66 protein-coding genes and 1 other annotated feature (2 of these 67 only partly in view) are annotated in these 57,671 nt (G+C 41.1%); of the genes, 63 read left to right on the top strand and 3 right to left on the bottom strand.

What is annotated here, in order from left to right; translation table 11 throughout:
• From ACTVAI_RS03295 to ACTVAI_RS03320, 6 genes are all read left to right on the top strand, one after another.
• On the top strand, positions 1-1,468 hold the 3' portion of the coding sequence (locus ACTVAI_RS03295) for a glycoside hydrolase family 3 protein (RefSeq protein ID WP_443472447.1). 254 nt of this gene lie to the left of the window's left edge; the window shows 1,468 of its 1,722 coding nt (coding positions 255-1,722); its start codon lies beyond the left edge, outside the window; the stop codon is at positions 1,466-1,468.
• Between the two features lie 136 nt (positions 1,469-1,604).
• Positions 1,605-2,297, top strand: coding sequence for an NAD(P)H-dependent oxidoreductase (locus ACTVAI_RS03300; protein WP_443472446.1), 693 nt, complete (start codon positions 1,605-1,607; stop codon positions 2,295-2,297).
• A gap of 3 nt (positions 2,298-2,300) precedes the next feature.
• The gene (locus ACTVAI_RS03305; RefSeq protein WP_443472445.1) at positions 2,301-2,483 is read left to right on the top strand and encodes a hypothetical protein; all 183 of its coding nucleotides are present in this window, start codon (positions 2,301-2,303) and stop codon (positions 2,481-2,483) included.
• A 21-nt stretch (positions 2,484-2,504) separates the two neighbouring features.
• The gene (locus tag ACTVAI_RS03310) at positions 2,505-2,648 is read left to right on the top strand and encodes a hypothetical protein (protein ID WP_443472444.1); all 144 of its coding nucleotides are present in this window, start codon (positions 2,505-2,507) and stop codon (positions 2,646-2,648) included.
• Positions 2,641-3,480, top strand: a complete 840-nt coding sequence (locus tag ACTVAI_RS03315; protein ID WP_443472443.1) for a DsbA family oxidoreductase — start codon at positions 2,641-2,643, stop codon at positions 3,478-3,480. Before ACTVAI_RS03310 ends, ACTVAI_RS03315 begins: the two co-directional genes overlap by 8 nt.
• Positions 3,477-3,857 (top strand): hypothetical protein, encoded by a 381-nt coding sequence (locus ACTVAI_RS03320; RefSeq protein ID WP_443472442.1) that lies wholly within the window; start codon positions 3,477-3,479, stop codon positions 3,855-3,857. Before ACTVAI_RS03315 ends, ACTVAI_RS03320 begins: the two co-directional genes overlap by 4 nt.
• A 159-nt stretch (positions 3,858-4,016) precedes the next feature.
• On the opposite strand, the gene ACTVAI_RS03325 is transcribed toward ACTVAI_RS03320, so the two are convergent.
• Together ACTVAI_RS03325 and tyrS are read right to left on the bottom strand one after the other, a co-directional pair.
• A complete protein-coding gene (locus ACTVAI_RS03325; protein ID WP_443472440.1) occupies positions 4,017-4,514 on the bottom strand; it encodes a GNAT family N-acetyltransferase in 498 nt (165 codons plus the stop codon).
• Between the two features lie 3 nt (positions 4,515-4,517).
• Positions 4,518-5,780: a tyrosine--tRNA ligase gene (tyrS, locus tag ACTVAI_RS03330; protein WP_443472439.1), complete on the bottom strand. Its 1,263-nt coding sequence runs from the start codon at positions 5,778-5,780 to the stop codon at positions 4,518-4,520.
• Between the two features lie 50 nt (positions 5,781-5,830).
• Positions 5,831-6,034, bottom strand: a binding site (T-box leader).
• A gap of 219 nt (positions 6,035-6,253) precedes the next feature.
• On the opposite strand from tyrS, the gene ACTVAI_RS03335 reads away from it, so the two are divergent.
• The 15 genes from ACTVAI_RS03335 to ACTVAI_RS03405 all read left to right on the top strand — a co-directional run bounded on the left by ACTVAI_RS03335 (position 6,254) and on the right by ACTVAI_RS03405 (position 21,815).
• Positions 6,254-7,600, top strand: a complete 1,347-nt coding sequence (locus tag ACTVAI_RS03335) for a C40 family peptidase (protein WP_443472438.1) — start codon at positions 6,254-6,256, stop codon at positions 7,598-7,600.
• Positions 7,601-7,950: 350 nt separating this feature from the next.
• A complete protein-coding gene (locus ACTVAI_RS03340) occupies positions 7,951-8,712 on the top strand; it encodes a MerR family transcriptional regulator (protein WP_443485876.1) in 762 nt (253 codons plus the stop codon).
• A 90-nt stretch (positions 8,713-8,802) separates the two neighbouring features.
• On the top strand, positions 8,803-10,818 hold the full coding sequence (metG, locus tag ACTVAI_RS03345) for a methionine--tRNA ligase (RefSeq protein WP_443485877.1): 2,016 nt from the start codon (positions 8,803-8,805) through the stop codon (positions 10,816-10,818).
• An 85-nt stretch (positions 10,819-10,903) separates the two neighbouring features.
• The gene (locus ACTVAI_RS03350; RefSeq protein ID WP_443472435.1) at positions 10,904-11,677 is read left to right on the top strand and encodes a TatD family hydrolase; all 774 of its coding nucleotides are present in this window, start codon (positions 10,904-10,906) and stop codon (positions 11,675-11,677) included.
• Entirely contained in the window at positions 11,674-12,261 is a 588-nt protein-coding gene (gene rnmV / locus ACTVAI_RS03355) for a ribonuclease M5 (RefSeq protein WP_443485878.1), read from the top strand. The genes ACTVAI_RS03350 and rnmV overlap by 4 nt, the downstream gene beginning before the upstream one ends.
• Positions 12,248-13,144, top strand: a complete 897-nt coding sequence (gene rsmA, locus ACTVAI_RS03360; protein WP_443485879.1) for a 16S rRNA (adenine(1518)-N(6)/adenine(1519)-N(6))-dimethyltransferase RsmA — start codon at positions 12,248-12,250, stop codon at positions 13,142-13,144. Before rnmV ends, rsmA begins: the two co-directional genes overlap by 14 nt.
• A gap of 30 nt (positions 13,145-13,174) precedes the next feature.
• Positions 13,175-14,032: an AAA family ATPase gene (locus ACTVAI_RS03365; protein ID WP_443472432.1), complete on the top strand. Its 858-nt coding sequence runs from the start codon at positions 13,175-13,177 to the stop codon at positions 14,030-14,032.
• A gap of 211 nt (positions 14,033-14,243) precedes the next feature.
• Positions 14,244-14,501, top strand: a complete 258-nt coding sequence (locus ACTVAI_RS03370; RefSeq protein WP_443472431.1) for a Veg family protein — start codon at positions 14,244-14,246, stop codon at positions 14,499-14,501.
• A 125-nt stretch (positions 14,502-14,626) separates the two neighbouring features.
• A complete protein-coding gene (gene ispE / locus ACTVAI_RS03375; protein ID WP_443472430.1) occupies positions 14,627-15,481 on the top strand; it encodes a 4-(cytidine 5'-diphospho)-2-C-methyl-D-erythritol kinase in 855 nt (284 codons plus the stop codon).
• Positions 15,482-15,779: 298 nt separating this feature from the next.
• Positions 15,780-16,733: a metal ABC transporter solute-binding protein, Zn/Mn family gene (locus ACTVAI_RS03380; RefSeq protein WP_443485880.1), complete on the top strand. Its 954-nt coding sequence runs from the start codon at positions 15,780-15,782 to the stop codon at positions 16,731-16,733.
• Positions 16,734-16,748: 15 nt separating this feature from the next.
• A complete protein-coding gene (locus ACTVAI_RS03385; RefSeq protein WP_443485881.1) occupies positions 16,749-17,456 on the top strand; it encodes a metal ABC transporter ATP-binding protein in 708 nt (235 codons plus the stop codon).
• Positions 17,402-18,220, top strand: coding sequence for a metal ABC transporter permease (locus tag ACTVAI_RS03390; RefSeq protein WP_443485882.1), 819 nt, complete (start codon positions 17,402-17,404; stop codon positions 18,218-18,220). The genes ACTVAI_RS03385 and ACTVAI_RS03390 overlap by 55 nt, the downstream gene beginning before the upstream one ends.
• Before the next feature lie 149 nt (positions 18,221-18,369).
• Entirely contained in the window at positions 18,370-19,182 is an 813-nt protein-coding gene (gene purR / locus ACTVAI_RS03395) for a pur operon repressor (protein WP_443485883.1), read from the top strand.
• 182 nt (positions 19,183-19,364) lie between these two features.
• Positions 19,365-20,744, top strand: a complete 1,380-nt coding sequence (gene glmU / locus ACTVAI_RS03400; protein ID WP_443472425.1) for a bifunctional UDP-N-acetylglucosamine diphosphorylase/glucosamine-1-phosphate N-acetyltransferase GlmU — start codon at positions 19,365-19,367, stop codon at positions 20,742-20,744.
• 87 nt (positions 20,745-20,831) lie between these two features.
• The gene (locus ACTVAI_RS03405) at positions 20,832-21,815 is read left to right on the top strand and encodes a ribose-phosphate diphosphokinase (protein ID WP_443472424.1); all 984 of its coding nucleotides are present in this window, start codon (positions 20,832-20,834) and stop codon (positions 21,813-21,815) included.
• Positions 21,816-22,090: 275 nt separating this feature from the next.
• Here the strand turns inward: ACTVAI_RS03405 and ACTVAI_RS03410 are convergent, their stop codons facing one another.
• The gene (locus ACTVAI_RS03410; protein WP_443485884.1) at positions 22,091-23,062 is read right to left on the bottom strand and encodes an L-lactate dehydrogenase; all 972 of its coding nucleotides are present in this window, start codon (positions 23,060-23,062) and stop codon (positions 22,091-22,093) included.
• Between the two features lie 182 nt (positions 23,063-23,244).
• On the opposite strand from ACTVAI_RS03410, the gene pth reads away from it, so the two are divergent.
• From pth to rplO, 42 genes are all read left to right on the top strand, one after another.
• Positions 23,245-23,814, top strand: coding sequence for an aminoacyl-tRNA hydrolase (pth, locus tag ACTVAI_RS03415; RefSeq protein WP_443472422.1), 570 nt, complete (start codon positions 23,245-23,247; stop codon positions 23,812-23,814).
• 46 nt (positions 23,815-23,860) lie between these two features.
• Positions 23,861-27,388, top strand: a complete 3,528-nt coding sequence (gene mfd, locus ACTVAI_RS03420; protein WP_443485885.1) for a transcription-repair coupling factor — start codon at positions 23,861-23,863, stop codon at positions 27,386-27,388.
• Positions 27,378-28,988 carry a putative polysaccharide biosynthesis protein gene (locus ACTVAI_RS03425; protein WP_443472420.1) on the top strand — a complete coding sequence of 537 codons (1,611 nt, stop codon included), beginning with the start codon at positions 27,378-27,380 and terminating at the stop codon, positions 28,986-28,988. The genes mfd and ACTVAI_RS03425 overlap by 11 nt, the downstream gene beginning before the upstream one ends.
• Positions 28,969-29,673 (top strand): MazG nucleotide pyrophosphohydrolase domain-containing protein, encoded by a 705-nt coding sequence (locus tag ACTVAI_RS03430; RefSeq protein WP_443472419.1) that lies wholly within the window; start codon positions 28,969-28,971, stop codon positions 29,671-29,673. The genes ACTVAI_RS03425 and ACTVAI_RS03430 overlap by 20 nt, the downstream gene beginning before the upstream one ends.
• Positions 29,663-29,932 (top strand): RNA-binding S4 domain-containing protein, encoded by a 270-nt coding sequence (locus tag ACTVAI_RS03435; protein ID WP_443472418.1) that lies wholly within the window; start codon positions 29,663-29,665, stop codon positions 29,930-29,932. The genes ACTVAI_RS03430 and ACTVAI_RS03435 overlap by 11 nt, the downstream gene beginning before the upstream one ends.
• A 99-nt stretch (positions 29,933-30,031) precedes the next feature.
• Complete coding sequence (locus ACTVAI_RS03440) at positions 30,032-30,460, top strand: FtsB family cell division protein (protein ID WP_443472417.1); 429 nt, start codon at positions 30,032-30,034, stop codon at positions 30,458-30,460.
• 73 nt (positions 30,461-30,533) lie between these two features.
• Positions 30,534-31,031, top strand: coding sequence for a S1 domain-containing RNA-binding protein (locus tag ACTVAI_RS03445; RefSeq protein WP_443472416.1), 498 nt, complete (start codon positions 30,534-30,536; stop codon positions 31,029-31,031).
• Positions 31,032-31,125: 94 nt separating this feature from the next.
• Positions 31,126-32,472 carry a tRNA lysidine(34) synthetase TilS gene (tilS, locus tag ACTVAI_RS03450; protein ID WP_443472415.1) on the top strand — a complete coding sequence of 449 codons (1,347 nt, stop codon included), beginning with the start codon at positions 31,126-31,128 and terminating at the stop codon, positions 32,470-32,472.
• A gap of 18 nt (positions 32,473-32,490) precedes the next feature.
• Positions 32,491-33,030 carry a hypoxanthine phosphoribosyltransferase gene (gene hpt, locus ACTVAI_RS03455; protein WP_443472414.1) on the top strand — a complete coding sequence of 180 codons (540 nt, stop codon included), beginning with the start codon at positions 32,491-32,493 and terminating at the stop codon, positions 33,028-33,030.
• Between the two features lie 121 nt (positions 33,031-33,151).
• A complete protein-coding gene (gene ftsH / locus ACTVAI_RS03460; protein ID WP_443472413.1) occupies positions 33,152-35,236 on the top strand; it encodes an ATP-dependent zinc metalloprotease FtsH in 2,085 nt (694 codons plus the stop codon).
• 263 nt (positions 35,237-35,499) lie between these two features.
• Entirely contained in the window at positions 35,500-36,378 is an 879-nt protein-coding gene (gene hslO, locus ACTVAI_RS03465) for an Hsp33 family molecular chaperone HslO (protein ID WP_443472412.1), read from the top strand.
• Between the two features lie 15 nt (positions 36,379-36,393).
• Positions 36,394-37,269 carry a PLP-dependent cysteine synthase family protein gene (locus tag ACTVAI_RS03470; RefSeq protein ID WP_443485886.1) on the top strand — a complete coding sequence of 292 codons (876 nt, stop codon included), beginning with the start codon at positions 36,394-36,396 and terminating at the stop codon, positions 37,267-37,269.
• 198 nt (positions 37,270-37,467) lie between these two features.
• Positions 37,468-38,943, top strand: coding sequence for a lysine--tRNA ligase (gene lysS / locus ACTVAI_RS03475; RefSeq protein WP_443472810.1), 1,476 nt, complete (start codon positions 37,468-37,470; stop codon positions 38,941-38,943).
• Positions 38,944-39,218: 275 nt separating this feature from the next.
• Positions 39,219-39,641 (top strand): 30S ribosomal protein S12, encoded by a 423-nt coding sequence (rpsL, locus tag ACTVAI_RS03480; protein WP_443472410.1) that lies wholly within the window; start codon positions 39,219-39,221, stop codon positions 39,639-39,641.
• 46 nt (positions 39,642-39,687) lie between these two features.
• Positions 39,688-40,158 carry a 30S ribosomal protein S7 gene (gene rpsG / locus ACTVAI_RS03485; protein ID WP_443472409.1) on the top strand — a complete coding sequence of 157 codons (471 nt, stop codon included), beginning with the start codon at positions 39,688-39,690 and terminating at the stop codon, positions 40,156-40,158.
• 64 nt (positions 40,159-40,222) lie between these two features.
• Positions 40,223-42,310: an elongation factor G gene (gene fusA, locus ACTVAI_RS03490; RefSeq protein ID WP_443485887.1), complete on the top strand. Its 2,088-nt coding sequence runs from the start codon at positions 40,223-40,225 to the stop codon at positions 42,308-42,310.
• Positions 42,311-42,440: 130 nt separating this feature from the next.
• Positions 42,441-43,628, top strand: a complete 1,188-nt coding sequence (gene tuf / locus ACTVAI_RS03495; RefSeq protein ID WP_443472407.1) for an elongation factor Tu — start codon at positions 42,441-42,443, stop codon at positions 43,626-43,628.
• Between the two features lie 179 nt (positions 43,629-43,807).
• Positions 43,808-44,344: a general stress protein gene (locus ACTVAI_RS03500; protein WP_443485888.1), complete on the top strand. Its 537-nt coding sequence runs from the start codon at positions 43,808-43,810 to the stop codon at positions 44,342-44,344.
• 141 nt (positions 44,345-44,485) lie between these two features.
• The gene (locus ACTVAI_RS03505) at positions 44,486-45,775 is read left to right on the top strand and encodes a mechanosensitive ion channel (protein WP_443485889.1); all 1,290 of its coding nucleotides are present in this window, start codon (positions 44,486-44,488) and stop codon (positions 45,773-45,775) included.
• A gap of 129 nt (positions 45,776-45,904) precedes the next feature.
• Positions 45,905-47,227: an electron transport complex subunit RsxC gene (rsxC, locus tag ACTVAI_RS03510; protein WP_443485890.1), complete on the top strand. Its 1,323-nt coding sequence runs from the start codon at positions 45,905-45,907 to the stop codon at positions 47,225-47,227.
• A 5-nt stretch (positions 47,228-47,232) separates the two neighbouring features.
• Positions 47,233-48,246 carry an RnfABCDGE type electron transport complex subunit D gene (locus ACTVAI_RS03515; protein ID WP_443485891.1) on the top strand — a complete coding sequence of 338 codons (1,014 nt, stop codon included), beginning with the start codon at positions 47,233-47,235 and terminating at the stop codon, positions 48,244-48,246.
• Between the two features lie 328 nt (positions 48,247-48,574).
• Positions 48,575-48,883, top strand: a complete 309-nt coding sequence (gene rpsJ / locus ACTVAI_RS03520) for a 30S ribosomal protein S10 (RefSeq protein ID WP_166063120.1) — start codon at positions 48,575-48,577, stop codon at positions 48,881-48,883.
• 53 nt (positions 48,884-48,936) lie between these two features.
• The gene (gene rplC, locus ACTVAI_RS03525) at positions 48,937-49,572 is read left to right on the top strand and encodes a 50S ribosomal protein L3 (protein ID WP_443485892.1); all 636 of its coding nucleotides are present in this window, start codon (positions 48,937-48,939) and stop codon (positions 49,570-49,572) included.
• A 27-nt stretch (positions 49,573-49,599) separates the two neighbouring features.
• Positions 49,600-50,223 carry a 50S ribosomal protein L4 gene (rplD, locus tag ACTVAI_RS03530; RefSeq protein WP_443472403.1) on the top strand — a complete coding sequence of 208 codons (624 nt, stop codon included), beginning with the start codon at positions 49,600-49,602 and terminating at the stop codon, positions 50,221-50,223.
• Positions 50,223-50,510, top strand: coding sequence for a 50S ribosomal protein L23 (gene rplW, locus ACTVAI_RS03535; RefSeq protein WP_443472402.1), 288 nt, complete (start codon positions 50,223-50,225; stop codon positions 50,508-50,510). The genes rplD and rplW overlap by 1 nt, the downstream gene beginning before the upstream one ends.
• Positions 50,511-50,554: 44 nt before the next feature.
• On the top strand, positions 50,555-51,385 hold the full coding sequence (gene rplB / locus ACTVAI_RS03540) for a 50S ribosomal protein L2 (protein WP_443472401.1): 831 nt from the start codon (positions 50,555-50,557) through the stop codon (positions 51,383-51,385).
• 48 nt (positions 51,386-51,433) lie between these two features.
• Positions 51,434-51,715: a 30S ribosomal protein S19 gene (gene rpsS / locus ACTVAI_RS03545; RefSeq protein ID WP_443472400.1), complete on the top strand. Its 282-nt coding sequence runs from the start codon at positions 51,434-51,436 to the stop codon at positions 51,713-51,715.
• Between the two features lie 20 nt (positions 51,716-51,735).
• Positions 51,736-52,092 carry a 50S ribosomal protein L22 gene (gene rplV / locus ACTVAI_RS03550; RefSeq protein ID WP_443485893.1) on the top strand — a complete coding sequence of 119 codons (357 nt, stop codon included), beginning with the start codon at positions 51,736-51,738 and terminating at the stop codon, positions 52,090-52,092.
• A gap of 3 nt (positions 52,093-52,095) precedes the next feature.
• The gene (rpsC, locus tag ACTVAI_RS03555; protein WP_443472398.1) at positions 52,096-52,752 is read left to right on the top strand and encodes a 30S ribosomal protein S3; all 657 of its coding nucleotides are present in this window, start codon (positions 52,096-52,098) and stop codon (positions 52,750-52,752) included.
• Between the two features lie 3 nt (positions 52,753-52,755).
• Positions 52,756-53,190, top strand: coding sequence for a 50S ribosomal protein L16 (gene rplP, locus ACTVAI_RS03560; RefSeq protein ID WP_443472397.1), 435 nt, complete (start codon positions 52,756-52,758; stop codon positions 53,188-53,190).
• The gene (gene rpmC, locus ACTVAI_RS03565; protein WP_443472396.1) at positions 53,180-53,377 is read left to right on the top strand and encodes a 50S ribosomal protein L29; all 198 of its coding nucleotides are present in this window, start codon (positions 53,180-53,182) and stop codon (positions 53,375-53,377) included. Before rplP ends, rpmC begins: the two co-directional genes overlap by 11 nt.
• 24 nt (positions 53,378-53,401) lie before the next feature.
• A complete protein-coding gene (rpsQ, locus tag ACTVAI_RS03570; RefSeq protein WP_443472395.1) occupies positions 53,402-53,668 on the top strand; it encodes a 30S ribosomal protein S17 in 267 nt (88 codons plus the stop codon).
• 42 nt (positions 53,669-53,710) lie between these two features.
• Positions 53,711-54,079, top strand: coding sequence for a 50S ribosomal protein L14 (gene rplN / locus ACTVAI_RS03575; RefSeq protein ID WP_443472394.1), 369 nt, complete (start codon positions 53,711-53,713; stop codon positions 54,077-54,079).
• A gap of 33 nt (positions 54,080-54,112) precedes the next feature.
• On the top strand, positions 54,113-54,421 hold the full coding sequence (gene rplX, locus ACTVAI_RS03580) for a 50S ribosomal protein L24 (RefSeq protein WP_443472393.1): 309 nt from the start codon (positions 54,113-54,115) through the stop codon (positions 54,419-54,421).
• Positions 54,422-54,448: 27 nt separating this feature from the next.
• A complete protein-coding gene (rplE, locus tag ACTVAI_RS03585) occupies positions 54,449-54,988 on the top strand; it encodes a 50S ribosomal protein L5 (RefSeq protein ID WP_443472392.1) in 540 nt (179 codons plus the stop codon).
• A 19-nt stretch (positions 54,989-55,007) separates the two neighbouring features.
• On the top strand, positions 55,008-55,193 hold the full coding sequence (locus tag ACTVAI_RS03590; RefSeq protein WP_076768503.1) for a type Z 30S ribosomal protein S14: 186 nt from the start codon (positions 55,008-55,010) through the stop codon (positions 55,191-55,193).
• A gap of 33 nt (positions 55,194-55,226) precedes the next feature.
• A complete protein-coding gene (gene rpsH / locus ACTVAI_RS03595; RefSeq protein WP_443472391.1) occupies positions 55,227-55,625 on the top strand; it encodes a 30S ribosomal protein S8 in 399 nt (132 codons plus the stop codon).
• A gap of 45 nt (positions 55,626-55,670) precedes the next feature.
• Positions 55,671-56,207, top strand: a complete 537-nt coding sequence (rplF, locus tag ACTVAI_RS03600) for a 50S ribosomal protein L6 (protein ID WP_443472390.1) — start codon at positions 55,671-55,673, stop codon at positions 56,205-56,207.
• A gap of 45 nt (positions 56,208-56,252) precedes the next feature.
• Positions 56,253-56,618, top strand: coding sequence for a 50S ribosomal protein L18 (gene rplR / locus ACTVAI_RS03605; RefSeq protein WP_443472389.1), 366 nt, complete (start codon positions 56,253-56,255; stop codon positions 56,616-56,618).
• A gap of 20 nt (positions 56,619-56,638) precedes the next feature.
• The gene (gene rpsE, locus ACTVAI_RS03610; protein WP_443472388.1) at positions 56,639-57,139 is read left to right on the top strand and encodes a 30S ribosomal protein S5; all 501 of its coding nucleotides are present in this window, start codon (positions 56,639-56,641) and stop codon (positions 57,137-57,139) included.
• Positions 57,140-57,153: 14 nt separating this feature from the next.
• Positions 57,154-57,336: a 50S ribosomal protein L30 gene (gene rpmD, locus ACTVAI_RS03615; RefSeq protein ID WP_443472387.1), complete on the top strand. Its 183-nt coding sequence runs from the start codon at positions 57,154-57,156 to the stop codon at positions 57,334-57,336.
• Positions 57,337-57,369: 33 nt separating this feature from the next.
• Positions 57,370-57,671 carry the 5' portion of a 50S ribosomal protein L15 gene (rplO, locus tag ACTVAI_RS03620; protein ID WP_443472386.1) on the top strand. The gene runs 139 nt beyond the window's last position, so 302 of the gene's 441 nt are visible here — the first part of the coding sequence; the start codon lies at positions 57,370-57,372; its stop codon lies off the right edge, out of view.

Consider the following 57,671-nt stretch of genomic DNA (forward strand, 5'->3'; position numbering starts at 1 on the left):
ATTGCAGTCATACAGTAAAATTCCTTTGCTTGTCGCTGCAAACTGTGACGCGGGTGGTAACGGTGCAACGAACGATGGTACTTACATCGCTTCTGGTGCACAAGCCGAAGCGGCTGGAGATACGTCTGTTGCTTACAATGCTGGATATGTTTCCGGCGTTGAAGCGACTGCATTAGGTGTTAATACGAACTTCGACCCATGTGTAGATATTTTAATGAACTGGCGCAATACCATCGTAAACACACGTGCTTACGGTACCAACGCAGACAGTGTAATCAAATATACAAATGCATACTTGGAAGGTTTAACGCAAAGTGAAATCATCCAATGTATCAAACACTGGCCAGGAGACGGTACTGAAGAACGTGACCAACATTTGGTTTTAGGTGTTAACGAATTGTCCGTTGACGAATGGGAAGATTCATTTGGCCGCGTTTATCGCAACCACATCGAAAACGGTGTTGAAATGATCATGGCAGGTCACATCGCGTTGCCTGAATACCAAAAACAATTAGATCCTTCATTGAAAGATGAAGAGATCTTGCCTGCAACATTGGCTCCTGAATTGATTAACGGTTTGTTAAAAACTAATCTAGACTTTAACGGTATGGTTATTACTGATGCTGCTCACATGTTGGGTATGACGTCAGCAATGCGCCGTGAAGACTATGTACCACAATCCATCGCAGCAGGTTGTGACATGTTCCTGTTCTTCAATGATATTGAAGAAGACTTCATGTTCATGATGAACGGCTATAAAAATGGTGTCATCACTGAAGAGCGTATGACAGATGCATTGCGTCGTATCCTCGGTTTGAAAGCTAAATTGAACCTACATGTGAAACAAGCAGAAGGTACTTTGTTGAAAGACAAATCCGAACTTGAAGTCATTGGTTCTGAAAAACATTTGCAAATGCGTGCAGATGCAGCTGACAAAGGAATTACATTGGTTAAGGACACACAAAACAACTTGCCAATCAGCCCGGAAACACACCGCCGAGTGCGTTTGTATTACTTAGAAGGCGAAAAAGCGATGAACGTAGCAACAGAGGATAACGCTTTGGAGTTCTTTGTTGAGGAATTAAAGCGTCGCGGTTACGAAGTTACAGTCAACGATGGAAATACACGTGTCAAAGGTAAAACTTTGGAATACCGTGAAAATGTTGACTTAGCTTTGACTGTTTCAAATGTTGCTGGTTATGGTGCACAAAACAACTACCGTATCCAATGGAAGACAGCAATGTCCAATGAAGTTCCTTGGTATGTCTGGGAAGTTCCAACCGTATTTGTTTCATTGAACTTCACGACACACTTGCATGATGCAACAATGGTTAAGACATTCGTGAATGCTTACCACAATAACGAAGAAACAATTCGTCAAGTAATTGACAAACTGGAAGGCAAATCCGAATTTAAAGGAACGCCTAACGAGAATGTTTGGGCGAACAAATGGCAAGCTAAACTATAATGGTTGGCAAGCAAGAGAGGAGCTGGGGCTATTGTCCTGGCTTCTTTGCTTTCTTTTAAAATAAGCAGTAAAATTGCTTTTTTCGACTACCCTTGCTATGATTTTAGAAGCACTATCAGTAGAGGAAGGAGAATTCATGAAGACTTTAGTCATCGTTTCACATCCCGAATTAAGGGAGTCGCACACACAGCGGTTTTTATGGGAAAGTTTGCCAACAGAAAATATCACGTGGCATCATTTAGAAGAGAAATACCCGGATGGCATCATCGATGTGAACCAGGAACAAAACTTGTTAAAAGCACATGACCGAATCGTATTTCAATTTCCTCTTTACTGGTACAGTTCGCCACCATTATTAAAGAAATGGCAAGATTCGGTTTTAACGGAGGGCTTTGCATATGGTCGTTATGGTAGTCAGCTTGCAAGTAAAGAACTCTTGCTGGTCATTGCTACTGGGGTCCCTGAAAAAGCCTACCAACCGGGTGAATCTGAAGATTTCACCCTTCCAGAACTATTACGGCCCTTTCAAGCTATGGCAACAAAATGCGAGCTGGTATATTTGCCGGTATTTGTCATTTCACAATTTGATTACATGAGTGAAAGTGAACGCCGCAAGTTATTGATTCGTTATCGTCAAGCTTTAACAGGTCCAGCGAAAATGACGTTGGAAGAGCGGGAAATGTGGTTTGAACGGGAGCTATTGATACTTGGAAAAGAAATGTTACCAGCCGAAGACCGTACATTGGTTGATTTGTTAATTGATCAAATGCAAACCAACCGTGAATATTTGAATGACTTGAACTGGACACTTCAGGAAATGAAGGAGTAAGCGATGGAACAAAAGGAATGGATGCTTTCTCAAATTAACTATTTAAAAGAAATAAGTAAAGATTACCGCCAGATTGCCTTGTATCAGGAATTCGCCGAACTCATTCAGGAACAGTATAAACGAATTGAACAAGCTGAAGGTGAAATTGATGGGCGTTCTTGGAGTCCGAAAGAGTGGGGCAACTAGATGATGAGAGGGGAAAAATGAATGACAACACCTAAATTTACTTTTATTGAACCAGAAACAAATGAAGTACCCGCAGGGATGTTCTGTGATCCTGTTACAGGATTATGTGGACCAGTGCTTGAAACAAACGACGAAGCTGAAGAAAAGAGTGAAGCTGATGAATAAAGTTGATTTGTATTACGCAACGGATCCTTTGTGTTCATTTTGTTGGGCATTTGAGCCCACGTTACGAAAATTTCGTTATCAATATGCTTCCTATTTCAATAAAGATGTAACCGTAATGGGTGGCATGATTGAGAAATGGGAAAAATTTGGGGGCGATAGTGGTAACGGTATTAACACAGCGGCTGATGTAGCGCAACACTGGCGTGAAATTGGCGATTACTCGCGCATGGTCATTGATGGCCGTATATGGTTAGATGAACCGATTGATTCATCTTTCCCGAGTTCCCAAGCGTACCAAATTGTGCGCCGTGATTTCCCGGAAAAAGCGAGTCCTTTTTTACGTAAATTACGCGAAAACGTCATGGTCTGGAACCAGGATATTTCCAAACGTGATGTTCTGGCTTCGATTCTGGATGAGATGGGTCTCGATTCAGTTAAAATTTTGGATGATGCGGATTCTTTTGAAGGACGCACACTTCTTAATAGTGATTTGGGCTTGTCACAAGCATTGACAGCCACTGGTTTCCCGACCATTGTATTGGTTAACCAAGAAAACCAAGGGGTTAAAATTGTCGGTGCTCAACCGTATGAAGCATTGGAAAACGCCTTGAAACAAGTCTTGGGCGTGGATGAATTGATTCAGACACCAGTTCCGAGCCTGGATATCGTGATGCAAACCACACCGTTCCTTTTAAATCGGGAAATTGAAGTCCTGTATAATCTGGAAGAATCAGAAGTGCCGACCTTTGTAGATATGATTATGGGGAAAGAAAATGTTCAAAAGGGCGAAGTACTGGGACAAAACTATTATAAAAGGTTGACGTCTGTATGAATTTAAAGGAAAAAGAAAATCTTTTTCAAGCTTTATTCGTCGTTTTGATAGTTATTTTGAAGCGGAATTTTGGTGAGATACTGGGTGATTATGAGAACATCATATTTGTCTTTGTTGCCGCCCTGGGGCTTTTTTCCGTCAATTGGGTATTGAAGCGCCTGGATAAAAGTGGCAGTGAAGGTGATAATTGGGAAGATAAATGGGATTTTGTAACATTTATCTTTTACGGAATCGCATTGTTGGTGCTGCACTGGTTGCATGTCACCAATATCTGGATAATGGTCATTGTGGGTGTGTTGGTTATTGGCATCAACGTTGTCATCAAATTAAAAAGAAGAGAAATCAAAAAGAACGAGAGTGGGACAAAAGGCGTTTAGCCCCGAATCACTGGAACGAATAATGTTCAGATGGTCGCAGACCATCTGAGCATTATTTCGTGAAGTGACGTCGGGGCTGCCTTTTGGAACACGTTTACGGGGCAGATGTACGTATACAGGAAAGAGGCTGGGAGTTTTGTCCCAGCCTCTTTCCTACGTTTAGTGGATGCTAAGGCGGTAGACGAAATCGTCCATCACGTAGCCGCCACCGATATCGGAAACGACTGCATCGATGCGTTCAAAGCCTATTTTTTCATAGAAGGCGATGGAGGCATCGTTGTATTTGTTTACAGTCAGTTCAATTGCACCGAGATGACGGTTTTTAGCCATTTCAATTAATTGTTGCAAAATCACATAGGCATTACCTTGTCCGCGTGCTTCTTTCAAAAGATAGAGCTTGCTCAGGAAAAGTGCATCTTCGTGCCATTCGATAGCGACGTAGCCACTATCGCTTACCCCAACTTCCACGATAAAATACTCGGCTTTACTGTCTGCAATATCTTGGATCATTTTGGCTTCAGATTGCAAATGGGTCAGCATATAGTTGACTTGGTCTTCGCCTAAAATGGGTGTGTAATATTCGCGCCAGATGATATCTGCCATCTGGGCAATGTCTTCGACTTGAAGCGTGTCTTTTACCGCAACGAGTTTAGTCATCCCTTACACCAGTTTCACAAGGAAGTATTTTTTCTTACCGCGACGGACGATGATGAAGCGGCCTTCAAATGAATTTTCTTTGGTAATGACGAAATCCAAATCAGTAACTTTGTCACCGTTGATGGTAATAGCGCCGTTTTGAATATCTTCACGTGATTGACGTCGGGATGGTTCGATCCCCAAGTCTACCAACCACGTTACCAATTCTTGTTCTGTCAAATCGGATTCGAAGGTAGGCATGTTTTTGAAGCCTTGTTCGATTTCATTGGCGTTGAGCTCCTTCACGTTTCCTGTGAAAAGAGCTTCGGTAATTTTCAAGGCATCCTTCAAAGCTTGTTCACCGTGGACAAATTTTGTCATTTCCGCAGCAAGTGTTTTTTGTGCCTCACGTTTATGCGGTTCTGTTTCTACTTTTTCAGCCAAGGCGTTGATTTCTTCTTGTGTCAGGAAAGTAAAGTATTTCAAGTATTTAATGACATCGCGGTCGTCCTGGTTTACCCAGAATTGGTAAAATTCGTAAGGTGTAGTCATTTCAGCATCCAGCCAAACTGCGCCTCCTGCTGTTTTACCGAATTTTGTTCCATCAGCTTTTAACATCAAAGGAATGGTTAAGCCAAATGCTTCTGCTTCCGTGCCTTCTTTTTTACGGATTAATTCCAAACCGGCTGTGATATTTCCCCATTGATCGGCACCACCGACTTGCAATTGTACATCCAGGTTACGGTATAAGTGAAGGAAGTCCATGGACTGCAGAATTTGGTAAGAGAATTCAGTAAAGGAAATTCCCGTTTCCAACCGGCTGGCCACGATATCTTTTGCCAGCATGGTATTTAAGTTGAAGTTTTTACCGAAGTCACGCAAAAAGTCCAAAAGTGTAAGGTTTTTCGTCCAATCAAGGTTGTTTACCAAACGTATTTGGGAATCTGCTTCCCCAGCCTTGAATAGTTTTTGCATTTGCTCGGTAATTTTTTGAGCGTTGTAAGCAACCGTTTCTTCAGATTGCAACACACGTTCTTCCGATTTTCCACTTGGATCCCCGATTGAACCTGTAGCTGCCCCAATCAGGATAACCGGTTTGTGACCAGCGAGCTGGAATCTTTTCAGGATCATAAAAGGAATCAAATGGCCGATGTGCATACTTGCGCCTGTAGCATCAATACCGCAGTATAGACCAATGCTTTTCTTTTCAATTAATTTTACTAATCCTTCAGCGTCTGTTTGTTGATTGATGGCGCCGCGCCATTCTAAATCTTCAATAATATTCATATCACTATCTCCTCCGTTTTATAAGAATAAAAAAAGCCCCTGACATTGCTGTCAGGGACGATAATTTACCGTGGTACCACCCAGATTGCTTCTCCGCAAGGAAGAAACCTCTTGTGCATGTAACGTATGCTCAACGCTTGTTTAAGAAAGTTCGGGAGTGTAATTCAGTTTAAGGTTGTACCGGTTCCCACCTGCCACCGGCTCTCTAAGTATCGCAAAACCTTATCCCTACTGGATTCCGTCATAACTTTTTATATTCTTTTGATTGCAATAATTATAACGGTCGGAAATAGTTCCGTCAACTAATTAAAGCGTTTTCAAACAAAAGTCGCTGATTGTTACAGGACTATTACAAAAAAAATACAAGTTGTCGAAAAACGATTTTTTACTACTTAACTGTGCTATGATTTCATCACTGACAAAAATAATTAATTTTATATAAATTATAGATGATAAAAACCGGGGGTACTAACTTGAAGAAGAAACTTGCCACATTACTATTAACAAGTTCCATGCTTGCATCAACAATGCTAGCACCTATCACAGCTTCCGCAGATGAATTAGTAGATAAAATTGAAGAACAAGAATCAAAACTAGAAGAAATCAAGGTTGAGGTTTCCTCAGCTCAAGAAGCTTTGTCCGCAGTTCAAGCAGAAATTGCTTCTGCAGAAACGCGTTCAAATGAGTTGCTTGATCAACGTGTAACGGCACAAGATGAAGTAAATACATTAGCTGAAGAAATTGCGAAATTACAAACAATCATTGAACAACGTGAAGGTCAATTAAAAGAACAAGCTCGTTCTGTACAAGTGAACGGCTCTAATACAAACTACATGAACTTCATTTTTGCATCAGAATCTTTAACAGATTTATTTGCACGTGTTGATGTTGTAACAACAATGGTTTCTGCTAATAAAGAAATGGTTGAACAACAAGTAGCCGACCAAGAAGCTGTTGAAGCAAAAAAACAAACTTCTGAAGAAAAACTTCAAGAAATTATCAGTATGTCTACTGAGTTGGAACAACTAAAAGCGGACTTACATATTAAAAAGATTGAAGAAGAAAGCGCGATTGCTGGCTTGAATGCTGAAAAAGCAACGGTTCAAGCAGACCGTGATAAATTCATGGCTCAAAAAGAAGAAGCAGACCGTCGTGCAGCTGAAGAAGCCGCAGCTATTGCCGCAGCAGAAGCTGCAGCTGTCGCAGCCGCTGAAGAAGCAGCGCGCGTTGCTGAAGCCGCAGCAGAAGAAGTAGTGGAAGTTGCATCTGTTGCAACGACTGCCCCTACAGCAGCAAACAACGCACCTGTTGCTCAAACTGTTGTTAACGCGCCACAACCAACACCAGCACCAGTAGTTCAAGAAGAAGTGGAAGAAGTTGTAGAAGTTGTAGAAGTGGCAGAAACACCAGTTTCTACACCAGCTCCTACTCCGGCTCCTACACCAGCACCAGCTCCAGCGCCATCTTACACAGGTGATGCAGTCAGCGAAGCTTACAAATATCTGGGAGTTCCTTATGTTTGGGGTGGTAAGTCACCATCAGGATTTGACTGTTCAGGACTTACTTACTATGTATTCCAACAAGTTTATGGAATGAACATTGGCTACAACACAGTTGCTCAAGAAAGTGCTGGAACAAAAATCAGCGTTTCTGAAGCACAAGCAGGCGACTTATTATTCTGGGGTAGTCCAGGAAGTACTTATCACGTAGCGATTTCTTTAGGTGGTGGCGCATATATCCATGCTCCATACGAAGGCCGTACAGTTGAAGTTAACTATACACAATACTTCACACCACAATTTGCAGTACGTGTAAACTAATACTGAATATGACAAGACAGTCCGAGAGGGCTGTCTTTTTTTGGTCGTTGGATGCGGCGTTAAAAAAATATATAGGTTGGGAACGCCGCACTTTCTTCATAAATGCGGCGTTCAGTGAAAATGCTGGACCTTAACGCCGCATTTTTGGTTAAAAAGCGGCGTTCCGCACTCGCAAGAAATTTAATCGCCGCACTTACGAGTTAAAAAGCGGCGATTAAAAATTATGGGAAACACGAACGCCGCACCTGACCAACAATACGGTTCGAAAGATATTTTTTGACTTTTGGTATTTCCCGCTTGACCTTGACGCAACGTAAAGGTTTAGTATAGAGATACGAGGAGGGACGCAGATGGAATACAGCATCAAAAAATTAGGGGAACTCGCAGGAGTCAGTAGCCGCACACTGCGTTATTACGACACAATTGGCTTACTGAAGCCGAAGCGAATTAATTCCTCAGGATACAGAATTTATGGACAAGCCGAAGTTGATCGGCTCCAACAAATCTTATTTTTCCGGGAATTTGAAATCCCGCTTGAAGAAATAAAAAGTTACCTGGATGATCCGGAATTTAAAAACAGTGAAGCCCTGACTAATCATCGCCAGCAACTCCTGGCCAAAAGGGAGCGTCTGGACCATCTGTTAAAAACCATCGACAAGACGATACAACATATAAAAGGAGAGAGTGGCATGACTGATAAAGAAAAATTCGAAGGCTTCAAACAAAAACAATTAGATGAAAACGAACAAAAATACGGGAACGAAATCCGTGAGAAATATGGGAAAGACACCATCGAGAAAGCCAATAAGAAATTTGGAAACCTTAGTGAAGACCAATATAATCAACTCCAAGAAATGGCTAGCCAAATCCTGAACGATTTACAAGCAGCCATGAAAACGAATGACCCTAGTGGAGAAGAAGCACAAGCAGTGGCCGCTCTGCATAAAGAATGGTTGGCATTCACATGGCCAAGCTACTCCAAAGAAGCACATCGTGGTTTGGCAGATATGTACGTCGTGGATGAACGCTTTAAGAACTATTATGATGGGCCAGCCGGTGAAGGCGCAGCACAGTTTTTACGGGATGCGATTCGTATATTTGCGGCGGAATAGATTTTGTAAATAAACACGCATGAATGTCAATTCTGTGGTAGAATGGATTCTGCATATATAGAACTAGAATTTCTAAGGAGGCACTCATTCGTGTTTAAAGAAAAGGAAACATTTTACATCACGACCCCGATCTATTACCCAAGTGGTCAATTGCATATCGGGAATTCATACACCACGATTGCTTGTGATGTTATGGCACGTTATAAACGACTGCAAGGGTTCGACGTTTTCTATTTAACGGGAACGGACGAACATGGACAAAAGATTGAAAAGAAAGCCGCTGAACTTGGCGTTTCACCAAAAGAATATGTTGATAAAATGGCAGAAGATATTCAATCTTTATGGAAGAAACTGGATATTTCCCATGACTACTTTGTACGTACGACGGACGAAAACCATGTTAAAGCTGTTCAAATGATGTTTGAAAAATTAGTTGAACAAGGTGACATTTATCTAGGTGAATACGAAGGTTGGTATTCTGTATCTGATGAGGAATTCTTCACGGAAACACAACTGGCTGAAGTATACAAAGATGAGAATGGTAAAGTTATCGGTGGAGTGGCTCCAAGTGGTCACGAAGTCGAACTTGTTAAAGAAGAATCTTATTTCTTCCGCATGAGTAAATACGCCGATCGTCTATTGAAATATTATGAGGATCATCCAGGATTTATTCAACCAGAATCTCGTAAAAATGAAATGATCAACAACTTCATCAAACCAGGTCTTGAAGATCTTGCTGTATCACGGACAACTTTCTCATGGGGTATTCCGGTGAAGAGTAATCCAAAACACGTTGTGTACGTGTGGATTGATGCATTGGCAAACTATATCACGGCACTGGGCTATGGGTCGGATGATGATTCGCTTTACCAAAAATATTGGCCAGCCAATGTTCATATGGTCGGTAAAGAAATCGTGCGTTTCCATACTATTTATTGGCCAATCATGTTGATGGCTTTGGATATTCCATTGCCAGACAAAATTTTTGGTCATGGTTGGTTACAAATGAAAGACGGCAAGATGTCCAAATCTAAAGGAAACGTTGTCTACCCTGAACCATTGGTGGAACGCTATGGTTTAGATGCCCTACGTTATTACTTAATGCGTGAAGTAAGTTTTGGTAGTGATGGTATCTTTACGCCGGAAGATTACATCAACCGCATTAACTTTGATTTGGCAAATGATCTGGGGAACTTGTTGAACCGGACGATTGCCATGATCAATAAATACTTCGATGGTGCAATCCCGGCATGGGCAGATCATAAGACTGCTTTTGATGCAGACTTGGAAGCAACTGCAAATGCTGTTATTGAAAAATATTCCAAAGAAATGGATAACATGCAATTCAGTGTGGCACTTGCTGAGGTATGGCGTTTGATTTCCCGTTCGAATAAATACATCGACGAAACAGAACCATGGGTATTGGCTAAAGATGAATCCCGTAAAGAAGAATTGGGTAGCGTGATGGTTCATTTGGCGGAAGTATTACGCATTACGGCAATCTTGCTTTCTCCATTCTTGACAACATCACCAGCTAAAATCTTTGAACAATTGGGCTTGGATTTTGAAACTGATGCAGCGTGGGAGAACTTGGCATTCGGCCAGTTCCCAGCCGGCACAAACGTTGTTAAAAAAGGTACACCGATTTTCCCACGTTTGGACCAAGAAGAAGAAGTTGCGTTTTTAAAAGAACAAATCGCTGCCACTGGAACGCCTCAAGCGGAAGAAGAAGCAGCTTTTGATCCGAGTGAAACAAAACTTGTTTCTGAAAAAGAAAAACAAATTAAATATGATGATTTCGATAAAGTGGAATTAAAAGTAGCAGAAGTAATGGACTGTCAAAAAGTCGAAGGGGCTGACAAGCTATTGAAATTCCGTCTGGATGCTGGTGATGCAGGTCATCGCCAAATCCTTTCCGGTATTGCGGAATGGTATTCAGATCCATCTTATTTCATCGGTAAAAAAGTAGTCATCGTTGCGAACTTGAAAGCACGTAAGATGAAGGGTGAAGTAAGTCAAGGCATGATTTTGTCCGCTGAAAAAGATGGCAAGTTACAAGTTATTTTGGCACCGCAAGAAGCAGAAAACGGCTCAACGGTAGCATAATGAAAATGTGGGTTGGCGCTTAGGCTCCAACCCTATTTTCATGTATAATAGACCTAAATATTGTTGAGAGAGGAAGATGAAGCGCGTGTTGTTTGATACACATTGTCATTTGAATGTTGATGCTTTTGCAGATGATGTCGAAGCCGCCATTGAGCGTGCCAAAGAAGTTGGTGTGGAGCGCTTCGCTGTGGTTGGTTTTGATGCGGCCACAATCAAAAAATCACTGTCCCTTAGCGCTGCTCACCCTGAAATCTATAGTATCATTGGCTGGCATCCAACCGAGGCCGGCAGTTATACCTTGGATGTGGAAGAGGCGTTAATTCCCCTTTTGAAAAACGAGCGTGTGGTCGCGATGGGGGAAATGGGTCTGGATTACTATTGGATGGAAGATTCCAAAGAAGTCCAGGAACATGTTTTCCGTCGCCAAATTCAAATCGCCAAGGAACTCGATTTACCGATTTCGATTCATATGCGAGACGCTATTGAAGACACCTATCGTATTTTAAAAGACGAAGGTGTGTCGGAAATTGGTGGTATTATGCATAGCTACAGTGGGGACGTTTCTTACATGGAGAAGTTTTTGGACTTGGGCATGCATATCTCCCTTAGTGGGGTCGTTACTTTTAAGAAAGCGACAGAAGTCCATGAAGTCGCAAAAGCAGTTCCTTTGGATAAATTGTTGATCGAGACCGATGCCCCTTATTTGGCCCCTGTTCCTTACCGCGGTAAACGGAATGAACCAAGTTATGTGAAATACGTAGCCGAAAAAATTGCCGAATTACGTGGAATGACAACCGAAGAAATTGCGACAATCACAATGCAAAATGCAAATAAGCTTTTTAGATTGGATCAAATATGAAAATTAAAGAAATAATTGTTGTGGAAGGCAAGGACGATTCCGTACGTATCAAAATGGCTGTAGAAGCAGACACCATCGAAACCAACGGGTCGGCGCTGGATGAAGCAACCATTTTACAAGTGGAAAAGGCGCAAGCGTCACGTGGCGTTATTGTTTTGACTGACCCTGATTTTCCGGGTGGAAAGATCCGTGAAACCTTGACGCAACGGATTCCAGGAATCAAACATGCTTTTATCCGGAAACAGGATTGTCAATCGCCTGTAGGTGGAAGCTTGGGCGTTGAACACGCCTCAGTCGCAGTTATAAGGCAAGCTTTGGAAAATATCCAAACACCTTATCTGAATGCACCCACTGAAAATTTAAAACCTTTTTTCCTGGAAGCTGGATTATTGGGACAACCTCACTCCGCAATTTATCGGGAAAAGCTGGGCGATGAATTGGGGATTGGGCATACCAACGGGAAACAATTTGTCAAAAAAGTACACATGTTTCAAATAACAAAACAAGAAATCATTGCCGCTATGGAAAAAATCGGACTTCCGATTCCAACGGCACAAGGACAGGAGTGGGTTGATGATGAATAAAGACATCGCGACACCAAGCAGAACGAAACAAATTATTAAGAAATATGGTCTGACCATGAAAAAAAGTTTGGGTCAAAACTTTCTGATTGAACCAAACATTTTAACCAAAATGTTGGCAGCCGGGGAAATTGATAAAGATACAGTTGTAATCGAAATAGGACCTGGGATTGGAGCCTTGACTGAACGCTTGGCACAGTCTGCTAAACAAGTCATCGCTTTTGAAGTGGATAGAAGGTTGGAGCCGATTTTGAAAACAGAATTAGCGCCTTACGATAATGTCGAAATTATTTTCCAGGATATTCTGGAAGCGAATCTACCGGAATTATTCGCCAGCCGCTTCGAAGCGACTGACAGAATTGTTGTAGCCGCAAACTTGCCTTACTACATCACGACACCTATCATCATGAACTTCATCGAGGCTAATTTGCCAGTTGATACTTATGTCATGATGATGCAAAAAGAAGTCGCACAACGAATGACCGCATCGCCAAATTCAAAGAATTATGGTTCATTGACCATTGCTATTGATTACTATACCGAAGCTGAAATATCATTTATCGTGCCAAAAACGGTGTTTGTACCACAACCGAATGTAGACTCTGCGGTATTGCGATTAAAACGCCGAGAAACCCCAAAAGTTGTCGTAACCAATGAAGATTTTTATTTCCGCTTGACTCGCGGTGCCTTTCAACATCGCCGTAAAACCTTGTGGAATAATTTAATGGCTATCTTTGGTAAATCTGATGAAGCCAAAGAAGCGCTCCGTGTTGGTTTGGAAGCAGTTGGTATTGAAGCCAGTCGCCGTGCTGAGACACTTTCGATTGAAGAATTCGCAGAGTTGGCCAATGAATTATTTAAATCGGATGTTTTGAAAAACGCATAGGTTAGGATTCAACTAGCCAGGAGGTCGCTTATGCTCTATCTGGATTCGTTTAATTTTCCGAATCGTGAAGCGGAATTTGATTTTTTCATTGAAATAAAGCGTACTGTTTATGATACTTTCTATCCCTTCCAGGTTTTATCAAATCAAGGCCTGGACAGAATTGACTGTGCTCCTATCACCATTCTATATGGGGGTAATGGGTCCGGGAAAACGACGGCTTTAAATGTGATTGCGGAAAAATTGGCTTTGCGTAGGCAAGCAAAATACAACCGTTCAAATTTCTATGAAGACTATTTGAAGTTTTGCACGGCAACCTATCAAACTACCGTTCCTGAACATAGCCGTATCATTACGAGTGATGATGTATTTGACTATATTTTGAATATTCGAACGGTAAATGAGGGAATCGATGAAAAACGGGAAGAAATGTTTGAAGAATATTTGAGTCTTAAACATTCCAAGTTTCAATTACGTTCACTTGATGATTATGAGCAACTCCGTCAAGTGGTCGAGGCACGTCGAAAAACGCAATCCCGTTATGTGCGTCAAGAAATGCCAGGTAACGTGCGTGAATATTCCAACGGTGAAAATGCTTTTCGTTATTTTACGAACCAGATAGAAGAAAATGGTTTGTATTTATTGGATGAGCCAGAAAACAGTTTGTCTCCCGCCAGACAATTGGAATTGATGCAGTTTATAGAGGATTCTGCCCGATTTTTTGGTTGCCAGTTCATCATCTCCACCCACTCACCATTCCTGTTGGCTTTGAAAGAAGCACGTATCTACGATTTGGATACCAATCCGGTTTCGGTAAAGAGATGGACTGAATTAGCTAATGTCCGGACATATTATGATTTTTTTCGGAAGCATCAAGACGATTTTAAATAAAAGTGAAAAGGAAAGATGCGTGTCTGGCATCTTTCCTTTTTATCTCTACCGCCATTTACGGGCCTACTAGAACGAAGTTCGATTTGAAGCATCAATTTTTTCAGAAAACATCTAAAAAATATAAAATTAGTATTGTCAAGAAATACGTCCTATGATATACTTGAAAATTTTATAATAATGTGGTACAATAATCCTCAGTGAGGTGAAGAGCATGCCAGAAAGTTTGATGGATATTAAAGAAGAACTTGACAGTCGCTTAGGTAAAAAAGTGTTGTTGACAGCTCAAGCAGGTAGAAAGCGTAAAACGGAAAGAAAAGGAATCTTACGTGAAACTTACCATTCCGTTTTTGTCGTGGATTTAGATCAAGAAGAGAATGCATTTGAACGTGTTTCATATAGTTATGCCGATGTGCTAACATCTTCCGTTGAAATTTCCTTCTACGATGAAGAAACGAGTCAATACGCATAACCACTCGCATTAGTAATTATAGAATACATAGCAAAGATCAAAATCCTTAATTGGGATTTTGATCTTTTTTTCTTTCTAAAACCCTGATTATCATGTAGTATTAATAGAAAAGGGGGAGTATTCGGATGGAATGGATTGAACGTGCGCCTGCGAAGATTAATCTGACGCTAGACGTCTTGTTTAAACGTGAAGATGATTACCACGAACTGGAGATGATTATGTCGTCGGTTGATCTTGCCGATTACTTAACGTTTACTCCCCTAGTCGAGAACAAAATAGAGGTGTATACTAATAAAGCTTTTTTACCGGTTGACCGTCGCAATCATGTTTACCAAATCATCAAGTTAGTAAAAGATCGTTTCGGTATCCGCGAGGGAATGTTGGTGGAGATAGAGAAGAAAATACCAGTAGCTGCAGGGTTAGGTGGCGGCAGTACGGACGCTGCGGCGACCTTGCGGGCTTTGAACAAGATATGGAACTTGAATATGAGCACGGATGAGATGATTGAGTTGGGGATGAGAGTTGGAACGGATGTTCCTTACTCGATCATGGGTGGAACAGCCTTTGTATCTGGTAGAGGAGAAAAAGTTCAGCCTATTAAACCAATGCCTCCCTGCTGGGTAGTATTGGCGAAACCGCGCATAAGTGTTTCTACCAAGACTGTTTTTCGGGCTTTGGAAGTTGAACAACTGAATTACACACCTAAATCCCGCATCGTGGCGGAAGCAATCAATGATGGCGACTACTATAAGATGGTCAATAATCTCAGCAATACCTTGGAGGCAGTCACTTTTGAACGGCATCCCAAGCTTAAACAACTGAGTGAGCGGATGGAGCGCTATGGATTGGATGGGGTAACCATGAGTGGGAGCGGTCCCACGATTATTGGCTTCAGCCAAAATTATTCCCGGGCCAAACGGGTTTACAATAGTCTGAGAGGATTTTGCGAAGAAGTGTATATTACCCGAACTTTAAAATAACGAGCTATGCCAAATAATGGCACGGCTCGTTTATTTTATTCACCGCAGTTGATCTTTATAAGCTGAAATGATAAAAGTAAATATATTGACAATGTATCATGAATAGGAATTCATACGTTTGGAACTTTCTTAACACTGATATTAAAAGAATTTATAAAAAACGCCAAATTTAATAAAAGCAATATATCTAAAGCAACAAATATATTGACGACTCTGCAAAGCTTATGCTAAAGTAATTTAGTTCCCAAATAGGAATCATTTCGATTTACAAAATTTACAAAAGGAAGGGGAATTATTTATGAACCTATTTAAGAAATTATTACCACTACTTGCGGTAGTGTTGGTTGCTTGCGGAGCACCAAATGCCGATCAGGCAACTAACGATGATTTAAATGTTGTTACCACTTTTTATCCTATGTATAATTTTACGCAAAATGTAGTAGGGGAAAATGGCACTGTGACTGCCTTGTTAGAAGCGGGTCAAGATACCCATAGCTATGAACCGACTCCAAAAGATATGGCTGCAGTTGCAGAAGCAGATGTGTTTGTTTACAGCAGTGAATATATGGAAACATGGGTGCCAGCGGTATTGGATACTTTGGTAGACAGCGATGTAACAATTATAAACGCATCTGAAGGCATTCCTTTTTATGAAGGGGATAGTCATGATGAAGACGAGAGTCATGACGAGGATGAAGAAGAACACTATGAAGGTGATGGTCATAACCATGCGGTTGACCCACATGTGTGGTTGGACCCTGTCTATGCTAAACAAATGGTGGAAACTATTTCTTCAGGTATCCAGGAAGTGGATGCAGAAAATGCAGCAGCATACCAATCCAACACGGAGGAATATGTAAAAGAACTGGAAGCATTGAACCAGGAATTTCAAACTGCATTCGCGGATGCTGAGAATCGCGTTTTTGTAGTACAGCATGCAGCTTTTGGCTATTTGGCAAGACGCTATGAATTAGAAGAGGTTTCCATTTCTGCGCTGACATCCAATCAAGAAGTGAGTCCGGCAAAATTGGCGGAAATTGGAAAATACATCAATGAAAATGATATAGAAGTCATTTATTACCAAGATTCTGGCAATAATAATTTGGCTCAAACTTTGGCAAATGAAACAGGTATAGAGCTGGGTGTTTTGAGTGCAATCGAGGGTATAACAGCTGAGGACCAAGCAGCGGGTGTTGATTATTTGACGACTATGCGCGATAATTTGGAAGCTCTAAAACTGACAATTAACTAAAAAGGAGGAAGCCTAATGGACTATATTACCGTCGAGAATCTATCATTTTCATATGATGATGAACCGGTTTTGCAGGACATAAACTTTACTGTCAAACCGGGAGAATTTGTCATCTTGACTGGAGAGAATGGGGCGGCAAAATCGACATTGTTAAAAAGTGTTCTGGGCCTCCTCACACCACAAGAAGGCTCTGCAACTATTTCACCGACGAATGAACGTGGTAGCAAGTTGATGGTAGGTTATGCACCACAACAAATTTCTTCATTTAACATTGGTTTCCCAAGTAAAGTGCTTGAATTTGTTCAATCTGGACGTTACCAAAACAATCGCTGGTTTAAACGATTGGATGCGGAAGATCACGAACACGTTAAAAAAGCATTGGAATCAGTGGGAATGTGGGAATTACGCAATAAAAAAATTGGCGAGCTTTCCGGTGGACAAAAACAAAGAATCGCATTAGCGCGTATCTTTGCGACAGATCCAGATTTGTTTGTGCTGGATGAACCAACAACAGGGATGGATAAGGAATCACGGGAACGTTTCTATCGTTTGCTGCGTCACAATTCCAGGGTCCATAATAAAGCAATTTTGATGGTAACCCATGAACATGAAGATATTAAAGATTACATGGACCGTCAAATTACTTTAAGAAGAAAGGAGGATTCGCCATGGAGATGTTTTTCTATGGATTCATGCAACGGGCATTCCAAGCATCAACACTGATTGCGATTATTGCCCCGATACTTGGCCTAACCCTAATTTTACGTCGACAATCTTTATTGGCGGATACTCTTTCACACGTGTCTTTGGCGGGTATTGCACTAGGATTCCTGATTGGAGTGAACCCGACACTGACGACAGTCTTTGTTGTTATTTTAGTAGCCATTGGGATTGAGTATTTACAGGATGTTTTCCGGGGGTATTCGGAAATTTCTATCGCCATTTTAATGTCAACGGGTATGGCAGTTGCTTTGGTATTGATGAGTTTCGTCTCGGGCCAACAAACGAAGAGTATCGAACAATTCTTGTTTGGATCTATCGTAACGATTGATGAACAACAAATCTGGACGCTTTTAATTTTAACGATTCTTATTGTAGCCTTGTTTGTTATTTTCAGACGTCCCCTTTATGTTTTGCTTTTCGATGAGGACACAGCTGCAACTGCAGGTTTGCCTGTACGTGGTATTTCCTTGTTCATTTCCATCATTACTGGTGTAGCAATTAGCTTGATTATGCCAATTACAGGGTCCTTACTTGTTTCAGCCATCCTGGTTCTTCCAGCGGCTATCGCCATGCGCTTGGTAACAAGTTTTAAAACTGTTATCTGGGTAGGTACAATCATTGCCTTATTAGGTATGTACGGTGGGCTTTTCGCATCCTACGAACTAGGGACACCACCGGGAGCAACCATTACGTTGATGTTTGCCACACTATTCATTATCAGTAGCGTCGTAAAATCATTTACAAAAAACCGAAGATTAAGATAAAACATAATATTGTGAACAAGTATCGTGCTTCGATGCTTGTTTTTTTAAATTAAATTTTCAAAAGCGAACAATAAGCTAAAAAAGACTTTCATTTTTAAGTAATTCTCGTTATACTATCCGTAATTAATTTTTAGGGGGATTGTCAACTGATGAAAATTAAACGTAGTGATCGTTTAGTAGATATGACACATTATTTATTAAACCACCCACATACATTGGTTTCTTTAACTTATTTTTCAAAAAAATATGAATCTGCAAAATCTTCTATTAGTGAAGACTTAACGATTGTTAAACGTGCATTTGAAGAGAATGGTTTCGGGATTGTAGAGACTTTGCCAGGAGCAGCAGGTGGTGTTAAATATATTCCTTCTGTGGGAAACAAGGATGCTCAAGAATTCATTGAAAATATTTGTCGTAAAATGGATTCAAAGGAGCGCATTTTACCAGGCGGGTATGTGTATCTTTCAGATTTATTAGGCGACCCACAAGTTTTGAACCAAGTTGGACGCATGATTGCTTCCCAGTATAAAGAAGAAAAAGTAACAGCAGTTATGACTGTGGCGACAAAAGGTGTTCCAATAGCGCAGGCTGTTGCAACGTATTTAAACGTTCCCTTTGTAATTGTTCGCCGTGATTCTAAAGTAACAGAAGGTTCGACTGTAAGTATCAACTATGTGTCTGGGTCATCTGATCGTGTTGAAAAAATGGAACTTTCAAAACGTAGCTTGCCAAGCGGTTCCCGCGTTCTGGTTGTGGATGATTTCATGAAGGGCGGCGGTACGGTAAACGGTATGCGCAGTATCATTGAAGAATTCGATTCAGAAATTGCTGGTGTGACAGTTTTTGCTGAAGCCGCTTATACAGCAAAAGAAACCGAAAACTACACGTCACTCATTCGCGTGAACGAAGTGGATATGCGTAATCGCACCATGTCAGTGGGATTAGGCAGTTATTTTGACTAAAAAATGGAGACTGGGGCAGGTTGCTCAGTCTTTTTTTGAATTTCCCTTGTAAGTGTAGGGATGAATATGAGAAAATAAGGAAAAATACGTATCTAAGCCCTTACAATAGTTGCGGGATTATTGAATTTCGGGTACGATTATTTTTGTGTGATTTCATAAGAGAGCGAAGGAGAAACTAAAAAATGGCTAATCGTTTTGCAGTAGTTCTTGCTGCCGGTCAAGGCACAAGAATGAAAAGTAAGTTGTACAAAGTTCTGCACAAAGTTTGCGGTAAAGCAATGGTTGAGCATGTCATTGATCAAGTGGAAGAAGCTGGTTTTGATCACGTTGTGACAATTGTGGGTCATGGCGCGGAAGCTGTCAAAGAAGTCATCGGGGATCGTTCTGAATATGTTCTGCAAGAGGAACAATTAGGGACAGGTCATGCGGTACTTCAAGCGCAAGAAGCGTTAGGTGGAAAAGCTGGTACAACCCTTGTTATTTGTGGCGATACACCTTTGTTGACGAGTGAAACACTTGCGGCTTTAGTGAAACATCATGAAACTGAATCTGCAAAGGCAACCATTTTGACTGCTCATGCGGAAAATCCATTTGGTTATGGACGTATTATTCGCAACGCTGAAAATCTAGTTGAAAAAATTGTTGAGCAAAAAGATGCTTCTGAAACAGAAGCAGCAGTACAGGAAATCAATACCGGAACTTATGTTTTTGACAACAAGGCTTTATTCGAAGTGTTGGCTTTGGTTAAAAATGATAATTCCCAAGGTGAGTACTATTTACCGGATGTTATTGAAATTTTGAAAAACCAGGGTGAAATTGTCACAGCTTATCAAATGGCTGATATGGCCGAAGCTTTGGGAGTTAACGACCGTGTTGCTTTAGCGGAAGCAAGCACAACTATGAAGAAACGTATCAATGAAATGCATATGCGTAATGGTGTAACGATGTTGGATCCAGAAAACACATACATCGAATCAACAGTAGTTATCGGATCGGATACAATTGTTGAGCCAGGTGTTGTCCTAAAGGGCATGACCCGAATTGGTGAAGATTGCTTCATCGGGGCAAACTCTGAAATCCGCGATGCCATCATTGGCAACCGCGTACGCGTTACAAGTTCAAATATTGAAGAATCAACAATGGCAGACGATAGCAACATTGGTCCTTACAGCCATTTACGTCCCAATAGTACGGTAGGCGAAAAAGTTCATATCGGAAACTTTGTTGAAATTAAAAATTCCAACCTTGGTAAAGATACGAAAGTAGGTCATTTAACATATGTTGGTGATGCTGATTTAGGCGAAAACATCAATGTAGGTTGCGGGACTATTTTCGTAAACTACGACGGCAAGAACAAACATCGTGCTACAGTGGGTGACAATAGTTTCATCGGTTGTAATGTAAATTTGATTGCGCCAGTTAACGTAGGGAAAAATGCTTTCTTGGCTGCTGGATCTACCATTACAAAAGATGTGCCAGAGGAAGCAATGGGGATTGCACGTTGCCGTCAAGAAAATAAAGATGGCTATTGGGATAAATTACCACCATCAAAAAATAAGTAATTCTTTTATTGAAATAAATGAATAAATGCCTAAAATATTAGGTGAGAGTATGTACGTAAAAAAAACAGATTGGTGAGTGGAAAAAATATGACTACAGAACACTACAAAGACCCGAAATTGAAAATTTTTTCTCTAAGTTCCAACCGTCCATTGGCAGAAAAAATTGCAGCGGAAGTTGGCGTAGAACTTGGAATTGTGTCTTCTACACAATTCAGTGATGGCGAAATCAAAATCAATATCGATGAAAGTATCCGTGGAGCTCATGTATACGTCATCCAATCAACAAGTTTCCCAGTAAACGACCATTTGATGGAATTGTTGATTATGATTGATGCTTTGAAACGTGCGAGTGCTAAAACAATCAATGTGGTTATTCCTTACTATGGATATGCACGTCAAGATCGTAAAGCACAATCACGTGAACCTATCACAGCTAAATTGGTTGCAAACATGATTACAGATGCAGGTGCTGACCGCGTGTTGGCTCTTGATTTGCATGCACCGCAAATCCAAGGTTTCTTCGATATTCCAGTTGACCACTTGTTGGGTGCGCCATTATTGGCAAACTACTTCTTGGATAATGAAATGCTTCAAAATGACATCGTTGTTGTTTCACCAGACCACGGTGGGGTAACACGTGCACGTAAATTGGCTGAATTTATCCATGCACCGATTGCTATTATCGACAAACGTCGTCCAAAAGCAAACGTGGCAGAAGTTATGAACATCATCGGTGATGTAAAAGGCAAGAAAGCAATTCTGATTGACGATATGATCGATACAGCCGGAACAATTACTCTAGCAGCTCAAGCATTACAAGATGCTGGCGCAACTGCAGTTTTTGCTTGCTGTACACATGCAGTTCTTTCAGGACCAGCAATCGAACGTCTGGAAAATTCTGTTATCCAAGAAGTAATCGTAACAGATTCCATTCAGTTACCAGAAGAAAAAAATAGTAAAAAAATCGTTCAAGTATCTGTATCCCAACTGATTGCTGAAGCAATCAAACGGATCCACGAAAACCGTTCTGTAAGTCCATTGTTCCAAGAAAAATTCACATTGATTGATTAATTAATTCGATTAAAAGAGGTTGAGCATTTAGCGCTCAACCTCTTTTTTGAGTAAAAATAAATGAATGTGAATTAATTAAACCATTTGCCCACTAAATTTAGAGTGAAATGGTTTAATAATGAACAATTAAACCATTTGAAGTAGAAAATTGTAATGAAATGGTTTAATTCTGCTCAATTAAACCATTTAAAGAAAATAATGAGATTCAAATGGTTTAATTCCAAGAGCTCAAAAAGAACGGCCCAGGAAACTGGGCCGTTCATATCTGATTACTCTTACGCATCCAAATTCGCAAATGAATCTTCGATTACTTTTCTCAAAGTATCAGCTGATAGTTGCATGTTGACTTGTTCGACTTCATTCAATGGAATTTCGATAACCCCACGGACGCCTTCACGGTTAATGATAGCCGGTACACCAATGAAAACATCTTTTTGTTTATATTCTCCCGCTAAATGAACGGATAGCGGTAAAATCGCATTTTCATCATTGAAGATAGCTTTCGTAATGCGAACCAGTGAGGCAGCAATACCATAGTAAGTTGCGCCTTTTTTCTCAATGATACGGTAAGCAGCATCGCGAACCGAATAAAAGGCGTCAATTAATGCTTCTTCATCAACAGCTGTGCCATTTTGTTTGATCCATTCATACATTTGCAAACCACCAACATTTGCGTGTGACCAAACTGGAAATTCAGTGTCGCCGTGTTCACCTAAAATATAGGCATGAACGTTACGCGCATCCACGTTCACCAATTTTGCAATTTCTTGACGGAAACGTGCGCTATCCAACGATGTTCCAGAACCAATGACTTGATTCGTAGGCAAACCAGAGAACTTCCAGGTTGCATAGGTTAGAATATCAACCGGATTCGTTGCTACCAAGAAGATACCATTGAAACCACTTGCCATAACTTGGTCAACGATACTCTTGAAGATTTTTAAGTTTTTGTTGATAAGGTCCAAACGGGTTTCACCAGGTTTTTGAGCAGCACCAGCTGTCAATACAACCAAATCGGCATCCCCACAATCATCGTAAGTAGCTGCATAAATTTTCTTTGGACTTGTATATGCCAACGCATCGGACAAATCGATTGCGTCTCCTTCGGTTTTAGCGGTGTTCATGTCAATGATTCCTAATTCGCGGCCAACATTTTGCGTCACAAGCGCAAAGGCGTAGCTTGATCCAACAGCACCATCACCGATTAAAATGATTTTTTGACCAAACTTTCTTTCTTCTCTTGACATAACATTCCCTCCATTAAACAATTTCTTGAATACTATCTTTATTATAGCATTTATTTCATTCGGACGGACAGCTATGACCATTGTTTTTCCTTTTTGCTTTCAGACCAGATATGATATACTATATTGATGACTGGACGACTTGCGTCCAGCTTTTTCCACTTTCTAGAGAAAAGGTGAAAGAGATGAAAATGATCATTGGATTAGGAAATCCAGGACCGAAGTATAGCGACACCAAACATAATATTGGGTTCATTGCCCTTGATGAATGGGCGCACCAAAATAAAGCAGCCTTTAATAAATCAAAATTCGATGCTTTCTATGCCGAAGAACGCATCAATGGAGAGAAAGTACTCTTTGTAAAACCGATGACGTATATGAATGATTCCGGCCGTGCCGTCAGACCTTTGATGGATTATTACGGCGTAGAAATAGAAGACATAGTAGTGGTATATGATGATATGGATATGCCACCAGGACGTATTCGCCTTCGTCAAAAAGGGAGTGCCGGTGGCCATAACGGAATCAAAAGTTTGATTCAACACCTCGGCACCCAAGACTTTAACCGCATCCGCATTGGGGTTGGGAGACCGGCACCAAATATGACCGTGGTGCAGCACGTATTGAGCCCCTTTCCAAAAGAAGTGCATGAAGATATGTTGTTCGCAGTTAAAGATAGCGTAACGGCAATCGACGATTTCATCCAAAATGATGACTTTTTAAATACGATGAATAAATTTAATCGCAAGAAATAGGTTCAGCCCTGGCTGAGCCTATTTACGCACTATTAAGGAGTACGATATGAGAGATATAGAAAATTATCTGCAGCAGTCACCGGCCATCAAAAAGATAATTGAACAAATTAGTTATGATGGCAATCAATTGGTAACGGGTATCAGCAGTTCATCACGTAACTTGTTAACATCCATTATTTACCGTAATATCAAAAATCCAATTGTCGTTTGGGCGCCCAATTTATTACAGGCGACCCAAATCTATGAGGATTTAACCCAAATTGCAGAAGATTTACCAGTCTTCCTTTTCCCAGTTGAAGAATCCCTGGCCGTTGAACTCGCTTTTTCATCGCCGGAATTCCGTAGCCAACGGGTGGAGGCCATGCATTTCCTGACAACCGGCCAAAAGGGGATTGTGATTATCCCAACGGCAGGGTTCAAGAAATTATTGTCACCGGTTTCCGTCTGGAAAGACCATAACTTGACGTTCAAAATTGGTGATGAACTGGAGTATGACAAGTTACCTGAAAAATTGGTGGCGATGGGCTATGAACGCAAATCGATGGTTGCTTCACCAGGAGAATTCAGTATTCGCGGTGATATCATCGACATTTACGCCTTGAATGAAGAACAGCCGGTTCGAATTGAGTTATTTGATGCAGAAGTGGATCGCATGGCCTTTTTCGAGCCTTCTACTCAGAAATCATTCGAGAACCCGATTGATGAAGTACTTATTCTGCCAGCGCAAGATTCAGTGTTTCCAGCAGCAACCATCACGAAGCGCAGTCTGGAAATCGAGAAGAATATCAAAAAAGCCATTAAATCTGTGAAAGACGAAAGCGTCCGGGACCGACTATCCACGCATTTTACCGATATGGTGGAGAAACTGGAGCTTGGTGATTTACCGGAAAACCCACGTATGTATACATCCCTCCTTTATCAAGAAGAAACAACCATTATGGATTATATTCCTGAAAATGCTTTGTTGATTATGGATGAGTACGGGCGTACTTTGGAATCAGATAAGAATCAAGATATGGAAGCAGCCGATTGGCAAGCCGCTAAACAATATGAAGGAACCATTCTACCCAAACAAAAAATGACAGTAGAAGTACGTGAAGTCGTTAAGAAGAGTAACCACAACAAAATATTTTATTCTTTGTTTCAAAAGGGACTGGGTAATATTCGTTTTACGGATATTCATAACTTGCAGTACCGCGGGATTGTTCAATTCTTTAGTCAAATGAATATGGTTAAAATCGAAATGGAACGTTGGTTGCGGCAGGACATGACAATTTTCACGATTGTTCCCGATCAGGAACGCGCGGAAAAAGTACACCAGACTTTTGCCGATTTCCAAATCGATAGCGTCATTAAAGGACATGATGCCGTTACACCGGGACATGTGAATATCGTTGTCGGTGCCATGGCAAGCGGATTTGAAATGCCGATGGAAAAAGTGGTCTTTATTACAGAAAAAGAATTGTTCAATAAAACAAAGAAAAAACAACCGCGTCGTCAAAAAATGACCAATGCGGAACGTTTGAAGAGTTATACCGAATTATCGCCGGGCGACTACGTCGTACACGTTAACCATGGTATTGGGAAATATACTGGGATGGAAACCATTGTTGTGGATGGGGCCCATCAGGATTACATCTCTATCGTCTACCAGGACGGTGCGAAATTATTCATCCCGGTTACGCAACTGCACTTGGTACAGAAATATGTTTCATCAGAATCCAAAACACCTAAAATCAATAAATTAGGTGGAACAGAGTGGGCGAAGACCAAGAATAAAGTTGCTTCCAAAGTAGAAGATATCGCAGATGAACTGATTGAATTGTATGCGAAACGTGAATCTGAAAAAGGTTATGCTTATCCGCCTGATACCCCGGATCAAATCGATTTTGAAAACCGCTTCCCTTTCACGGAAACCGAAGACCAACTGCGTAGTACGCAGGAAATCAAGGCCGACATGGAAAAAGCGAAACCGATGGATCGTCTCTTGGTTGGTGATGTGGGCTATGGAAAAACAGAAGTAGCGATGCGGGCAATTTTTAAAGCCGTGATCGAAGGCAAACAAGCGGCTTTTCTGGTGCCAACAACCATTCTGGCACAGCAGCACTATGAATCGCTGATGCAGCGGTTCGATGAGTTGCCATTCGAAATTGGCTTGTTGAGTCGTTTCCGAACAAAGAAACAGCAAGAAGAAACCATTAATGGCCTGCGTAAAGGTAGCGTGGATATAGTGGTCGGAACGCACCGTATGTTATCAAAAGACGTGCAGTTTTTGGATTTGGGGCTCTTGGTTGTCGATGAAGAGCAGCGGTTCGGTGTGAAGCACAAAGAGTCATTGAAGAAATTAAAAGCTTCCGTCGATGTGTTGACCTTGACGGCTACACCAATTCCCAGGACTTTGCATATGTCAATGCTGGGTGTCCGCGATTTATCCGTTATCGAAACGCCACCGGCTAACCGTTATCCGGTTCAAACCTACGTCATGGAACAAAATACGGGTGCCATCAAGGATGGCATCGAACGGGAAATGGCACGTGGTGGGCAAACATTCTATGTTTATAACCGGGTTGAAACCATCGAACGTAAAGCGGATGAAATTCGCATGTTGGTCCCGGATGCCCGGGTAGGCATCGCACATGGCCAAATGACTGAAGTCCAATTGGAAAATATCATGATGGATTTCGTGGAAGGTAACTATGATGTCCTTGTGACAACAACGATTATTGAAACGGGTGTAGACATCCCTAATGCCAATACCCTCTTCATAGAGAATTCCGATTACATGGGTCTGTCCCAATTGTATCAATTAAGAGGACGGGTGGGGCGTACGAATCGGATTGCCTATGCGTACTTCATGTATCAACCGAACAAAACCTTGAGTGAAGTGAGTGAAAAGCGTCTGAAAGCCGTCAAAGATTTTACGGAACTCGGTTCTGGGTTCAAAATTGCCATGCGTGACTTGGCAATTCGTGGGGCTGGAAATTTATTGGGGGCCCAACAACACGGCTTCATCGACTCAGTCGGTTTCGATTTGTACTCTGAAATGCTGAGCGAAGCAGTTGAACGTAAACGCGGGGTTGGAACAAAACGGAAACGAATCACTGTCGAGATAGATTTGGGAGTGGATGCTTACATTCCAAACACCTATGTATCAGATGAAAAACAAAAAATTGATTTATATAAACGTATCCAGCAAATTTCCGGTGAAGATAATTACTTCGATATTCTCGATGACTTCCGGGATCGGTTCGGGGAACCACCTGTTGAAGTCACGCAGCTTGCACAAGTGGGTCTGATTAAACATTTTGCCGAACTTGCACAAGTGGAGTCCATTAAGCGTCAAGATGAAGCAGTTGTGGTGACGATGAATGATGCAGCGACAGAACGTCTGCAAGGAGCAGCTATTTTTGAAGCATTGAGCAGTATGCCGTTACGTGCGCAAGTGAACATGAAAAAAGGCAAGTTGGCCATCTCATTGCAAATCCGGAAGTTGGAACCGCAAGCATGGATGGATTACGTTAAATTGTTCCTGGAAGCATGTGAAGACAAAAAGGTAGCTGCCGATGAAAAATGAACAACTTAAAACAATGATGAATGGGGCAGTGCTCCTTTCGATTGCCTCTTTGATTGCCAAGGTATTAAGTGCGGTTTATCGCGTGCCTTTTCAAAACATGGTGGGAAATACGGGACTATACGTGTATCAACAGATCTATCCGATTTATGGAATCGGCATGACGTTTGCCTTGTCCGGTTTCCCGGTTTTCTTTTCAAAAACGATTGCCCAGGCTGGCTCCGAAGAGGAGCACCGCCGTCTTATCCGAAACAGTGTGCTGATCCTTACGCTTTTTTCCTTGGTTTTGTTTGCGGGCATTTACGGATTTGCTGGAACAATCGCACAAGCGATGGGAGATGCAGCCTTGATGCCGATCATTAGGGCAGTATCCTGGATGTTCCTCTTCATGCCTGTTTTGGCGACGTTACGGGGTTATTTTCAAGGTACTTACCGGATGCAACCCACCGCTGTTTCACAAGTAGCGGAACAACTGATTCGGGTAGGAATCATTCTCTTGGCGGCGTGGCTATTTACAAAAAACGGCAATAATATGTACGCAATGGGTGCCCAAGCTATGAGTGGCGCAACATGGGGTGCCGTGATGGCGACAGGGATACTGCTGGTTTATTTAAGAAAAAAAGCTGTTCCGCTTTCCCCTTCTTCAAAAGAATTAACACCTTTATCGTTTAAAGAATTGGCGTATCGTTATGCGACGGAAGGAATCACAATCTGTCTGTTGACCTCAATGCTGGTTTTGTTTCAGTTGGTTGATTCCTTTACGCTTTATAAAGGGTTGGTAGAAAACGGGATAGCCGCCGATGCGGCCAAATCCTTGAAAGGTATTTATGACCGCGGCCAGCCATTAGTTCAGTTGGGAATGGTAGTGGGGGCCGGCTTTTCAGCGGGATTCATTCCTCTGATGAGTCGTTCGCACGCCATGGGCCAAATGGAATCTTTTCATCGTGCCGCTAAATCACTCATACGGATGACAGCTGCTTTTTCATTTGCGGCTGTGGCGGGATTGTTGGCTATTTTGCCGGAAGTGAACCAAATGTTGTTTGGCGATAGTAGTGGGAACACCGTTCTATCGGTCTATATTATTGCGATTGCGGTGGCTTCAATCATGATGGCATACCACTCCATTTTTCAAAGTTTTAACCAATATGCTTTAACATTGGTAGCATTGGCCCTTGGTTTAAGCGTTAAATTTATTGCCAATACCATCTTCGTCCCTTGGTGGGATACACTTGGAGCAAGTGTGGCTACAATAGCGGGCTTATTGGCGATGGTGATATTCATGAACGTGCAATTGCCTTTGCCATTAAGAAACGTTTGGAAAAGAGATCGTTTCCTGGTGAAATTAATGGGGGGTGCCGGCATTTTATACATTGGCGCGACGGTTACCAAGCATCTTTTGTGGCTATTGTTGGAACCAGGCAGGACAAATGCAACGGTAGTGGCTTTGGTGACAGTTGGAGTAGGCGTTATATTATTTTTTATTTACATTGTCCGTTTCCAACTTTTTACAACCCGAGAATGGTTGTCCATTCCTTATGGTAAGAAATTAATGAAAAAATTAGTAAATAAAAGGGGTACTTCAGATGGGAAAGATAAAAATTGATGACTTGATTGACGCGTTTCAGATTAATCCCTCAGAAGGACTTCAAGTGATTAGCGGGGAGGAGCTTGATGCAGACCGGCTTGACTTGGGAAGCCACCTCGTGATTATGCACATAAAAGGCGAATTCACGGCCAGTGAAGTGAAGCTTAAGTTGATGGAAAAGTATCCAGACGAGCATAACGTGACCGTTACATCCGGGAATAATGCTACTATTAAGCATATGTCCCTATTTGAAATGGACCAAATGGAAAAGATGGCGTCTGAATTTTATCTCTATGTCCACCCTTTGGAGTTGGATGCAAGAACGAGAAGCTTTGCAACGACCCAATATTATATGGATGCGATTCAAGATGGCGATATGTGGGTACAAGAACAAACCCATGAGAGTTTGATGCCGTACTTGCGGGAAGAAAGCGAAGAAGTAGCAGAAGCAATCGCGAATAAGGATGTCGAAAACCTCATAGAAGAATTAGGGGACGTTTTGCTCCAGGTCATCTACCATGCCGGGCATGCTGAGCAAGAAGGCTATTTTAACCTGGAAGATATACTGGAAACACTCAACCTTAAGCTTCGCCGTCGCCATCCCCATGTTTTCGACGGTTATCCAGTCGAAACGATTGAAGATATCGATGCCATGTGGCAAAAAATCAAGAAGCAGGAAAAGGAGAATAACAATGAGACTTGATAAATTTTTGAAAGTATCCCGTATCATTAAACGTCGTACGGTTGCAAAAGAAGTGAGTGATAAAGGTCGTATTTCCATTAACGGTCGTCAAGCGAAATCAAGTACAGACGTAAAAGTCGGTGATGAAATGACGATTCAATTCGGAAATAAAACACTGGTCGTCAGCATTGATAAAATCGTCGACACCACTAAAAAAGATGAAGCACAAGAGATGTATACCATCATCAGTGAGACTGCAGTCAAACCTGAAGAAGATTGAATAGGAACATTATAAAAAAATTGCGAAATGAAGCGTGACTTTCTCCCAGTTTTCTTCTATACTTAAAACAGTATACGGTCAGCTTGGAGGGATCATACCATGCTAGGAAACAGGAAAAAGAATGAACCGATACAACAAAACATTACGCAAATTTATAATGACTATACGCTTGAAAAAAGTTTAGAGAAACAACAGACAACCTTACAATCCAAAAAAGCCAGAAGAAGAAAAACTGGTTTGGCCATTTTTGCAGCGGGATTATTACTACCATTGGGCTATAACTTGATGGGTAATATTGAACATATTCGCGAAGTGGAAGATCAAATTGCAGTTGCTAAAAAAGAAAAAAAAGCATTGGAAAAAGAAAACCAAAGCTTGAATGTCCAGGTGGGGCTGTTGCAGGATGATGAATACGTTGCTAAATTAGCACGTAGTCGCTATTATTTCAGTAAAGACAATGAAATCATCTTTAGTTTGCCTGAAGACAACCAAAGCAAGGCAGCAAGCCAAGTTGAAGGCGAAAACTGATTTCGCAACTACTATTTAAAGAAGTAACATGCTATAATAAGCATACAAAAATCTAAGGAGGAACACTTTTTTTATGTCAATTGAGGTTGGTACGATTGTAGCAGGGAAAGTAACTGGTATTACAAATTTTGGAGCATTCATCGATTTAGGAGATAGAAAGACAGGACTTGTCCATATCAGTGAAATTTCCGATAGCTACATAAAGGATATTAATGATGTCCTAAGTGTTGGAGATGAAGTAAACGTTAAAGTGTTAACTATTGCACCAGATGGAAAGATTGGATTATCAATTCGCAAGGCGCAAGAAAATACAGAAGAAGGTTCTCAACCACAACGTGAACACAAACCAGCTCCACGCAGCACGTCATCTTATAACAAACCAAGAGAAGACCGTCCTTCATACAATAAAGGAAGAGACTACCGTGATCGTGCACCACAGGCCAAAGAACCTAAAAAAGAAGGCTTTGATTCTTTAATGAGCGCCTTTTTGAAAGAGAGCGACGATCGCTTGACTTCATTGAAACGCAACACTGAAGGTAAACGTGGCGGACGTGGCGGTAGACGTAACTAATTAAGTCTATAACAAGAGGATGAACGAGGGTGAAAGCCTATTTGTTCCGCCTCTTTTTTCTTTTTCAGTAACTGACGAAAGGAAGGTGGGCAGGATGACTCTTACGCAAGTACTTCGAACAGCCAATGCTTTCCATGGTTATTGGCAAGCAGGGGACCAAGTATTGTTGGCTGTTTCCGGTGGTGTGGATTCAATGGCCTTGCTGCATGCCATGCAACAGTTACCATTTAATGAAAGACCGGAAATGACCGTGCTCCATATCCACCATCACTTGCGGACGGAAGCGGAAAAAGATTATCAACTGGTGCACAATTATTGTGAAGAACACCATTTGAAACTTGAAGTCAAACACTGGACTGAGCATCCCGAAAGTAACATCGAAGCAGCAGCGCGGGCATTCCGTTATGAGTTTTTCAAAGAACAAATGGCAACCACAAACAGCAAACTCCTTTTAACCGCACATCATGCGGACGACCAGATGGAAACCATTTTGATGCGACTGGCAAGAGGAAGTACCTTACCGGGCTATGCGGGCATTCAAAGAATTCGTTCTTTTGCGACTGGTCATTTGGTAAGACCTTTACTTGCCTTTGAGAAAAAGGAACTGTATGCGTACTGTGCGGAACATGCGGTTCCATTCCGGGAGGATGAGAGCAATTTCAGCTCGGACTATACCCGCAACCGCTTCCGTAATACCATCGTCCCTTTGTTGAAGCAGGAGAATGAACAGGCTGCGCGCCACTTTGGTGAATTTTCGGATGAATTATCGGATTTACTGAGCGTTGCAACACCAGTTATAAAAGAAGCATCTAAACAACTTTTTCAGAAAAACGGAAAGGATTGGGTGTTATCCATCCAGGCATTCCTTGAGCAACCACCAGCAATGCAGCGCTTGGTTCTCAGTTATTTTTTGACCAATGTGTGGGAAGCGACGACACAACGGCAACATACCCAGCAACTCCTGGATTTGATGGTGGCAGGAAAACCACAAGCGGAAATCGCACTTATTGGTGGTACTGTTCAGAGACGCTATGATTTAATCACTTTTAAATTGACTGAAACGGCTAAATTAAACAAATTACAATTTAATCAAGAATTGGAACTAAATAAATGGTTAGAATTACCATTTAATGGTAAAATAGGTTTGTTTTTATCTTCTACATATGCGTCGGAAAATGGAACCATCGCACGACTAAAAGCAGAAGAAGTGGTACTTCCCTTGATCGTTCGAAATTGGCAGCATGGGGACGCCATTCAACTAAACAAAAAACAGCCTTTTACAAAAAAAATAGCCAGAATTTTCATCGATAACAAAATTCCGAACGAAGATAGGGACCAAGCGTGGGTAGTAACTGATTATAGCGGTAAGATTTTACTCGTACCCGGTTACGCCACCTCAATTTGGCTCCATGAAATCGGCGATTACGACTTAAAAAAATAAATATAAACGAGGTGCGACATGATACATCCAGATATTAAAGAAGTATTATACACAGAAGAAGAAATTGCCAAGGTAACGAAAGAATTAGGGAAGACTTTAACAGAGGAATACAAAGATAAGTACCCTTTGGTTATTGGTATTTTAAAAGGTGCCGTCATGTTCATGACTGATTTGTCCCGTGCGATGGAATGCGATTTGGAATTGGACTTTATGGACGTTACCAGCTACGGTGCAGAAATGGAATCCAGTGGTGATGTTAAAATCATCAAGGATTTGGATACTTCCGTTGAAGGCCGCGATGTTTTGATCGTGGAAGACATTATCGATACTGGCCGTACATTGAGTTATTTAATTGATATTTTCCGTTATCGTAAAGCAAAATCCATTAAAATCGTAACGCTTTTGGACAAGAAAGAGCGCCGTGCTGTTGATTTAGAAGCGGATTGGGTAGGGATTCATGTGCCAAATGAGTTTGTAGTTGGCTACGGTTTGGATTATATCGAAAGATTCAGAAACCTTCCTTATGTAGGTGTATTAAAAGAAGAAGTTTACAAGTAAAATCGATAGTTAAAATAGGTCAGTTATGATATGATGACCTAGATACATTTATAAAGAAATTGAATGATTACAGAAAATTAGATATACGCCTGCTAGGCATAGTATCTGCAAGGAGGGTCAAATGAAAAAAAACAGTAATTTTTTCAAAAGTAGTGGCTTTTGGATTCTAATCTTCCTGGCAGTCATCGGTGTTGTCACAATGATGACCAGAGGTGTCGGGAACCAGACGAACCAAGCAGTCACATCATCGGAATTTATCCGTGATTTAGAAAATGAAGAAATCAAGGACTTCACGATGCAACCAGGTGCCGGTGTTTGGGATATCGTCGGTGAGTATCGCGAAGAGCGAGAAGTGACAAGTGAATCAAGTGCAAGTGACTTGATTTTGTTTGATGATACAAACTTGTCCACGACAACATTCCGTACGCGTGTATTACCGAATGATACAACACTTAGCAAAATCGGTGATTTAGCGGAACAAACGGATACTGATCTTACCATTTTGGAACAAGATCAATCTGGAGCTTGGATCAGCCTTTTATTCACAATTCTACCATTGATTATTTTTGTATTCTTTATGTACATGATGATGGGACAAGGTGGTAACCAAGGTGGCGGTGGACGTAATGTCATGAACTTTGGTAAAACGAAGTCTGAAGATATGTCCAAGAAAAATGTTAAAGTTCGTTTTTCTGATGTTGCTGGTGCCGATGAAGAAAAACAAGAACTTGTTGAAGTTGTTGAGTTCTTGAAAGATCCACGTCGTTTTACCGCTTTGGGAGCGCGTATCCCAGCGGGTGTTCTTTTGGAAGGACCTCCAGGAACTGGTAAAACATTGCTTGCTAAAGCAGTAGCTGGTGAAGCTGGCGTACCTTTCTTCTCAATTTCCGGGTCAGAATTTGTGGAAATGTTCGTTGGTGTCGGTGCGAGCCGTGTCCGTGATTTATTCGAAAATGCTAAAAAAGCTGCTCCAGCCATCATCTTTATTGATGAAATTGATGCAGTGGGTCGTCAACGTGGAGCCGGAATGGGCGGGGGTCATGATGAACGTGAACAAACCCTGAACCAATTGTTGGTGGAGATGGATGGTTTCCAAGGAAATGAAGGAATCATCGTTATTGCCGCAACAAACCGTTCTGATGTTCTGGATCCTGCTTTACTTCGTCCTGGCCGTTTTGACCGTCAAATTTTGGTTGGTCGTCCGGATGTTAAGGGCCGTGAAGCAATACTTAAAGTTCATGCACGTAACAAACCACTAGCAAATGATGTTGATTTGAAAATTGTTGCGCAACAGACACCTGGTTTCTCAGGTGCGGATTTGGAAAACTTGTTGAACGAATCTGCTCTAGTAGCTGCTCGTCGCAACAAAGTGAAAATCGATGCGTTGGATATTGACGAAGCGCATGACCGCGTTATTGCTGGTCCTGCCAAGAAAGACAAAGTCATCAGCAAACGTGAACGTGAGATGGTAGCCTACCATGAAGCGGGTCATACGGTTGTTGGGATGGTCTTGAGCGATGCTCGTACTGTGCATAAGGTTACGATTGTTCCTCGTGGTCGTGCTGGTGGTTATGCCATCATGCTTCCTAAAGAAGACCGTTTCTTAATGACGAAAGAAGAACTGTTTGAACAAGTTGTTGGGTTACTCGGTGGGCGTTTGGCAGAGGAGATTGTTTTCAATGCACAAACAACTGGAGCAAGTAATGACTTCCAACAAGCTACAGCCCTAGTTCGCAGCATGGTAACGGAATATGGAATGAGCGATAAATTAGGTACGGTCCAATATGAAGGCAATAGCCAAGTATTCGTTGGGCGTGATTATGGTTCCAAACGTGCTTACTCAGAAGATATCGCCTACCAAATCGATTCAGAAGTACGCCGTATCATGGGTGAGGCACACGATAAAGCACGTGAACTTATTACTGAACACCGTTCACAACTGAATCTGATTGCTGAAAAACTGCTGGAGCTTGAAACATTGGATGAGAAAACAATCAAGAGTCTTTTTGAAACAGGCGAAATGCCTGCTAAAAACAGCAGTGAAGAATACCCAAGTGAAACAGCAGCATCTTTTGAAGAGACGAAACGTCAACGTGAAAAGAAAGAAGCTGAAAGAGCTGAACACCAAGAAGAAGTGGCTGAAAAACGTGAAGAATTAAGTGAAGAAGCAACTCCTGAGGAAGAAGCAAATTCAGAAGAAAAATAAAAAAGTTGAGAGTGGGAAAAAGGCGTTTAGCCCCGGATCACTGGAGCGAATAATGCTCAGATGGTCGCAGACCATCTGAGCATTATTCGTGAAGTGACGCCGGGGCTGCCTTTTGAGCACGTTTACGAAGCAAATATTCGGTTAAATAGAGGGGGCTGGGAGTTATTTCCCAGCTCCATTTATTTTTGAATCGAGCGGATATGTTTTTTATTTGTTCGGCCTATAGTAAAATAAATATAGAATCGCAATTTTGGAGGTATATAATGTCGGATTATTTAATTAAAGGATTGGCTTACGAAGGTCAATTCCGGGTTTACGCTCTTGACGCAACAGAAACGGTTGCCGAAGCGCAGAGACGCCATGATACGTGGAGTGCATCTTCAGCAGCATTAGGAAGAACAATGGTCGGCTCACTGTTGGTTGCAACAACAGGTTTGAAAGGCGATCAAAAAATGACGGTAATTATTAATGGGAATGGTTTGGGTGGTCGGATCATTGCCGATGCAAATGGTAGTGGTAATGTAAAAGCCTACATCCAAAATCCTCATGTTAGCCTTCCGTTGAACGAAAATGGTAAATTGGATGTACGCGCAGTAGTGGGTACAGAAGGTACGATGACCGTTATCAAAGACTTAGGATTAAAAGAACCTTTCTCTGGCCAAGTACCGATTGTGAGTGGTGAACTTGGTGAAGATTTCACCTATTATATGGCGAACTCGGAACAGATTCCTTCAGCAGTGGGGTTGAGTGTGCTGGTTGATACGGATGATTCCATTAAAGTGGCAGGAGGATTCATGATTCAAGTAATGCCGGATGCATCAGACCAAGCCATTGCATCCATTGAGAAAAACCTTGCTGATTTGCCGCTTGTTTCCCGTTTAATGGAAAAAGGTGCTAAGCCTGAAGACATCCTACACCGTATTGTAGGGGAAGAAAATGTCCATTTCATTGAAAAGATGCCAGTACAATTTAAATGCGATTGCTCACACGAGCGCTTCAAAAATGGCCTTGCTGCGATTGGTAAAGAGGAATTGCAGGTTATTATCGAAGAAGATCATGGTGCAGAAGTTGTTTGTCAATTCTGCGAAACGAAATACAATTATTCTGAAGAAGAGTTGACTGAATTACTGAACGCAAATTAGTAAGGAGGAATTCGGATGGCAGTGATTATCAAGTCTTTGACGTCACAAATTGGCGAAACACCACTTATTCAACTGAAATCGGTTGTACCACAAGGAGCAGCTACTATTTATTTGAAACTGGAGTCCCAAAACCCTGCAGGCAGTTCCAAAGATCGCGTGATGTTGAATTTATTGGAAATAGCTGAAGAAGCAGGGGCAATAGGTCCAGATTCTACTATTGTGGACGCGGTTGATCAGCATGCTGCTATTTCCTTGGCCATGTTGGCTACAACAAAAGGATACCGCAGTATCTTGGTCACGCCGGAAGGATTGAGTCCCGCTATTGAAGCCATCGTCATGAAGTATGGTTCCGAACTTCTGTACACACCCGCTACAGAAGGGATGTCAGGGGCAATCAAAAAAGCTGAAGAAATTGCCAAGAACGAAAATTACTATTATCTAGCTCAGTTTACCAACCAAGGGAATCCGTCGATGCATGAAGCTACCACGGGACCTGAAATTATTGACGCTTTAGGTGCAAAATCGGTGGATGCTTTCGTTGCATCCGTTGGAACCGGCGGCACGTTGACAGGAGTAGGGCGGGCTCTACGTACAGAAAATCCAAATGTGGAAATTTTCGCTGTTGAACCAGAAGAGTCCCAATCACTGAGTGGCGGGGTAGAAGGTGAACATACACTTGTAGGTATGGGGTATGGCTTTATTCCGCCACTATTGGAGTTAACACTTTATAACGGCGTGATTCGCATCAAAGCGGATGAAGCCCACGAGATTGTTGAACGATTGGCCCGAGAAGAAGGGTTGTTGGTTAGTGATGCTACCGGAGCTGCTATTGCAGGTGCCATAGAGATTGCCAAACGACTTGGTCGAGGAAAGACGGTTGTAGCAATTTAAGGAATAGACGGTAAGATGTCGATGGATCAGATTGATTCATCGACATTTTTTCAGTAAAACGGTGATTCACCAAAAAGAATGATGATAATTTTGCCAGACATCTTGCAATTTGAATCATTTCTTGGCAATATAGATTAGACAGAAAACGAAAGTTAGAACGGAGTGACCTTTTTGAGTCAAGAAAAAAATCTCGAAGAAATGAATGACCAATTAATCATCCGCCGTGAAAAAATGCAAAATTTGCGTGAACAAGGGAACGAACCTTTCAGCAATGGTTTCAAACGGACACACTTGTCCCAAGAATTGCATGACACATACGATGGTTTATCAAAAGAAGAAATCGAAGAACAAGACGTGGAAGTGGCTATCGCAGGCCGTATCGTTACAAAACGTGGAAAAGGAAAAGTTGGTTTTGCTCATCTTCAAGATAGCCAAGGCCGCATCCAAATCTATGTCCGTAAAGATACAGTCGGTGAAGCGGACTATGACGTGTTTGACCACGCCGACCTAGGCGATATTGTTGGGGTAGTAGGTCAAGTAATGAAGACAAATACGGGTGAAGTAACTGTTAAACCAACTAAATTTGTTCATTTGACTAAAGCACTGCGTCCACTACCAGATAAATTCCACGGTTTAACAAACGTGGAACAAAAATACCGTCAACGTTACTTAGACTTAATCAGTAATAAAGACAGTTTTGATCGTTTTGTAACACGTAGCCGTGTCATTTCTGAAATCCGTCACTATCTAGATGACCGTGGATACTTGGAAGTTGAAACACCGGTTCTTCACAACTTGGCAGGTGGAGCAACAGCAAAACCATTTATCACACACCATAACGCTTTGGATATGGAATTGTATATGCGTATCGCACTGGAATTGCATTTGAAGCGTCTTGTTATCGGTGGGATGGAAAAAGTTTATGAAATCGGCCGCGTTTTCCGTAATGAAGGAATCGATACAACACACAACCCAGAATTTACAATGATTGAAGTGTATACGGCTTACACGGATTATTATGATGTAATGGAATTGGTAGAAGGTTTGTTCGAAGAAGTTACGCAAACCGTTAAAGGAACAACGAGCATCTCTTATGATGGCATTGAACTGAACATGGCAGGACCTTATGCGCGTAAACACATGGTTGACGCAATTAAAGAACAAACAGGTGTAGACTTCTGGCAAGAAATGACTGATGAGGAAGCACGTGCACTTGCCAAAGAACATAATGTTGAAGTAACTGAACATATGACATTTGGCCACGTAGTCAATGAGTTCTTTGAAATGTTTGTAGAAGATACCTTGGTTCAACCAACATTCGTTTACGGACATCCAACTTCTATTTCACCATTGGCACGTAAAAACGAAGAAGATGGTCGTTTCACTGATCGTTTTGAGTTCTTCATTATGGGTAAAGAATATGGAAATGCCTTTACAGAGCTGACAGATCCAATCGACCAACGCGAACGCTTCGAAGCGCAAGCTGTTGAAAAAGAACAAGGAAACGATGAAGCGCATGGCGTGGATGAGGAATTCCTTGAAGCATTGGAACATGGTATGCCACCGACAGGCGGTTTAGGAATTGGTATCGACCGGATGGTTATGCTGTTAACAGACAGCCAATCAATCCGTGACGTTTTACTATTCCCAACTATGCGTAACATTGAAGGCTAATAGTCACCTTAAAAAGACTGTCACGTGAAGTGGCAGTTTTTTTTGTAAAAAAAGTTTCAGGTTTTGTTGACGAACCTATTTTTTCGTGTTATTATTGCAAAGGTGAATTTATGCGCAGTTTCCTGAAAGCAAACTTCAGTCGTGCTGACTGACGGCATCCATTCACACACACTTGTAAAGTCGAATTTCTATTCGATTATTTATTTTTTAACAAAAATGGACCACCTGGATGTGTGGACCAAGAAAAATTATGAATTGAGGAAGGAGGAAAAATAATGCCTACAATTAATCAATTAGTTCGCAAACCTCGTAAATCTGCTATTGAAAAATCTAACTCTCCTGCTTTGGGAAGAGGATATAATAGCTTCAAGAAATCAGCTACTAACACTAACTCACCTCAAAAACGTGGTGTATGTACGCGTGTTGGTACTATGACTCCTAAGAAACCTAACTCGGCTTTGCGTAAATATGCGCGTGTACGTTTGTCAAACCTTCTAGAAGTGACAGCTTACATTCCAGGTATTGGTCACAACTTACAAGAACATAGCGTGGTACTTATCCGCGGTGGACGTGTAAAAGACTTACCAGGGGTTCGTTACCATATCGTTCGTGGTGCTTTGGATACAGCTGGTGTAAACGGTCGTATGCAATCACGTTCTAAATACGGTGCTAAAAAACCTAAAGCAGCAAAAAAATAATCTAAAAACCTAAAAAATTAATATATTCGAGAAAGGAGGAGTCAGTATGCCTCGTAAAGGTCCAGTCGCTAAACGTGAAGTAATGCCAGATCCAATTTACAACTCTAAATTGGTTACTCGCACAATCAACCGCTTGATGGTTGATGGTAAACGTGGAAAAGCAGCTACTATTTTATATAATGCATTTGACATCATCAAAGAATCAACTGGTAATGAACCAATTGAAGTTTATGAACAAGCTATGAAAAACATCATGCCTGTTTTGGAAGTAAAAGCTCGTCGTGTAGGGGGTTCTAACTACCAAGTGCCTGTTGAAGTTCGTCCAGAACGTCGTACAGCTCTAGCACTACGTTGGTTAGTTAACTACTCTCGTCTACGTGGTGAAGATACCATGGAAGAAAGATTAGCTAAAGAAATCATGGATGCAGCAAACAATACAGGTGCTTCAGTTAAGAAACGTGAAGACACACATAAAATGGCAGACGCTAACAGAGCTTTCGCTCACTATCGTTGGTAATATCTACCCATTTCATGTAAAGTATAGTTTGTAAAATACTAACTGAAAGAGGTGTATGAAGCAGATGGGAAAAAGAGAATTCACTCTTGATAAAACAAGAAACATAGGGATTATGGCTCATATTGACGCTGGTAAAACAACGACAACTGAACGTATCCTTTATTACACTGGTAAAATCCATAAAATTGGTGAAACTCACGATGGTGGGGCGCAAATGGACTGGATGGAACAAGAGCAAGAACGTGGTATTACAATTACTTCTGCTGCAACAACAGCACAATGGAGAGACTATCGTGTAAACATCATCGATACTCCTGGTCACGTGGACTTCACGGTTGAAGTAGAACGTTCTCTACGTGTTCTTGATGGTGCAGTAGCATTGTTGGATGCACAATCTGGTGTTGAACCTCAAACTGAAACAGTTTGGCGTCAAGCAACTACATACGGTGTTCCTCGTGTTGTTTTCATTAACAAAATGGACAAAATTGGTGCTGACTTCTTGTACTCAAATGGTACGCTTCATGAACGTCTACAAGCTAATGCTCACCCAATCCAATTACCTATTGGAGCTGAAGATAACTTCACGGGTATCATTGACTTGGTAGAAATGAAAGCTGAAATTTATGACTCTGAAGATGGTACTGATTACCACGAAGAAGACATTCCAGCTGAGTACCAAGAACTAGCTGAAGAATGGAACCTAAAATTGATCGAAGCTGTTGCAGAAACAGACGAAGAATTGATGGAACGTTACCTTGAAGGTGAAGAGATTTCAATTCCTGAGTTAAAAGCTGCAATCCGTAAAGCAACAATCAATGTTGAGTTCTATCCAGTACTATGTGGATCAGCGTTCAAGAACAAAGGTGTTCAACTATTGTTGGATGCTGTTATTGATTACCTACCAGCACCAACTGATGTTGCTGCTATTACAGGTACAATTCCTGATACTGACGAAGAAATTGCTGTTCATTCAGATGATTCAGAGCCGTTTTCAGCTCTAGCATTTAAAGTTATGACAGACCCATTTGTTGGTCGTCTAACATTCTTCCGTGTTTACTCAGGTACATTGCAATCAGGATCTTACATCCGAAATGCTACAAAAGGTAAACGTGAGCGTGTAGGACGTATCCTACAAATGCATGCGAACAGCCGTAGCGAAATCTCCGAAGTATTCTCCGGTGATATCGCAGCAGCAGTTGGTTTGAAAGATACAACAACTGGTGATACATTGTGTGACGAAAAACGCCCAATTATCCTAGAATCAATGGAATTCCCGGAACCAGTTATCGAAGTTGCTATTGAGCCTAAATCAAAAGCTGACCAAGATAAAATGGGTGTCGCTCTACAAAAACTATCTGAAGAAGATCCTACCTTCCGCGCTTCTACAAACGTAGAAACTGGTCAAACAGTTATCGCTGGTATGGGTGAATTGCATTTGGATATCATTGTGGACCGTATGAAACGTGAATTCAAGGTTGAAGCTACAGTTGGCGCACCACAAGTATCTTACCGTGAAGCATTCCGTAAGAGCGTTCAAGCAGAAGGTAAATTCGTTCGTCAATCAGGTGGTAAAGGACAATTCGGACACGTTTGGATTGAATTTTCACCTAACGAAGAAGGCGCTGGCTTTGAATTCGAAAATGCTATCGTTGGTGGGGTTGTTCCTCGTGAATACATTCCAGCAGTTGAAGCAGGTTTGAAAGACTCAATGGAAAACGGTGTTCTTGCTGGTTATCCATTGGTTGACGTTAAGGCTAAACTATATGATGGTTCTTACCATGACGTCGATTCTTCTGAAACAGCATTTAAGGTTGCTGCTTCCCTAGCATTGCGTAACGCTGCTAAGAAAGCTGACCCTGCTATTTTGGAACCAATGATGGCTGTAGAAGTAACAGTTCCTGAAGAATATTTAGGAGATGTTATGGGACACGTAAGTGCACGTCGTGGACGTATCGAAGGTACGGTTGCACGTGGTAACGCACAAATCGTTAAAGGAACTATTCCTTTGTCAGAAATGTTCGGTTACGCAACAACACTTCGTTCCGCTACACAAGGACGTGGAACATTTACAATGACATTTGATCATTATGAAGCTGTTCCTAAAGCTATACAAGAAGAAATTATTGCTAAAAGTGGTAAAAACGCTGAGTAATCATTTCCTTAACTAGTTTGAAATATTGCAATTTTGGGTCGCAATCGGTATACTTTATATTGTTAGGCGACTCTGAAATTGCAGAAGTCTATAAAAAATAAAAACACCCTTTTCGAGGAGGAAATCAATAATGGCAAAAGAAAAATTTGACCGTTCCAAGCCACACGTTAACGTTGGTACTATTGGACACGTTGACCACGGTAAAACAACTCTAACAGCAGCAATCACAACTGTTTTGGCAAAACACTTCGGTGGAGCAGCAGTTGACTACGCTTCAGTAGACAACGCTCCAGAAGAAAGAGAACGTGGAATCACTATCAACACTTCTCACGTAGAATACGAAACAGCTAACCGTCACTACGCTCACGTGGACTGCCCAGGTCACGCGGACTACGTTAAAAACATGATCACTGGTGCTGCTCAAATGGACGGTGCTATCTTGGTAGTATCTGCTGCTGACGGCCCAATGCCACAAACACGCGAGCATATCCTATTGTCTCGTAACGTTGGTGTTCCATACATCGTTGTTTTCTTGAACAAAATGGATATGGTTGACGACGAAGAATTGCTTGAATTGGTAGAAATGGAAGTTCGTGACCTATTGTCAGAATACGACTTCCCTGGTGATGACACTCCAGTTATCGCAGGTTCTGCTTTGAAAGCTCTTGAAGGCGTTGAAGAATACGAACAAAAAATCTTGGACTTGATGGAAGCTGTAGATACTTACATCCCAACTCCAACTCGTGACACTGACAAACCATTCATGATGCCAGTTGAGGACGTATTCTCAATCACTGGTCGTGGTACTGTTGCTACAGGTCGTGTTGAACGTGGACAAATCAAAGTCGGCGATGAAATCGAAATCGTTGGTATTGAAGAAGAAACTATGAAATCAACTGTAACTGGTGTTGAAATGTTCCGTAAATTGTTGGATTACGCTGAAGCTGGCGACAACATTGGTGCATTGCTACGTGGTGTGCAACGTGATGACATCCAACGTGGTCAAGTACTTGCTAAACCAGGTACAATCACACCTCATACTAACTTCACTGCTGAAGTTTATGTATTGTCTAAAGAAGAAGGTGGACGTCACACTCCATTCTTCACTAACTACCGCCCACAATTCTATTTCCGTACAACTGACGTAACTGGTGTTGTTCAATTGCCAGAAGGCGTGGAAATGGTTATGCCTGGGGATAACGTTAAAATGACTGTAGAATTGATTCACCCAATCGCTATTGAAGACGGAACTCGTTTCTCAATTCGTGAAGGTGGACGTACAGTTGGATCCGGCGTTGTTTCTTCAATCGAAGGATAATTCATTCGCTAATTCCAAAAGAAAGCAAAGAGTTCGCTCTTTGCTTTCTTTTTTTGTGCATTTTTCTATGAAAGCGAAAAGGGTAACTAAGTGGTATCGCTTGCAAACGGAGTCGAATACTCGCTATACTAAAAGTGTTCCAGGAGCTTAAACTTTTAATAACCAAGGAGGTAATCTTCATGAGTAAAAGATTAGTAGGAACGTATGTAAGTGTCGACGAAGCGATGAGGGAAGTCGAAAGGCTAAAAGATCAAGGCTATGGACGTGATGATATCGAAGTCGTAGCGGACAAGGCCGTCAGAAATTCGATACCGTTCACTATGGACGCTGAAGTGGTTTCCACCGAAGAAGCTAAAGAAGAGATGAGGGACGATGAGCGTTCCTTCTGGGAAAAATTAAAAGATGCTTTCACTTTTAATGAGTACACAGATGAAGGCTACAGTGATCCAACTATGGAAGATGTCGATGATCCTTTACAAGAATATCGAAACGACTTAGCTGCTGGCAAGGTTGTGGTATTGGTAGAAGATGATGATGGTAGACATATTCCCCCGACTGATCCAATTCTAAAAGACAATGTGCCGACGGATCCACTTATGAGAAATGATAATATGCGAAATGCAACAACACCGGACCTAACGACGAATGATATGAGAACAGATCCTCCGTTAGAAAATGATGATTTCGTAGACCGCGATCCGCGCAATCTTCCATAATGGATGTTAATACTTGCGTCAGGAATTTATTCTTCCTGATGCTTTTTAGATAAAGGGTTATTATTTCATTTTCATTTATTTTTTCGTTACAATAAACTTGTATTAAGTATTTATTAAAATTATTTAAGGAGGAAGAAAGCCATGAATCAATTTACAAATTCATTGGAAGGTATCTGGACATCATTTGTTGCATTTCTCCCGAGTATATTAGGCGCCATTTTGCTACTTGTACTAGCTTGGGTTCTTGCTACTTTAGTAAAAAAAGGTGTTACTAAAGGATTGCACGCCATCAACTTTAATCAGAAATTGATGAAGTGGGGTGTAGTAAATACATCTGATGATGGTGATCGGATGATTGAGTCAATCGGTTTAGTTCTTTATTATCTGATTTGGTTATTCTTTATTCCAGGTATCCTCGCTCGAATCGGACTATCCAACATCGCTGTTCCGATCACGAACATGTTTGATGGCTTCTTGGCATTCTTGCCTAAGCTATTCGCCGCAATTGTCATTTTGGCTATCGGGTACTTTGTTGCTAAGTTCGTTAAAGAACTTGTCCAAAATCTGTTGGAAACAGTCAACATCGACCGTTATTTGAAAAAGTATGTTGAAAAAACAGGTCAAACGTCTGTTGCTGAAGTAGAAAGCAATCGTTTCACGATTGCCCGCGTTTTGGCCAATACAGTATTTGTGGTAATTCTTATACCAGTTATTACAATTGCGCTTGAAACATTGGAAATTAGATCAATTTCCGAACCAATTGTAAATGTCTTAAATCAAGTTTTAGCAGCAATACCTAACGTTCTCGTTGCGATCATCTTATTGATTGCCGGAGGATTAATTGCCAAATTGTTAGGTGATTTACTAGAAGGCCTGTTGGCGAGTTCCGGTATCAATAAGTACTCTAGATATTTATCTAAAAATTCGCCACAGATGCAGTTATCAACAATCATTACGCGCATCGTTCAAACAGTTTTAATGATATTCTTCGTTGTTGAAGCGTTGAACGTTCTGAACCTTGAGATTCTCAATAGAATCGGTATTGCGATCATTGCATATCTACCATCCGTTTTGATTGCCATCGTGATTTTAGGGATTGGAATCTTCGGAGGAAATGCATTATCGTCCTTCATCAAGGATTCAACTGGAAGCCAATTGACTGGTGAAATCGTTAAATACATCGTTTATGTGATGGCAGTTTTCATGACACTTGATCAATTAGAATTTGCATCAAGTATTGTCAACACAGCTTTCCTATTTGTTATCGGTGGTTTGGCAGTCGCTTTCGCTTTAGCATTTGGTTTAGGCGGACGGGACTTTGCTAAACACCAATTGGATCGTTTTGACCGCAAAATCCAAGAAGAAGCAAACAAGATGCCAGGTACAGCAAACAAAACGGAAGCAGAGAAAAAAATGGATCCGTTCCAATAATTGTCACATTTTTACAAAACCCCAACGAAAATGTTGGGGTTTTTCTTTAACTTCATTTTTAAATTTGTTATAGTAAAAACAGATATAGAAAACGCTACCATACTTTATGTGAAGGAGGTTGATGAAATAATGAAGATTCATTTCAGCTTCATGCGAAAGCAGGCAGGTATTTTTCCTGAGGAGAGAAAGAAAACAACCGAAAATAAACCAATTGAAAAAGCAAAAGTTCCTGAGATTTTGATTTTCCCCTTAGCGATGCACATAGGTAAACCAGCAGAACCAATAGTGGAAATCGGGGATAAAGTTAAAATAGGGACACTTTTAGCTAAAGCGCAGGATGGTATTTCCGCACATGTTATTTCTTCTGTTTCTGGTGAGGTTGTTGCGATTTCCACGCGTGAAACGATGCGTGGACCTGGTGAGTGTATAATCATTAAGAATGATTACCAAGACGCTAGAGAAGAAGCTATTAATGTTAGTCAAGATGAACTCACAACTGAGGATAAATTATCTATCATTCAAAAAGCGGGTATAGTGGGGATGGGCGGTGCGACATTTCCTACCCATTTCAAGGCAAAGCCCAATAAAACAAAACCTATTGACACCATCATAATCAATGGAGCGGAATGTGAGATTTATTCTACTAGTGACCATCGTTTAATGATCGAGCATGCGGAAGGCATTGTTGAAGGAGCAAAAATCGTTCAGGATATTATGAGTGCCAAAAATGTATTTATCGCACTGGAAGCTGACACACCTGACTGCGAGACAGCTTTAATCGAAAAAATGAAAAAATATCCGCATATGACTTTAATAGTCCTCCCAACCATGTATCCACAAGGTGCAGAAAAAGTGTTAATAGAAAATATCACCGGTCGGGAGGTTCCATCAGGTGGATTACCAGCAGATGTACGCACGTTCGTTACGAATGTTGCGACAACTAATGCGATTTATGAAGCTGTCCATCTTGGTAAACCGTTGACAGAACGAATTACCACGGTAACAGGTCACTCGCTCCAAATTCCCAAGAACTTAAGAGTACGTATTGGTACACCCATTAACGCTTTGATTGAAGAATGTGGTGGCTTTATTTCACAGCCAGGTAAAATGTTGCACGGTGGTCCGATGATGGGGATAGCATTAAAATCAGCCGAGGTTCCCATCACGAAAGGATCGTCAGTAATTACTTTTCTGGAACCGGAAGAGGCCATCAGGGAGAACCAAACTGATTGTATTCGATGCTCGGAGTGCTTAAATGTTTGCCCTGTTTCTTTACAACCCATACTTATAAATAATGCCTTTGAACGGGGAGACATAGAGGAAGCAGAACGTTTAGGAGCCATGGACTGTATTGAATGTGGCAATTGCTCCTTCATTTGTCCATCCAAGATTCCATTATTGGATAATATCCGTAGTGCAAAGATTGCTATTAAAGCAAGGAATACGGGGTGAGAGAAATGACCACTGTGACAAAAAACGGTTTATCCGAATTAAAGAGAAATCCATCTCCGCATTTATATGTAAGTCGCACCTCGCAATGGATAATGAATCAAGTTCTTATAGCATTGTTGTTCCCACTGGTGGCTGGTGTGTATTTCTTTGGTTGGCGAGTCCTTTTGATGGCTATGGTAGGTATTGCTACTTCAATTCTGGCAGAGTATATTTACCAAAAAGCAACTAACAAAAAGATAACTATCAACGATAATAGTGCAGCCGTAACGGGTTTGTTGATTGCGCTCAGTTTACCGGTCACCGCCCCATTATGGACAATAGTGATAGGGTGTTTGTTTGCAATTATCTTTGTTAAGCAGCTACCAGGTGGTATCGGACGGAATATATTGAATCCGGCTGTTGCTGCAAGGGTAATGTTAAAATTGTTCTTCTCACCCTGGATAACGAACTGGGTGCTGCCTGGACCGGATTTAATTTCAACTGCGACACCATTATCGTTCATAGGGAATTTTAGTAACACGGTTCCAGGGGATGTCCCTGAATTAGGGAAGTTATTTCTGGGGATTGATTTGGGGGGACCGGTAGGGGAGACTTCCAAGTTGATGATAATAATGGGCATGCTATATTTGATAGGTCGCAGAATTATATCACCGTACCTACCGATTATATACATAATGTCATTGGCTACTGTGACTGCGGTTTATGGAGATTTTAGTTTTACATATTTTATGACCCATGTATTGTCAGGAACAGCGATCTTTGCAGCAACATATATGGTAACAGATTATAGTTCGCAACCATTAACTCCTGATGGAAAAATTGTTTTTGCCATAGGTGCGGGTTTGCTAACGGGAATCATCCGTATTGTGTTTAGTTTTCCGGGCGGAGTAGGATTTGCTATTCTGATAATGAATGCTTGCTCGCCACTGATTGATCGTCATCTTGCCCCCCGCATATATGGCCACCGAAGCAGGTTGAAAAATAATACTCCAATTCGTCAAAAAGTGACAAAAGGATAAAGCATAACTTATATAAATAGGAAGAGATTATTTCTAGTGGTAGAAAATAGTCTCTTTTTTGTTGGAAAACTAACAAAATCTGTTACTCGCAAAAAAATAAAAAAATATAGGATTTTTTTCAGAAAATGACTTGCATTTATTTTCAGGAACCTGTATACTAATCAAGTGTGAAATTGCAGAAGCAATAACACATGGGTACCCTGTATAAGGGACCTAGCTAAGAAACGAGAGGTTGCGACACGCCCGGACGCTTTGCCACGGCGGGTGAGGCCGGAAATTTTCGTGGAGCTAGTCTTATGATTTACATTTGACGAAGGAGGGAAATAACATGGCAAAACAAAAGATTCGTATTCGTTTGAAAGCTTACGAGCATCGTGCACTAGATCAATCAGCAGATAAAATCGTGGAAACGGCAAAAAGAACAGGAGCGTCTGTTTCAGGTCCAATTCCATTGCCGACTGAAAGAAACTTGTACACAGTAATTCGTTCACCACATAAATACAAAGATTCTCGTGAACAATTCGAAATGCGTACTCATAAACGTTTGATCGACATCATTAACCCAACAAGCAAAACTGTTGATGCTTTGATGAAATTGGATCTACCATCTGGCGTAGACATCGAAATCAAACTATAATTTATCGTTAACCCAAATAATAAAAAAACTAATAAAACAACGGAGGTGTTACCATGACCAAAGGAATCTTAGGCAAAAAAGTAGGTATGACACAATTCTTTACTGAAAATGGTGAATTAGTACCAGTAACAGTTATTGAAGCTACTCCTAACGTAGTTCTACAAGTTAAAACTGTAGAAACTGACGGATACGAAGCAGTTCAATTAGGTTACCAAGACAAACGTGAAGTATTGTCAAACAAACCTGCTAAGGGTCATGCAGCAAAAGCAAAAACTGCTCCTAAGCGCTTCATTAAGGAATTCAAAGATGTTGAGCTGGGAGAGTACGAAGTAGGGAAAGAAATTACAGTAGATGTATTTCAAGCAGGCGACATCATTGATGTCACTGGTACATCTAAAGGACACGGTTTCCAAGGCGTAATCAAACGTCACGGACAATCTCGTGGACCAATGTCTCACGGTTCTCGTTACCACCGTCGTCCTGGTTCAATGGGATCTGCTTCTGATGCGTCACGCGTATTCAAAGGCAAAAAATTGGCTGGACAAATGGGTGGGGATCGTATTACAATCCAAAACCTTGAAATTGTTAAAGTCGACCTAGAGAAAAACGTAATCCTTATTAAAGGAAACGTACCTGGATCTAAAAAATCATTGATTGAAATTCGTTCAGCTCGTAAAGCTGCTAAATAAGTATCATAGAAAGGAGGAACGAGAAATATGCCTAACGTAAGCCTATTTAAACAAGATGGAACAACAATTGGCGAAGTAACTTTAAACGAAGAAATCTTCGGAATTGAAACAAACGAAAGTGTTGTATTTGATGCAATCATTATGCAACGTGCTTCATTAAGACAAGGAACACACGCTGTTAAAAACCGTAGTGCAGTTCGCGGTGGCGGTCGTAAACCTTGGCGTCAAAAAGGAACAGGTCGTGCTCGTCAAGGATCTATCCGTTCACCACAATGGGTTGGCGGTGGAGTGGTTTTTGGACCAACACCTCGTTCTTACAAATATAAACTAAACAAGAAAGTTCGTCGCTTAGCTCTTAAATCAGTTCTTTCAGAAAAAGTTGCTGAAGGAAACTTGATTGTAGTTGACCAATTAGCTTTCGATGCACCAAAAACAAAAGAATTCGCAAAAGTGTTAACTAACTTAAATGTTGACTCCAAAGTATTGGTAGTTCTAGAAAACGACAACGACTTCGCAGCATTGGCTGCACGTAATCTTCCAACTGTAAAAGTTATCGGAGAAGACGGATTGAATGTCTTGGATATCGTATCTTACAACAAAGTGGTTCTAACACAAGCTGCTCTTTCTAAAGTAGAGGAGGCACTTCAATAATGGAATTACATGATATTATTCTACGTCCAGTGATTACTGAGGCTTCAATGCTGGTAATGGACGACAAGAAATATACTTTTGAAGTAGATGTTCGTGCTAACAAAACTCACGTAAAACAAGCAATTGAAAAATTGTTTGATGTAGAAGTTGAGAAAGTTAACATTATGAACGTTCGCGGTAAACTTAAACGTATGGGCCGTTACTCCGGTTATACTAAAAAACGCCGTAAAGCAATTGTGACTTTGACTGAAAAATCAAACGCAATTCAATTATTCGACGAAGAATAAGAACCATTTAAAAACCCACATTAATATATAGGAGGGAAAACAACGTGGCGATCAAGAAATACAAACCTACCACAAACGGCCGTCGTAATATGACAGGTTCTGATTTCGCAGAAATTACGAAAACAACACCTGAAAAAACTTTGTTGGAAAAAAACAACAAACACGCTGGTCGTAACAACCAAGGTAAAATCACAGTGCGTCACCAAGCTGGTGGACACAAACGTGCATACCGTATTATCGATTTCAAACGTAACACTGACGGACTAGTTGGAACTGTTGCTGCTATCGAGTACGATCCAAACCGTACAGCTAACATTGCACTAATCCATTATACAAACGGTGTTAAAACTTACATCATCGCACCTAAAGGCATTCAAGTTGGCCAAAAAATTGAATCAGGGGACAATGTTGATATCCAAGTAGGGAATGCTTTACCATTGAAAAACATTCCAGTTGGTACTTTCATCCACAACATTGAAATGAAACCAGGCAAAGGCGGTCAATTGATCCGTTCAGCTGGTACTTCTGCTCAAGTTTTAGGACAAGAAGAAAAATACACGCTAGTTCGTTTGAACTCAGGCGAAGTTCGTATGATTCTTTCAACTTGCCGTGCAACAATCGGTACAGTAGGTAATGAACAACACGAATTGATTAACATTGGTAAAGCAGGACGTAACCGCTGGTTAGGTAAAAGACCTACAGTTCGTGGTTCTGTAATGAACCCTAACGATCACCCACACGGTGGTGGTGAAGGTAAAGCACCAATCGGACGTAAATCACCTATGACTCCATGGGGTAAACCTGCACTTGGCTTGAAAACTCGTAACAAGAAAGCTAAATCAAGCAAGTTAATCGTACGTGGACGTAAAAAATAATCATTAAATTAGACATGAAACCGAAGAGATTCGAAAGGAGGCTTCACCATGAGTCGTAGCTTGAAAAAAGGACCTTTCGTCGATGAGCATCTTATGAAAAAAGTGGAAGTTGCATCTAAGAGCGAGAAAAAACAAGTTATCAAAACTTGGTCACGTCGTTCTACAATCTTCCCACAATTCATCGGCCAAACAATCGCAGTATATGACGGAAGAAAACACGTTCCAGTTTATATTCAAGAAGATATGGTTGGACACAAATTAGGGGAGTTCGCTCCTACAAGAACATACCGCGGACACGCGGCAGACGATAAGAAAACAGGACGTCGTTAATTACGAGGGGAGGAATAATAATGGCAGAACAAATCACAGCTGCGAAAGCAACTGCTAATACTGTTCGCATCGCACCTCGTAAGGTTCGTCTTGTAGTCGATCTTATCAGAGGCAAGAGCATTGGAGAAGCAATCTCCATCTTGAAATTCACACCACGTGCTGCTTCACCAGCAGTAGAAAAAGTGTTAATGTCAGCTATTGCGAATGCAGAACATAACTATGATTTAGACATCGAAAACTTGGTAGTAAGCGAAGCTTATGTTAACGAAGGACCAACAATGAAACGGTTCCGTCCTCGTGCAAAAGGATCTGCTTCACCAATCTTAAAACGTACGAGCCACATCACTATCGTGGTATCAGAAAAGAAGGAGGGATAATCTGTGGGTCAAAAAATTAATCCAATCGGAATGCGTGTAGGCATTATCCGCGACTGGGATGCTAAATGGTACGCAGAAAAAGATTTCGCTGATTTCTTGCATGAAGATTTGAAAATCCGTGAATATATCGCTAAAAACCTAAGCGAAGCTTCAGTTTCTCGTGTAGAAATTGAACGTGCAGCTAGCCGTGTTAACGTATCTGTTCACACTGCAAAACCTGGTATGGTTATCGGTAAAGGTGGTTCCGAAGTTGAAAAACTACGTAAAAACCTTAACGCTTTAACTAACAAACGTGTTCACATCAACATCGTAGAAATTAAAAGAGCTGATTTGGACGCTAAACTTGTTGCTGAAGGAATTGCAAAACAATTGGAAAATCGTGTTGCTTTCCGTCGTGCACAAAAACAAGCTATCCAACGTACAATGAGAGCTGGAGCACATGGTATCAAAACTATGGTTTCAGGTCGTTTGAACGGTGCAGATATGGCTCGTAAAGAAATCCATTCAGAAGGAACTGTTCCATTGCATACATTGCGTGCGGACATTGACTATGCATGGGAAGAAGCTGATACAACTTACGGAAAACTAGGCGTTAAAGTTTGGATTTCTCGTGGAGAGGTATTACCAGCTCGTAAAGAATCAGAGAAAGGAGGGAAATAACCAATGTTAGTACCTAAACGTGTAAAACACCGTCGTGAATTCCGTGGAAAAATGCGCGGAGAAGCTAAAGGCGGAAAAGAAATCGTCTTCGGCGAATATGGTTTGCAAGCAGTTGATTCAAAATGGATCACTAACCGTCAAATCGAAGCAGCTCGTATTGCTATGACTCGTTACATGAAACGTGGTGGGAAAGTTTGGATTAAAATCTTCCCTCACAAATCTTACACATCCAAAGCTATCGGCGTTCGTATGGGTAAAGGTAAAGGGGCACCTGAAGGTTGGGTATCTCCAGTAAAACGCGGCAAAATCATGTTTGAAGTTGGCGGCGTTCCTGAGGAAGTAGCACGCGAAGCTTTGCGTTTGGCATCACACAAATTGCCAATCAAAACTAAAATCGTAAAACGTACAGAAATTGGTGGTGAATCGAATGAAGGCTAATGAAATCAAAGAATTATCCACTGCTGAAATGATTGAAAAGGAACAAGCTTTTAAAGAAGAGCTTTTCAATCTACGATTCCAACTTGCTACAGGGCAACTTGAAAATACTGCCCGCCTTAAAGAAGTTCGCAAATCAATTGCGCGCATTAAAACAGTATTGCGTCAGCAAGAATTGCAAAATCAGTAATTCAGCAAAGGAGGAGACTTATAAATGACTGAACAACGTAATCAACGTAAAGTCTACCAAGGAAAAGTTGTTTCCGATAAAATGGATAAAACAATTGTTGTAGAAGTATCTACATACAAAACACATCCTACATACGGCAAACGTGTGCGTTACTCTAAAAAGTACAAAGCACATGATGAAAACAATCAAGCTAAACTTGGTGATATCGTTAAAATTATGGAAACTCGTCCGTTGTCAGCAACGAAACATTTCCGTTTGCTGGATATCGTTGAAGAATCCGTAATTATCTAATAAAATAAGAAATTATTCCTGATCCGGAAGGAGGAAACTGAAGTGATACAAACAGAATCTCGTTTGAAAGTTGCTGATAACTCTGGTGCGAAAGAAGTTCTAGCTATTAAAGTACTAGGTGGTTCAGGCCGCAAGTTTGCTAGCATCGGCGACGTAATTGTCGCAACAGTTAAACAAGCTACACCCGGTGGTGTTGTCAAAAAAGGTGAAGTTGTTAAAGCCGTTATCGTGCGTACTAAATCTGGTGCACACCGTAAAGATGGTTCATACATTAAATTTGATGAAAATGCATGTGTAATCATCCGTGACGACAAGAGCCCACGTGGAACACGTATCTTTGGACCTGTTGCCCGTGAATTGCGTGACAACAACTACATGAAGATTGTTTCCCTTGCTCCAGAAGTGTTATAACAAACCGTATTATTGAAGGAGGTGCAACAACTCATGCACGTAAAAACTGGCGATAAAGTTAAAATCATTACTGGTAAAGACAAAGGTAAAGAAGGCGTTGTCCTAAAAACTTTGCCTAAGAAAGACCGTGTCATCGTAGAAGGCATCAACATTGTTAAGAAGCACCGTAAAGCTTCACAAACAAATTTGACTGGTGGCATTCTTGAAGAAGAAGCTTCCGTTCACGTATCAAACGTGATGCTAATCGACCCTAAAACTGGTGAACCTACTAAAGTTGGTTACAAAGTTGAAGACGGTAAAAAAGTTCGCTTCGCTAAGAAGACTGGCGAAATTATCGACTAATTATTGAAGAAGGGAGGATTTCGTTAAATGAACCGATTGAAAGAAAAATACACTAAAGAAATTACACCATCATTGATGGAAAAATTTGAATATACTTCAGTGATGCAAGTACCTAAAGTTGAAAAGATTGTTATCAACATGGGTGTTGGTGATGCAGTTGCTAACGCTAAAACTTTAGAAAAAGCTGTTGAAGAACTAACATTGATCTCTGGTCAAAAACCAGTTATCACTCACGCGAAAAAATCAATCGCTGCATTCCGTCTACGTGAAGGTATGGCTATTGGAACAAAAGTTACTCTACGTGGCGAAAGAATGTACGATTTCCTAGACAAACTAGTTACTGTTTCATTACCACGTGTACGTGACTTCCGTGGTATCAGCAAACGTTCTTTTGATGGACGTGGAAACTACACACTAGGCGTTAAAGAACAATTGATTTTCCCAGAAATCGACTATGATAGAGTTGATAAAGTTCGCGGTATGGATATTGTTATCGTAACAACTGCAAAATCTGATGAAGAATCAAAAGAATTATTGACACAACTTGGAATGCCATTCCAAAAATAAGCGAAGGGAGCAAAGATAAGTGGCTAAGAAATCAATGATCGCAAAAAACAAACGTCCAGCTAAGTTCTCAACTCAAGAGTATACACGCTGTGAACGTTGTGGCCGTCCACATTCTGTTTACCGCAAGTTCAAATTGTGCCGTATTTGTTTGCGTGAACTAGCTTATAAAGGACAAATCCCTGGCATGAAGAAAGCAAGCTGGTAATCAGCCATACCCGTAAGAAGGAGGTAAAAGTTAATGGTTATGACAGACCCAATCGCAGATTTCCTAACTCGTATTCGTAACGCTAACATGGTTCGCCATGCAAGCTTGGAAGTTCCTGCTTCTAACATGAAATTGGAAATTGCTAAAATCCTTAAAAATGAAGGATTTATCAAAAACTACGAAGTTATCGAAGATGACAAACAAAACGTTATCCGTGTTTTCTTGAAATACGGTGCTAACAACGAACGCGTTATCACAGGCTTGAAACGCATCTCTAAACCAGGTTTGCGTGTTTTCGCTAAAACTGGCGAAGTTCCCCGTGTATTGAACGGACTAGGAATCGCTATCGTATCTACATCAGAAGGTGTAGTAACTGATAAAGAAGCAAGAGCTAAAAACGTTGGTGGAGAAGTATTAGCTTACGTTTGGTAATACAAATTTCTACTATATTCTAAAAACTAAAGGAGGTGCAGCCCTGTGAGTCGTATTGGTAATAAACTAGTCGAAATCCCAGCTGGCGTAACCGTAACTCAAGAGGGAAACACTGTATCAGTTAAAGGTCCTAAAGGCGAATTAACTCAAACATTCAGTGACTTGATTACAATGAATATCGAAGGCAATATCGCAACTTTCTCTCGTTCTAACGAAGAAAAGTTCACAAAATCTATTCATGGTACAACACGTGCTTTGTTCAGCAACATGGTTGTTGGTGTATCTGAAGGATTCAAAAAAGAACTTGATCTAGTCGGTGTTGGTTACCGTGCTCAACTACAAGGAAACAAACTTGTATTGAACGTTGGTTACTCTCATCCAGTAGAGTTCACTCCAGAAGAAGGCGTAACTGTTGAAGTTCCTTCAAATACGAAAATTATCGTATCTGGTTACAACAAAGAACACGTTGGCGCATTAGCAGCTAACATTCGTGGCGTACGTCCACCAGAGCCATACAAAGGCAAAGGTATTAAATACTCTAACGAAATCATCCGCCGCAAAGAAGGTAAAACTGGTAAATAATAACCAGTTATTCCTTTTTGCAGCATAACCAATCCATATAAAGAGGTGACAATTGTGATTAATAAACCAGATAAAAATAAAACACGTCAGTCCAGACATGCACGTGTAAGAAGAAAAATTTCTGGAACTGCAGAGTGCCCACGCTTGAACGTATTCCGTTCTAACAAACACATCTACGCTCAATTAATTGATGACGTAGCGGGTGTGACGCTGGCAAGTGCCTCTAGCAAAAAAGATGTAACTGAAAATGTTACTAAATCAGACAGTGCAGCAGTTGTAGGTAAATTGATTGCTGAACGCGGTCTTGAAAAAGGTTTGAAGAAAGTCGTATTTGACCGTGGTGGATATCTATACCATGGCCGTGTACAAGCATTAGCTGAAGCTGCACGTGAAAATGGACTAGATTTCTAGGAAAAGGAGGATAACCACACATGGTATTTATTGACCCAACTAATTTAGAATTAGAAGATCGCGTTGTTGCGATTAATCGTGTTACTAAAGTTGTTAAAGGTGGACGTCGTTTACGTTTCGCTGCTTTAGTAGTAGTCGGAGATAAAAACGGACACGTTGGTTTTGGTACTGGTAAAGCAAACGAAGTTCCTGAAGCAATTCGTAAAGCTATCGAATCTGCTAAGAAAAACTTGATTGAAGTTCCTATTACTGGAACAACAATCCCTCACCACGTTATTGGTCGTTTCAACGGCGGTAACGTAATGTTGAAACCAGCTCTATCCGGTTCTGGAGTTTCTGCGGGTGGTCCTGTACGTGCTATCATCGAATTGGCAGGTATTGCGGACATTACATCTAAATCTCTAGGATCAAGCACGCCAATCAACATGGTTCGCGCTACTGTTGATGGTTTGACACAATTGAAAAAAGCTGAGGATGTTGCTGCATTACGTGGCAAGTCCGTAGAAGAAATCTTAGGTTAAGGAGGATACACATAATGGCAGAATTAAAGATCACTTTAAAGCGTAGCTTGATTGGACGTCCTCAAAACCAAAAAGATACTGCAAAAGCTTTGGGTTTGACTAAAATCAATAAATCAGTTGTTAAACCAGCTAACGAAGCTATCAACGGTATGGTTAATACAATCAGCCACTTAATTGAAGTAGAAGAAGTTAAATAATAGAATCAAAAATGAAGGAGGTGCCCATTTAATATGAAACTTCATGAATTGCAACCTACAGAAGGTTCTCGTAAAGTACGCAACCGCGTTGGCCGTGGTTCTTCATCCGGTAATGGTAAAACTGCTGGACGTGGACACAAAGGTCAAAAAGCTCGTTCAGGTGGTGGAGTTAGACTAGGTTTTGAAGGTGGACAACAACCATTGTTCCGTCGTATTCCAAAACGTGGTTTCTCAAACATCAACCGTAAAGACTACGCAGTTGTTAACTTGGATACATTGAACCGTTTCGAAGAAGGTACAGAAGTTACACCAGCTTTGCTTGTTGAAAGCGGAGT

This window comes from Jeotgalibaca sp. A127 (assembly GCF_052266745.1).
GTDB lineage: Bacteria > Bacillota > Bacilli > Lactobacillales > Aerococcaceae > Jeotgalibaca.

Bases quoted from the DNA above. Each gene is read 5' to 3' on its own strand.
- ACTVAI_RS03315 (WP_443472443.1), top strand. From the start codon at position 2,641: ATGAATAAAGTTGATTTGTATTACGCAACGGATCCTTTGTGTTCATTT.
- rpmC (WP_443472396.1), top strand. From the start codon at position 53,180: ATGAAGGCTAATGAAATCAAAGAATTATCCACTGCTGAAATGATTGAA.
- rpsS (WP_443472400.1), top strand. From the start codon at position 51,434: ATGAGTCGTAGCTTGAAAAAAGGACCTTTCGTCGATGAGCATCTTATG.
- ACTVAI_RS03425 (WP_443472420.1), top strand. From the start codon at position 27,378: ATGAAAAATGAACAACTTAAAACAATGATGAATGGGGCAGTGCTCCTT.
- ACTVAI_RS03380 (WP_443485880.1), top strand. From the start codon at position 15,780: ATGAACCTATTTAAGAAATTATTACCACTACTTGCGGTAGTGTTGGTT.
- rplP (WP_443472397.1), top strand. From the start codon at position 52,756: ATGTTAGTACCTAAACGTGTAAAACACCGTCGTGAATTCCGTGGAAAA.
- ACTVAI_RS03305 (WP_443472445.1), top strand. From the start codon at position 2,301: ATGGAACAAAAGGAATGGATGCTTTCTCAAATTAACTATTTAAAAGAA.
- rsxC (WP_443485890.1), top strand. From the start codon at position 45,905: ATGAAGATTCATTTCAGCTTCATGCGAAAGCAGGCAGGTATTTTTCCT.
- ACTVAI_RS03370 (WP_443472431.1), top strand. From the start codon at position 14,244: ATGCCAGAAAGTTTGATGGATATTAAAGAAGAACTTGACAGTCGCTTA.
- ACTVAI_RS03435 (WP_443472418.1), top strand. From the start codon at position 29,663: ATGAGACTTGATAAATTTTTGAAAGTATCCCGTATCATTAAACGTCGT.
- ACTVAI_RS03515 (WP_443485891.1), top strand. From the start codon at position 47,233: ATGACCACTGTGACAAAAAACGGTTTATCCGAATTAAAGAGAAATCCA.
- ACTVAI_RS03325 (WP_443472440.1), bottom strand. From the start codon at position 4,514: ATGACTAAACTCGTTGCGGTAAAAGACACGCTTCAAGTCGAAGACATT.
- rnmV (WP_443485878.1), top strand. From the start codon at position 11,674: ATGAAAATTAAAGAAATAATTGTTGTGGAAGGCAAGGACGATTCCGTA.
- rplC (WP_443485892.1), top strand. From the start codon at position 48,937: ATGACCAAAGGAATCTTAGGCAAAAAAGTAGGTATGACACAATTCTTT.
- rplE (WP_443472392.1), top strand. From the start codon at position 54,449: ATGAACCGATTGAAAGAAAAATACACTAAAGAAATTACACCATCATTG.
- fusA (WP_443485887.1), top strand. From the start codon at position 40,223: ATGGGAAAAAGAGAATTCACTCTTGATAAAACAAGAAACATAGGGATT.
- ACTVAI_RS03445 (WP_443472416.1), top strand. From the start codon at position 30,534: ATGTCAATTGAGGTTGGTACGATTGTAGCAGGGAAAGTAACTGGTATT.
- tyrS (WP_443472439.1), bottom strand. From the start codon at position 5,780: ATGAATATTATTGAAGATTTAGAATGGCGCGGCGCCATCAATCAACAA.
- hslO (WP_443472412.1), top strand. From the start codon at position 35,500: ATGTCGGATTATTTAATTAAAGGATTGGCTTACGAAGGTCAATTCCGG.
- rpsG (WP_443472409.1), top strand. From the start codon at position 39,688: ATGCCTCGTAAAGGTCCAGTCGCTAAACGTGAAGTAATGCCAGATCCA.
- ACTVAI_RS03365 (WP_443472432.1), top strand. From the start codon at position 13,175: ATGCTCTATCTGGATTCGTTTAATTTTCCGAATCGTGAAGCGGAATTT.
- ACTVAI_RS03340 (WP_443485876.1), top strand. From the start codon at position 7,951: ATGGAATACAGCATCAAAAAATTAGGGGAACTCGCAGGAGTCAGTAGC.
- ACTVAI_RS03300 (WP_443472446.1), top strand. From the start codon at position 1,605: ATGAAGACTTTAGTCATCGTTTCACATCCCGAATTAAGGGAGTCGCAC.
- ACTVAI_RS03310 (WP_443472444.1), top strand. From the start codon at position 2,505: ATGACAACACCTAAATTTACTTTTATTGAACCAGAAACAAATGAAGTA.
- ACTVAI_RS03430 (WP_443472419.1), top strand. From the start codon at position 28,969: ATGGGAAAGATAAAAATTGATGACTTGATTGACGCGTTTCAGATTAAT.
- lysS (WP_443472810.1), top strand. From the start codon at position 37,468: ATGAATGACCAATTAATCATCCGCCGTGAAAAAATGCAAAATTTGCGT.
- ftsH (WP_443472413.1), top strand. From the start codon at position 33,152: ATGAAAAAAAACAGTAATTTTTTCAAAAGTAGTGGCTTTTGGATTCTA.
- rpmD (WP_443472387.1), top strand. From the start codon at position 57,154: ATGGCAGAATTAAAGATCACTTTAAAGCGTAGCTTGATTGGACGTCCT.
- ACTVAI_RS03500 (WP_443485888.1), top strand. From the start codon at position 43,808: ATGAGTAAAAGATTAGTAGGAACGTATGTAAGTGTCGACGAAGCGATG.
- rpsJ (WP_166063120.1), top strand. From the start codon at position 48,575: ATGGCAAAACAAAAGATTCGTATTCGTTTGAAAGCTTACGAGCATCGT.
- purR (WP_443485883.1), top strand. From the start codon at position 18,370: ATGAAAATTAAACGTAGTGATCGTTTAGTAGATATGACACATTATTTA.
- rplW (WP_443472402.1), top strand. From the start codon at position 50,223: ATGGAATTACATGATATTATTCTACGTCCAGTGATTACTGAGGCTTCA.
- ACTVAI_RS03440 (WP_443472417.1), top strand. From the start codon at position 30,032: ATGCTAGGAAACAGGAAAAAGAATGAACCGATACAACAAAACATTACG.
- hpt (WP_443472414.1), top strand. From the start codon at position 32,491: ATGATACATCCAGATATTAAAGAAGTATTATACACAGAAGAAGAAATT.
- rpsE (WP_443472388.1), top strand. From the start codon at position 56,639: ATGGTATTTATTGACCCAACTAATTTAGAATTAGAAGATCGCGTTGTT.
- tuf (WP_443472407.1), top strand. From the start codon at position 42,441: ATGGCAAAAGAAAAATTTGACCGTTCCAAGCCACACGTTAACGTTGGT.
- tilS (WP_443472415.1), top strand. From the start codon at position 31,126: ATGACTCTTACGCAAGTACTTCGAACAGCCAATGCTTTCCATGGTTAT.
- ACTVAI_RS03470 (WP_443485886.1), top strand. From the start codon at position 36,394: ATGGCAGTGATTATCAAGTCTTTGACGTCACAAATTGGCGAAACACCA.
- rplV (WP_443485893.1), top strand. From the start codon at position 51,736: ATGGCAGAACAAATCACAGCTGCGAAAGCAACTGCTAATACTGTTCGC.
- rpsQ (WP_443472395.1), top strand. From the start codon at position 53,402: ATGACTGAACAACGTAATCAACGTAAAGTCTACCAAGGAAAAGTTGTT.
- ACTVAI_RS03405 (WP_443472424.1), top strand. From the start codon at position 20,832: ATGACTACAGAACACTACAAAGACCCGAAATTGAAAATTTTTTCTCTA.
- ACTVAI_RS03320 (WP_443472442.1), top strand. From the start codon at position 3,477: ATGAATTTAAAGGAAAAAGAAAATCTTTTTCAAGCTTTATTCGTCGTT.
- ACTVAI_RS03390 (WP_443485882.1), top strand. From the start codon at position 17,402: ATGGAGATGTTTTTCTATGGATTCATGCAACGGGCATTCCAAGCATCA.
- ispE (WP_443472430.1), top strand. From the start codon at position 14,627: ATGGAATGGATTGAACGTGCGCCTGCGAAGATTAATCTGACGCTAGAC.
- ACTVAI_RS03505 (WP_443485889.1), top strand. From the start codon at position 44,486: ATGAATCAATTTACAAATTCATTGGAAGGTATCTGGACATCATTTGTT.
- pth (WP_443472422.1), top strand. From the start codon at position 23,245: ATGAAAATGATCATTGGATTAGGAAATCCAGGACCGAAGTATAGCGAC.
- rpsL (WP_443472410.1), top strand. From the start codon at position 39,219: ATGCCTACAATTAATCAATTAGTTCGCAAACCTCGTAAATCTGCTATT.
- rplX (WP_443472393.1), top strand. From the start codon at position 54,113: ATGCACGTAAAAACTGGCGATAAAGTTAAAATCATTACTGGTAAAGAC.
- glmU (WP_443472425.1), top strand. From the start codon at position 19,365: ATGGCTAATCGTTTTGCAGTAGTTCTTGCTGCCGGTCAAGGCACAAGA.
- rplD (WP_443472403.1), top strand. From the start codon at position 49,600: ATGCCTAACGTAAGCCTATTTAAACAAGATGGAACAACAATTGGCGAA.
- mfd (WP_443485885.1), top strand. From the start codon at position 23,861: ATGAGAGATATAGAAAATTATCTGCAGCAGTCACCGGCCATCAAAAAG.
- ACTVAI_RS03410 (WP_443485884.1), bottom strand. From the start codon at position 23,062: ATGTCAAGAGAAGAAAGAAAGTTTGGTCAAAAAATCATTTTAATCGGT.
- rpsH (WP_443472391.1), top strand. From the start codon at position 55,227: ATGGTTATGACAGACCCAATCGCAGATTTCCTAACTCGTATTCGTAAC.
- ACTVAI_RS03385 (WP_443485881.1), top strand. From the start codon at position 16,749: ATGGACTATATTACCGTCGAGAATCTATCATTTTCATATGATGATGAA.